The organism is Azospirillum brasilense, from assembly GCF_022023855.1.
GTDB classification, from domain to species: Bacteria; Pseudomonadota; Alphaproteobacteria; order Azospirillales; family Azospirillaceae; genus Azospirillum; species Azospirillum brasilense_F.
In genome coordinates this window covers 961,016-1,015,001 of record NZ_CP059449.1, presented here as the reverse complement: position 1 = coordinate 1,015,001, position 53,986 = coordinate 961,016, and the positions used below count along the sequence as shown (strand labels likewise).

56 protein-coding genes and 1 pseudogene (2 of these 57 cut by a window edge) are annotated in these 53,986 nt (G+C 69.4%); 35 read left to right on the top strand and 22 right to left on the bottom strand.

Features of this window, described 5'->3' with window-relative positions; translation table 11 throughout:
• Both H1Q64_RS04830 and H1Q64_RS04825 read left to right on the top strand, forming a co-directional pair.
• On the top strand, nt 1-889 hold the 3' portion of the coding sequence (locus H1Q64_RS04830; protein ID WP_237904601.1) for an adenylate/guanylate cyclase domain-containing protein. It extends 368 nt beyond the left edge of the window; only the last 889 of its 1,257 coding nucleotides appear in the window; its start codon lies off the left edge, out of view; the stop codon is at nt 887-889.
• A 30-nt stretch (nt 890-919) separates the two neighbouring features.
• The gene (locus H1Q64_RS04825) at nt 920-2,386 is read left to right on the top strand and encodes a fused MFS/spermidine synthase (protein WP_237904600.1); all 1,467 of its coding nucleotides are present in this window, start codon (nt 920-922) and stop codon (nt 2,384-2,386) included.
• A 6-nt stretch (nt 2,387-2,392) separates the two neighbouring features.
• On the opposite strand, the gene H1Q64_RS04820 is transcribed toward H1Q64_RS04825, so the two are convergent.
• The 4 genes from H1Q64_RS04820 to H1Q64_RS04805 form a co-directional block, all read right to left on the bottom strand.
• The gene (locus tag H1Q64_RS04820) at nt 2,393-2,929 is read right to left on the bottom strand and encodes a universal stress protein (protein WP_237904599.1); all 537 of its coding nucleotides are present in this window, start codon (nt 2,927-2,929) and stop codon (nt 2,393-2,395) included.
• Between the two features lie 3 nt (nt 2,930-2,932).
• A complete protein-coding gene (locus H1Q64_RS04815) occupies nt 2,933-3,712 on the bottom strand; it encodes a TIGR02186 family protein (RefSeq protein ID WP_237904598.1) in 780 nt (259 codons plus the stop codon).
• On the bottom strand, nt 3,709-4,626 hold the full coding sequence (locus tag H1Q64_RS04810) for a sulfite exporter TauE/SafE family protein (protein ID WP_237904597.1): 918 nt from the start codon (nt 4,624-4,626) through the stop codon (nt 3,709-3,711). The genes H1Q64_RS04815 and H1Q64_RS04810 overlap by 4 nt, the downstream gene beginning before the upstream one ends.
• Nucleotides 4,627-4,689: 63 nt before the next feature.
• Nucleotides 4,690-5,700: an adenosine kinase gene (locus H1Q64_RS04805; RefSeq protein ID WP_237904596.1), complete on the bottom strand. Its 1,011-nt coding sequence runs from the start codon at nt 5,698-5,700 to the stop codon at nt 4,690-4,692.
• Nucleotides 5,701-5,879: 179 nt separating this feature from the next.
• On the opposite strand from H1Q64_RS04805, the gene H1Q64_RS04800 reads away from it, so the two are divergent.
• Together H1Q64_RS04800 and H1Q64_RS04795 are read left to right on the top strand one after the other, a co-directional pair.
• Nucleotides 5,880-6,572 (top strand): EI24 domain-containing protein, encoded by a 693-nt coding sequence (locus tag H1Q64_RS04800; RefSeq protein WP_237904595.1) that lies wholly within the window; start codon nt 5,880-5,882, stop codon nt 6,570-6,572.
• A gap of 193 nt (nt 6,573-6,765) precedes the next feature.
• Entirely contained in the window at nt 6,766-7,581 is an 816-nt protein-coding gene (locus H1Q64_RS04795) for a bactofilin family protein (RefSeq protein ID WP_237904594.1), read from the top strand.
• Between the two features lie 112 nt (nt 7,582-7,693).
• Here H1Q64_RS04795 and nth read toward each other — a convergent pair whose 3' ends face one another.
• Nucleotides 7,694-8,341: an endonuclease III gene (gene nth, locus H1Q64_RS04790; RefSeq protein WP_237904911.1), complete on the bottom strand. Its 648-nt coding sequence runs from the start codon at nt 8,339-8,341 to the stop codon at nt 7,694-7,696.
• Nucleotides 8,342-8,429: 88 nt separating this feature from the next.
• Between nth and H1Q64_RS04785 the strand changes: the two genes are divergently transcribed.
• Both H1Q64_RS04785 and H1Q64_RS04780 read left to right on the top strand, forming a co-directional pair.
• The gene (locus H1Q64_RS04785) at nt 8,430-8,954 is read left to right on the top strand and encodes a DUF2244 domain-containing protein (RefSeq protein WP_237904593.1); all 525 of its coding nucleotides are present in this window, start codon (nt 8,430-8,432) and stop codon (nt 8,952-8,954) included.
• 87 nt (nt 8,955-9,041) lie between these two features.
• On the top strand, nt 9,042-9,941 hold the full coding sequence (locus H1Q64_RS04780) for a methylated-DNA--[protein]-cysteine S-methyltransferase (protein WP_237904592.1): 900 nt from the start codon (nt 9,042-9,044) through the stop codon (nt 9,939-9,941).
• A gap of 19 nt (nt 9,942-9,960) precedes the next feature.
• Here the strand turns inward: H1Q64_RS04780 and dapB are convergent, their stop codons facing one another.
• Both dapB and znuA read right to left on the bottom strand, forming a co-directional pair.
• A complete protein-coding gene (gene dapB, locus H1Q64_RS04775; protein WP_237904591.1) occupies nt 9,961-10,758 on the bottom strand; it encodes a 4-hydroxy-tetrahydrodipicolinate reductase in 798 nt (265 codons plus the stop codon).
• A 71-nt stretch (nt 10,759-10,829) separates the two neighbouring features.
• Nucleotides 10,830-11,807, bottom strand: coding sequence for a zinc ABC transporter substrate-binding protein ZnuA (gene znuA, locus H1Q64_RS04770; protein WP_237904590.1), 978 nt, complete (start codon nt 11,805-11,807; stop codon nt 10,830-10,832).
• A gap of 152 nt (nt 11,808-11,959) precedes the next feature.
• Here znuA and znuC point away from each other — a divergent pair.
• Nucleotides 11,960-12,722: pseudogene (znuC, locus tag H1Q64_RS04765) on the top strand (zinc ABC transporter ATP-binding protein ZnuC).
• The gene (znuB, locus tag H1Q64_RS04760; RefSeq protein ID WP_237904588.1) at nt 12,715-13,503 is read left to right on the top strand and encodes a zinc ABC transporter permease subunit ZnuB; all 789 of its coding nucleotides are present in this window, start codon (nt 12,715-12,717) and stop codon (nt 13,501-13,503) included. The pseudogene znuC and the gene znuB overlap by 8 nt, the downstream one beginning before the upstream one ends.
• 3 nt (nt 13,504-13,506) lie before the next feature.
• Here znuB and H1Q64_RS04755 read toward each other — a convergent pair whose 3' ends face one another.
• Nucleotides 13,507-14,391 carry a LysR family transcriptional regulator ArgP gene (locus tag H1Q64_RS04755; RefSeq protein WP_237904587.1) on the bottom strand — a complete coding sequence of 295 codons (885 nt, stop codon included), beginning with the start codon at nt 14,389-14,391 and terminating at the stop codon, nt 13,507-13,509.
• A 95-nt stretch (nt 14,392-14,486) separates the two neighbouring features.
• Between H1Q64_RS04755 and H1Q64_RS04750 the strand changes: the two genes are divergently transcribed.
• A complete protein-coding gene (locus H1Q64_RS04750; protein ID WP_237904586.1) occupies nt 14,487-15,086 on the top strand; it encodes a LysE/ArgO family amino acid transporter in 600 nt (199 codons plus the stop codon).
• A gap of 62 nt (nt 15,087-15,148) precedes the next feature.
• Here H1Q64_RS04750 and H1Q64_RS04745 read toward each other — a convergent pair whose 3' ends face one another.
• The gene (locus H1Q64_RS04745; RefSeq protein WP_237904585.1) at nt 15,149-16,453 is read right to left on the bottom strand and encodes a PAS domain-containing methyl-accepting chemotaxis protein; all 1,305 of its coding nucleotides are present in this window, start codon (nt 16,451-16,453) and stop codon (nt 15,149-15,151) included.
• A gap of 63 nt (nt 16,454-16,516) precedes the next feature.
• Between H1Q64_RS04745 and H1Q64_RS04740 the strand changes: the two genes are divergently transcribed.
• From H1Q64_RS04740 to H1Q64_RS04710, 7 genes are all read left to right on the top strand, one after another.
• The gene (locus tag H1Q64_RS04740; protein WP_237904584.1) at nt 16,517-16,690 is read left to right on the top strand and encodes a hypothetical protein; all 174 of its coding nucleotides are present in this window, start codon (nt 16,517-16,519) and stop codon (nt 16,688-16,690) included.
• A gap of 111 nt (nt 16,691-16,801) precedes the next feature.
• Entirely contained in the window at nt 16,802-17,587 is a 786-nt protein-coding gene (locus H1Q64_RS04735) for a (Fe-S)-binding protein (RefSeq protein WP_014238892.1), read from the top strand.
• Nucleotides 17,588-17,591: 4 nt separating this feature from the next.
• Nucleotides 17,592-19,028, top strand: a complete 1,437-nt coding sequence (locus H1Q64_RS04730; RefSeq protein ID WP_237904583.1) for a LutB/LldF family L-lactate oxidation iron-sulfur protein — start codon at nt 17,592-17,594, stop codon at nt 19,026-19,028.
• Nucleotides 19,029-19,030: 2 nt separating this feature from the next.
• Nucleotides 19,031-19,717, top strand: a complete 687-nt coding sequence (locus H1Q64_RS04725; protein ID WP_237904582.1) for a LutC/YkgG family protein — start codon at nt 19,031-19,033, stop codon at nt 19,715-19,717.
• 122 nt (nt 19,718-19,839) lie between these two features.
• Nucleotides 19,840-20,424: a Smr/MutS family protein gene (locus H1Q64_RS04720; protein ID WP_237904581.1), complete on the top strand. Its 585-nt coding sequence runs from the start codon at nt 19,840-19,842 to the stop codon at nt 20,422-20,424.
• Between the two features lie 12 nt (nt 20,425-20,436).
• The gene (locus H1Q64_RS04715) at nt 20,437-20,841 is read left to right on the top strand and encodes a helix-turn-helix domain-containing protein (protein WP_137103761.1); all 405 of its coding nucleotides are present in this window, start codon (nt 20,437-20,439) and stop codon (nt 20,839-20,841) included.
• Nucleotides 20,842-21,002: 161 nt separating this feature from the next.
• A complete protein-coding gene (locus tag H1Q64_RS04710; protein ID WP_237904580.1) occupies nt 21,003-22,544 on the top strand; it encodes a PAS domain S-box protein in 1,542 nt (513 codons plus the stop codon).
• Here H1Q64_RS04710 and H1Q64_RS04705 read toward each other — a convergent pair.
• From H1Q64_RS04705 to H1Q64_RS04690, 4 genes are all read right to left on the bottom strand, one after another.
• On the bottom strand, nt 22,504-24,132 hold the full coding sequence (locus H1Q64_RS04705; protein ID WP_237904579.1) for an ABC-F family ATP-binding cassette domain-containing protein: 1,629 nt from the start codon (nt 24,130-24,132) through the stop codon (nt 22,504-22,506). The two genes, H1Q64_RS04710 and H1Q64_RS04705, sit on opposite strands and share 41 nt — an antisense overlap.
• A gap of 206 nt (nt 24,133-24,338) precedes the next feature.
• Entirely contained in the window at nt 24,339-25,676 is a 1,338-nt protein-coding gene (hslU, locus tag H1Q64_RS04700) for an ATP-dependent protease ATPase subunit HslU (RefSeq protein WP_145682872.1), read from the bottom strand.
• 22 nt (nt 25,677-25,698) lie between these two features.
• Nucleotides 25,699-26,247, bottom strand: a complete 549-nt coding sequence (hslV, locus tag H1Q64_RS04695) for an ATP-dependent protease subunit HslV (protein WP_094301402.1) — start codon at nt 26,245-26,247, stop codon at nt 25,699-25,701.
• Between the two features lie 84 nt (nt 26,248-26,331).
• A complete protein-coding gene (locus H1Q64_RS04690) occupies nt 26,332-27,906 on the bottom strand; it encodes a serine protease (RefSeq protein ID WP_237904578.1) in 1,575 nt (524 codons plus the stop codon).
• A 148-nt stretch (nt 27,907-28,054) separates the two neighbouring features.
• On the opposite strand from H1Q64_RS04690, the gene hisB reads away from it, so the two are divergent.
• From hisB to H1Q64_RS04655, 7 genes are read left to right on the top strand one after another with little or no spacing between them, the layout of a single operon-like run.
• On the top strand, nt 28,055-28,678 hold the full coding sequence (gene hisB / locus H1Q64_RS04685; RefSeq protein WP_237904577.1) for an imidazoleglycerol-phosphate dehydratase HisB: 624 nt from the start codon (nt 28,055-28,057) through the stop codon (nt 28,676-28,678).
• A 52-nt stretch (nt 28,679-28,730) separates the two neighbouring features.
• Nucleotides 28,731-29,375: an imidazole glycerol phosphate synthase subunit HisH gene (gene hisH / locus H1Q64_RS04680; protein WP_237904576.1), complete on the top strand. Its 645-nt coding sequence runs from the start codon at nt 28,731-28,733 to the stop codon at nt 29,373-29,375.
• Between the two features lie 2 nt (nt 29,376-29,377).
• A complete protein-coding gene (locus tag H1Q64_RS04675; protein WP_237904575.1) occupies nt 29,378-29,920 on the top strand; it encodes a GNAT family N-acetyltransferase in 543 nt (180 codons plus the stop codon).
• Nucleotides 29,921-29,934: 14 nt separating this feature from the next.
• A complete protein-coding gene (hisA, locus tag H1Q64_RS04670) occupies nt 29,935-30,684 on the top strand; it encodes a 1-(5-phosphoribosyl)-5-[(5-phosphoribosylamino)methylideneamino]imidazole-4-carboxamide isomerase (protein WP_237904574.1) in 750 nt (249 codons plus the stop codon).
• Complete coding sequence (hisF, locus tag H1Q64_RS04665) at nt 30,684-31,469, top strand: imidazole glycerol phosphate synthase subunit HisF (protein ID WP_237904573.1); 786 nt, start codon at nt 30,684-30,686, stop codon at nt 31,467-31,469. Before hisA ends, hisF begins: the two co-directional genes overlap by 1 nt.
• The gene (locus tag H1Q64_RS04660) at nt 31,462-31,818 is read left to right on the top strand and encodes a phosphoribosyl-ATP diphosphatase (protein ID WP_237904572.1); all 357 of its coding nucleotides are present in this window, start codon (nt 31,462-31,464) and stop codon (nt 31,816-31,818) included. The genes hisF and H1Q64_RS04660 overlap by 8 nt, the downstream gene beginning before the upstream one ends.
• 31 nt (nt 31,819-31,849) lie before the next feature.
• The gene (locus H1Q64_RS04655) at nt 31,850-32,218 is read left to right on the top strand and encodes a histidine triad nucleotide-binding protein (protein WP_014238910.1); all 369 of its coding nucleotides are present in this window, start codon (nt 31,850-31,852) and stop codon (nt 32,216-32,218) included.
• Between the two features lie 107 nt (nt 32,219-32,325).
• Here the strand turns inward: H1Q64_RS04655 and H1Q64_RS04650 are convergent, their stop codons facing one another.
• The 3 genes from H1Q64_RS04650 to H1Q64_RS04640 all read right to left on the bottom strand — a co-directional run bounded on the left by H1Q64_RS04650 (nt 32,326) and on the right by H1Q64_RS04640 (nt 35,167).
• Complete coding sequence (locus tag H1Q64_RS04650) at nt 32,326-33,168, bottom strand: DUF1206 domain-containing protein (protein ID WP_237904571.1); 843 nt, start codon at nt 33,166-33,168, stop codon at nt 32,326-32,328.
• A gap of 105 nt (nt 33,169-33,273) precedes the next feature.
• The gene (locus H1Q64_RS04645) at nt 33,274-34,479 is read right to left on the bottom strand and encodes a murein transglycosylase A (protein WP_237904570.1); all 1,206 of its coding nucleotides are present in this window, start codon (nt 34,477-34,479) and stop codon (nt 33,274-33,276) included.
• A 13-nt stretch (nt 34,480-34,492) separates the two neighbouring features.
• Nucleotides 34,493-35,167 (bottom strand): Tim44/TimA family putative adaptor protein, encoded by a 675-nt coding sequence (locus H1Q64_RS04640; RefSeq protein WP_237904569.1) that lies wholly within the window; start codon nt 35,165-35,167, stop codon nt 34,493-34,495.
• A 243-nt stretch (nt 35,168-35,410) separates the two neighbouring features.
• On the opposite strand from H1Q64_RS04640, the gene H1Q64_RS04635 reads away from it, so the two are divergent.
• Together H1Q64_RS04635 and secB are read left to right on the top strand one after the other, a co-directional pair.
• A complete protein-coding gene (locus H1Q64_RS04635; RefSeq protein ID WP_237904568.1) occupies nt 35,411-36,028 on the top strand; it encodes an FxsA family protein in 618 nt (205 codons plus the stop codon).
• A 100-nt stretch (nt 36,029-36,128) separates the two neighbouring features.
• The gene (gene secB, locus H1Q64_RS04630) at nt 36,129-36,626 is read left to right on the top strand and encodes a protein-export chaperone SecB (protein ID WP_035670309.1); all 498 of its coding nucleotides are present in this window, start codon (nt 36,129-36,131) and stop codon (nt 36,624-36,626) included.
• Between the two features lie 140 nt (nt 36,627-36,766).
• Here the strand turns inward: secB and rho are convergent, their stop codons facing one another.
• On the bottom strand, nt 36,767-38,023 hold the full coding sequence (gene rho, locus H1Q64_RS04625; RefSeq protein ID WP_014238917.1) for a transcription termination factor Rho: 1,257 nt from the start codon (nt 38,021-38,023) through the stop codon (nt 36,767-36,769).
• A gap of 360 nt (nt 38,024-38,383) precedes the next feature.
• On the opposite strand from rho, the gene H1Q64_RS04620 reads away from it, so the two are divergent.
• Nucleotides 38,384-41,143, top strand: coding sequence for a cation-translocating P-type ATPase (locus H1Q64_RS04620; RefSeq protein ID WP_237904567.1), 2,760 nt, complete (start codon nt 38,384-38,386; stop codon nt 41,141-41,143).
• A gap of 16 nt (nt 41,144-41,159) precedes the next feature.
• On the opposite strand, the gene hemJ is transcribed toward H1Q64_RS04620, so the two are convergent.
• Nucleotides 41,160-41,588 carry a protoporphyrinogen oxidase HemJ gene (gene hemJ, locus H1Q64_RS04615; RefSeq protein WP_038530217.1) on the bottom strand — a complete coding sequence of 143 codons (429 nt, stop codon included), beginning with the start codon at nt 41,586-41,588 and terminating at the stop codon, nt 41,160-41,162.
• Nucleotides 41,589-41,637: 49 nt separating this feature from the next.
• Complete coding sequence (gene hemE / locus H1Q64_RS04610) at nt 41,638-42,663, bottom strand: uroporphyrinogen decarboxylase (protein ID WP_237904910.1); 1,026 nt, start codon at nt 42,661-42,663, stop codon at nt 41,638-41,640.
• A 448-nt stretch (nt 42,664-43,111) separates the two neighbouring features.
• On the opposite strand from hemE, the gene H1Q64_RS04605 reads away from it, so the two are divergent.
• From H1Q64_RS04605 to dnaQ, 5 genes are read left to right on the top strand one after another with little or no spacing between them, the layout of a single operon-like run.
• Nucleotides 43,112-43,960, top strand: coding sequence for a pyruvate, water dikinase regulatory protein (locus H1Q64_RS04605; RefSeq protein WP_237904566.1), 849 nt, complete (start codon nt 43,112-43,114; stop codon nt 43,958-43,960).
• Nucleotides 43,957-44,565, top strand: coding sequence for a Maf family protein (locus H1Q64_RS04600; protein WP_237904565.1), 609 nt, complete (start codon nt 43,957-43,959; stop codon nt 44,563-44,565). The genes H1Q64_RS04605 and H1Q64_RS04600 overlap by 4 nt, the downstream gene beginning before the upstream one ends.
• Nucleotides 44,562-45,416 (top strand): shikimate dehydrogenase, encoded by an 855-nt coding sequence (locus H1Q64_RS04595; RefSeq protein ID WP_237904564.1) that lies wholly within the window; start codon nt 44,562-44,564, stop codon nt 45,414-45,416. The genes H1Q64_RS04600 and H1Q64_RS04595 overlap by 4 nt, the downstream gene beginning before the upstream one ends.
• A 9-nt stretch (nt 45,417-45,425) precedes the next feature.
• On the top strand, nt 45,426-46,070 hold the full coding sequence (gene coaE, locus H1Q64_RS04590) for a dephospho-CoA kinase (protein ID WP_237904563.1): 645 nt from the start codon (nt 45,426-45,428) through the stop codon (nt 46,068-46,070).
• Nucleotides 46,063-46,740 carry a DNA polymerase III subunit epsilon gene (dnaQ, locus tag H1Q64_RS04585; protein ID WP_149165402.1) on the top strand — a complete coding sequence of 226 codons (678 nt, stop codon included), beginning with the start codon at nt 46,063-46,065 and terminating at the stop codon, nt 46,738-46,740. The genes coaE and dnaQ overlap by 8 nt, the downstream gene beginning before the upstream one ends.
• Nucleotides 46,741-46,781: 41 nt before the next feature.
• Here dnaQ and H1Q64_RS04580 read toward each other — a convergent pair whose 3' ends face one another.
• Genes H1Q64_RS04580 through H1Q64_RS04570 form a run of 3 tightly spaced genes read right to left on the bottom strand, consistent with a single transcriptional unit; the run spans nt 46,782 to nt 50,307 of the window.
• Complete coding sequence (locus tag H1Q64_RS04580) at nt 46,782-47,756, bottom strand: quinone oxidoreductase family protein (RefSeq protein WP_237904562.1); 975 nt, start codon at nt 47,754-47,756, stop codon at nt 46,782-46,784.
• A 21-nt stretch (nt 47,757-47,777) separates the two neighbouring features.
• A complete protein-coding gene (locus H1Q64_RS04575) occupies nt 47,778-48,284 on the bottom strand; it encodes a methylated-DNA--[protein]-cysteine S-methyltransferase (RefSeq protein WP_237904561.1) in 507 nt (168 codons plus the stop codon).
• A 4-nt stretch (nt 48,285-48,288) separates the two neighbouring features.
• A complete protein-coding gene (locus tag H1Q64_RS04570) occupies nt 48,289-50,307 on the bottom strand; it encodes a thioredoxin domain-containing protein (RefSeq protein WP_237904560.1) in 2,019 nt (672 codons plus the stop codon).
• Between the two features lie 154 nt (nt 50,308-50,461).
• On the opposite strand from H1Q64_RS04570, the gene H1Q64_RS04565 reads away from it, so the two are divergent.
• The 4 genes from H1Q64_RS04565 to mnmG all read left to right on the top strand — a co-directional run.
• Nucleotides 50,462-50,713, top strand: coding sequence for a DUF6489 family protein (locus H1Q64_RS04565; RefSeq protein WP_014238933.1), 252 nt, complete (start codon nt 50,462-50,464; stop codon nt 50,711-50,713).
• Entirely contained in the window at nt 50,710-51,069 is a 360-nt protein-coding gene (locus tag H1Q64_RS04560) for a (2Fe-2S) ferredoxin domain-containing protein (protein WP_237904559.1), read from the top strand. The genes H1Q64_RS04565 and H1Q64_RS04560 overlap by 4 nt, the downstream gene beginning before the upstream one ends.
• A gap of 34 nt (nt 51,070-51,103) precedes the next feature.
• Nucleotides 51,104-52,435, top strand: a complete 1,332-nt coding sequence (gene mnmE, locus H1Q64_RS04555; RefSeq protein WP_237904909.1) for a tRNA uridine-5-carboxymethylaminomethyl(34) synthesis GTPase MnmE — start codon at nt 51,104-51,106, stop codon at nt 52,433-52,435.
• 109 nt (nt 52,436-52,544) lie between these two features.
• Nucleotides 52,545-53,986 carry the 5' portion of a tRNA uridine-5-carboxymethylaminomethyl(34) synthesis enzyme MnmG gene (gene mnmG, locus H1Q64_RS04550; protein ID WP_237904558.1) on the top strand. The gene runs 427 nt beyond the window's last position, so 1,442 of the gene's 1,869 nt are visible here — the first part of the coding sequence; it begins with the start codon at nt 52,545-52,547; its stop codon lies off the right edge, out of view.

Below are 53,986 nucleotides of genomic sequence, written 5' to 3'. Positions count from 1 at the left end.
GCCGCCCTACCCATACCCGGTCTTCGCGGAGCTGAAGGCGCAGGGGGCGACGGACTATGTCGCCATGACGGTGCTGTTCGCCGGGGGACGGCGCAACGTGCTGAGCTTCACCACCGACCGGCCGGGCGGCTTCTCCACCGCCGATCTGGCGCTGGTCGACGCGGTGCTTCCGGCGCTGGGCGCGGTGCTGGAGACGCTGGCGCTGCGGCGGCTGGCAACGACGGTGCTGGACACCTATGTCGGCCACCGCACCGGCGCGCGCATCCTGTCCGGCGACATCCGGCGTGGTACCGGCGCCAATGTCCGCGCGGTGCTGTGGTACTGCGACCTGCGCGGCTTCACCTCGCTGGCCGACCGGCTGCCGCGGGAGGAGCTGATCGCCCTGCTGAACGGCTATTTCGAGATCATGGGCGGCGCCGTGGAAAGCCGCGGCGGCGAGATCATGAAGTTCATCGGCGACGCCATGCTAGCCATCTTCCCGCTGGAGGAGAGCGACCCGACCGGGGCCGCCGCCTGCACCAAGGCGCTGGACGCCGCGCAGGAGGCGCTGACCGACATGGCCGCCCGCAACGCCGAACGCTCCGCCTGGGGCCAGCCGACCCTGCGCTGCGGCATCGCGCTCCACATGGGCGAGGTCATGTACGGCAACATCGGCTCCGCCAACCGGCTGGACTTCACCGTCATCGGCCCGGCGGTCAATCTGGTCAGCCGGATTGAGGGGCTGTGCAGCCGCCTGGACCGCAACGTCCTGACCTCTGCCGAGGTGGCCGAGGCCTGCGCCAGCCGCCTCGTCTCGGTCGGCTGGCATCCGGTGAAGGGGCTGAACGACCCGATCGAGGTCTATGGGCTGAAGGAGAAGACAGGGACCAATGAAGGGACCGATGAATAGGGCGCTGCAACGAACCCCCGGTCGCCGGCCTTGAGCGGTCGCGATCCCTCCCCCGCCCGCCTATCCCTCCGCTCCTTCGCGCTGGCCGCCGCCGCCTTCTCGGCGGGCTGGTCGCTGATGATGATGGAAATCCTCGGCGGGCGGCTGATGGCGCCGCATTTTGGCTATTCGGTCTATCAGTGGGGCGCCGTCATCGGCGTGGTGATGACTTTCATGGCCGCCGGCTACTGGACCGGCGGGCAGCTCGGCGACGGGCCGAAGGCGGTGCCGGCGCTGCGCGCCGCCCTGCTGGCCGGGGTCGCCGCGGCGGCGCTGACGCCCTGGCTGGGCAAGCCGATGCTGGCCGACGCCGCAGGCCGCTTCAACGCGGTCGAGGGGTCGGTCGTCGGGGCGGCGTTGATCCTCGGCCTGCCGTCCTTCGCGCTGGCCATGGTATCGCCGATCTGCGCGGGCTTGAGCAGCCTGACCGGTGCGGCGGCGGCGGGGCGGATCTACGCGGTCGGCACGCTGGGCAGCATCGGCGGCACCTTCTTCGCCTCCTTCTACGCGATCCCGCAGGTCGGGGTGTCGGCGGGCTACGCCCTGGCGGCGGTGCTGCCGGCGCTCGCCTGCCTGTTCATTCCGGGTGGGAAACGGGTGGCCGCCGCCGCGGCCCTGGCGGTTCCCCTGGCCTGGGCCGCCGGCCATGGCGAGGGGCAGGGCTTCGCCCTTTACCGCGAGACGCCGCACAACACGATCATGGTGCAGGAGGACGCCGAGCAGGTCCGCCTGCATCTGAACGTGGCCTGGGCCACCCAGTCGCGGCTGCGCAAGGACGGCGGCCCGACCGGCCTCTACTACGACCTGTTCGCCGCCGTCCCGGCCCTGGGCAACGGCACGCGCGTCCTGGTGCTGGGGCTGGCCGGCGGGGCCGCCGCCAAGGAAATCCTCGATTCCTGGCCCGGCGCCGACATCCTGGGGGTGGAACTGGACCCCGCGGTGGTCGAGGTGGCGCGCGAGAGGTTCGGCCTGCGGCCCGAGGTGCGAGTCGCCGTGGAGGACGCCCGCCGCCACGTCGAACGGTCGCCGGAGCAGCACGACGTGGTGATCGTCGACCTCTACTCGACCGCGCTGATCCCCTTCTTCACGGCGACCAGGGAGTTCTTCGCGGCGGTGGAGCGGCGGGTGGCGCCGGGCGGCGTGCTGGTCATGAACGTCGCCTCCCCGATGGACCGCGACGCTCTGGTCGGGCCACTGACGGCGACGCAGGGGGCGGTCTTCCCGGCGGTGTACGTCGCCGACGCCGGGCGCGGGAATTACCTGCTGATCGCCACGAAGGAGGCGCGTACGCTCGAGGATCTGAGCGTACGCCTGCGCGCCGCCCCGCCGGGTGCGACGTACGCGGCCTCGCGCATCCTGGAGACGCTGGCCCCTGCCGAACTGGCCGGGCACCCGGTGCTGACCGACGACCGGTCCGACATCGACCAGCGCAGCCTTACCGCCCTCTATGGACGTTGAGACGCCCTAAGTGATGGCGTCCAGCGCGTCTATGCCGATGCCGCCCGGCACGATGGTCAGCGGAATGCGCATCTTCGCGAGGCCGCGGTTGGTGAAGTAGGAGATCAGCGGCCCCGGCCCCTCCGGATCGACGCCGGCGGCCAGCACGAGGATGGAGATGCTCGGCTCTTCGTCGATCAGGGCCAGCACCTCGTCGCGGCGGTTGCCCTCGCGCACGTACAGGGCCGGCAGAGTGCCGGTCAGCCGGTTCACGTCGCGGGCAAGCTTCTGCAGCTTCTGCTCCGCTTCCGCACGCTGCTCCTCGCGCATCAGATTTTCCAGGGCCAGCCACTGCTGCACCTCGCCCGGCTCGATGACGTAGAGCAGCGCCACCTTGCCCCCCGACTTTCGGGCGCGCAGGCAGGCGTAGCGCAGGGCGAGCTGAAGCTCCGGGCTCTCGTCCACCACGACCAGGAAGATGCGGACCGGCGGCTTGGTCGTAACCTCCGGTTCGGAAACGGCCGGATCGGACGCGGTCGGAATGGACGCAATCGGATCGGACATGGGTCACACCCTCCGGAAGATGGCGCCGGCCAGCCAGCCGGCGGCGATGGCGCCAATCACCGCGGCAACACCGTAAATCATCGGCTGGTTGCGCGCAAAGTCGTAGATTTCCGCGCTGAAGCCAACCTTGGACACCACCAGCGGCGTGGTCTGGGCGCTGACCACCTCGCCGTCGCGGATCAGCAGCGCTTCCACATTGTACAGACCCGTCGGCACGTTGGCCGGGAAATAGATGTTGGTCCGGAACAGCCGCTCGCCCAGGAAGGCCACCTGCCCCAGCGTGATGCCGTAGAGCCCGGCCCGCTGCTTGTTGCGGATCAGGGCGGAGCGGAACAGGGCGAGCTGGTCCGGGGCCAGCTGCTCGCGCGGGCCGAGCTGGAGGTTCGGCAGGCCGATCTGGTGGCGCTCCAGCACCGGACGGCCGACGAACTGGTCCAGCGGGCGGTTCGTCGCGACCATGTAGTAGCCGGGCACCTGCTCGAACCGCACGCTGCGCGCGTTGATCCAGATGCCGGCGATCCGCTCCTTGCGGCGCACCGTGACCGGGGTGCGCGGGCCGGTCACCACGATGGCGACGTCGCCCGCCCCGTCGGTGGTGCCGAACAACACGACCTCCGTCCCGGTGAAGCCGGTGGTGATGGCGATCAGGTGGCTCGACAGATCGGCGACGAGCTGCTGCGCCCACACCGTGGCAGCCAGGAACACCCCCGCCAGAAGCCCCACCAGCCCGCCGGCGATCCGGACGGACCACAGCCGTCCGGTGCCCCTGCGGACAGCGCTCACGACATCCTCGTCGAGATGGTGAAGACGTCGTTCGGCTCGACCACCAGATCGAAGGCGAGCTTCAGCGCCACCGCGACGACCAGCGAGGCCAGCAGCAGGCGCGCCTGCTCGCCGCGCAGCCGGCCGCCGGCCTTGGTGCCGAACTGCGCGCCGACCACCCCGCCGATCAGCAGCAGCAGCGCCAGCATCACGTCCACCGTCTGGTTGGTCGCCGCCTGGAGCAGCGTCGCCATCGCCGTGGTGAAGATGATCTGGAACAGCGAGGTGCCGGCCACCAGCCCGGTCGGCATGTTCAGCAGATAGATCATCGCCGGCACCAGCATGAAGCCGCCGCCGATGCCCATGATCGCCACCAGCATACCGCCGATCGCCCCGATCCCGGCCGGCAACAGGGCGGAGATGTAGAGCTTGGAGCGCTGGAACCGCATCTTCAGCGGCAGGCCGTGCAGCCACATGTGACGGTGCAGCTTGCCTCGCTTGGCGGTGGGGGCGCGGCGGCGGATCAGCGCGCGGCTGGCCTCCACCATCATCATCGTGCCGATGGTGCCCAGGAAGAAGACGTAGGACAGCGTGATCGCCGCGTCGATCTGGCCGATCCGCTGCAAAATGGAGAAGATCCAGACGCCGACCACCGTGCCGACCATGCCGCCCAGCAGCATGACGACGCCGAGCTTGACGTCCACGTTGCCGCGCCGCCAGTGGGCGAGCACGCCCGACACGCTGGCGGCGACGAGCTGGTTGGCCTGGGTGCCCACCGCGATGGCGGGCGGAACGCCGATGAAGATCAGCAGCGGCGTCATCAGGAAGCCGCCCCCCACCCCGAACATGCCGGACAGAAAGCCGACGAGCCCCCCCATGCCGAGCACGAGCAGGGCGTTGACCGACATCTCGGCGATCGGCAGATAGACTTGCATGGGGGCGGAGCCGGCGGACGGGAAGGTCCGCCAGCTTATACCCTACAGGCGGTGTTCCGGCAATTAGGCCGGAACGCCCGCGTCTTTCAGCAGATCCGGCAGCAGATCGGCCAGCACGACGTCCGGACGGGCGCCGACATGGCTGATGATCTCCGCCGCGGCCAGCGCGCCGATGCGGCCGCAGACCGCCGGAACCATCCCGCGGGTGTAGCCGTAGAGGAAGCCGGCGGCGTAGAGGTCGCCGGCCCCCGTGGTGTCGACCACGCGGGCCACCGGTGATGCGGGAACCTCGACCACCTCGCCGCCGGAGACGATGACGGCGCCTTTTTCGCTGCGCGTCAGGGCGGCGGTCTTGCCGAGACGCTTCACCGCCTCCAGCGCGTCCTCGAAGCGGTCGGTCCTGTAGAGGGCGGTGATCTCATGCTCGTTGGCGAACAGGATGTCGACATGGCCCTCGACGAGGTCCAGGAACTCCGCGTGGTGGCGGTGGACGCAGAAGCTGTCGGACAGCGAGAGCGACACCTTGCGCCCGGCGCCGTGGGCGGTGGACGCCGCCTTGCGGAAGGCCTCCTTGGCGCGGGGCGGGTCCCACAGATAGCCCTCCAGGTAGGTGACCTGCGAGTTGGCGATCAGCGCCTCGTCGATGTCCTCCGGCCCCAGCTCCACGCAGGCGCCGAGGAAGGTGTTCATGGAGCGCTGGGCGTCCGGCGTCACCAGGATCAGGCAGCGCGCGGTCGGGGCGCCGCCGTGTCCGGCCGCCGTCTCGAAACGCACGCCGGCGGCGCGGATGTCGTGGCGGAAGACCTGGCCGAGCTGGTCGCCGTGGACCTTGCCGATGTAGGCCCCCCGGCCGCCCAGCGAGGCGATGCCGGCCATGGTGTTGCCGGCGGAACCGCCCGACACCTCGATGCCCGGACCCATGCGGCCGTACAGCTCCTCGGCGCGGGCGGCGTCGATCAGCGTCATCGCGCCCTTCTCGATGCCGTTGGCCGTGAGGAAGGCGTCGTCGGCATGGGCGATCACGTCGACGATGGCGTTGCCGATGCCGGTGACGTCGAATTCGGCCGTGGCCATGGGCGCTCCTTGGAAAGGCTGGGGAAATGCGGTGTCTGGACCGCTGAACAAAACCGGGCGCGAGTATAGCGGCCCGCCCTCACATCTCAAGCGCGGCGCAAGGTCCCCTGGAATGGAACGGTCCGCCGTCGTAGATAAGCGTCGCCCGGCCGCAACGGCCCCATCGAAAGAGAGTCCGGATGATCCGCGCCCTGCTTCTCGCCATCGGACAGCTTTCCGACCCGGCGTCCCGCCGCGTCGTGTGGATCGGCGTGCTGTCCGCCATCCTGGCCTTCGCCCTGCTGGCCGGGGCCGTGTGGTGGGCGCTGTTCCACACCGCGCTGACCGGCTACGCCTGGGTGGACGGTGTGCTGGACGTGCTGGGCGGGCTGGCCGTCCTGCTGCTGGCCTGGGTGCTGTTTCCCGCCACGGTCGGCATGGTGTCCAGCTTCTTCCTGGACGAGGTGGTGCAGGCGGTGGAGCGGCGCCACTATCCCCAGTTGCCGGCGCCCCGCCAGACCGGCCTTGGGGAAGAGCTGCTGACCGCGCTGCGCTTTTTCGCCATCGTCCTGCTGGTCAATCTGTTCGCCCTGCCCCTGTATCTGATGGTGCCGGGGTTGAACCTGCTGATCTTCTACACCGCCAACGGCTATCTTCTCGGCCGCGAATATTTCGAGATGGTGGCGATCCGGCGGATGGGACGGAAGGAGGCGGGGTTTCTGCGGCGTTCCAGCCCGTTGAAACCATTTTTGGCTGGCGCGGTAATTGCCTTTCTTTCGACAATTCCTTTCGTCAACCTGCTGGTGCCGGTGATCGCGAGCGCCTTCATGGTCCATGTCTACCATTCCATGACGGGGTCCATGCCGGGCCTTTCCCGCCGGGAAGGGCCGTGACGGACCGCTGGGCGGCGCGGCCCCGACCGTGCACCAAAGCCCACTTGCGGCCGGCCGGATGACCGTGTTACCCCGGCGGGGTGGTCTTTTGGCTGCCGTCGATCGGGCCCGGTTCATGCGAAACCGCCTCCGATGACCCGACCTCGACGACCTGCCAACCTTCACGACCTGACTGACCTGGGGATCAACGTTCATGCTGTTCGGACGAAAGAATCCGCCCGTCGGTGCGCCGAAGACCCAAAGCGCCGACCCGGCCACCCTGGCCGCACCACAGGCGGGCGCCGCCGAACCCGCGGCGGCGGTGTCGCCGCTTGCCTCCCTGAGCAACCCGTCCGCGGCGAATCCGCCGGCCGCCTCCGCCCCGGTCGCCCGCACGCCGCAACCCGAGCCGATTTCCTCCAAGGGACCCGAGATGAACACGAGCACCCCGAAGCCGCCGGCCGGCGCCCCGATCCCCGGTTCGAGCTACAAGCCGACGGACATTCCGCGCCGCACCGTCGACCTGCCGGGTGCCACGCCGCGCCGTCCTGATGGGTACGGCGCCCCGGCCGCCACTCCCGCCGCGGCCCCCGCCCCGGTCGCTCCGGCGCCGGCCGCTCCGCTCGCCAGCGACCAGCGTCGCCTGATCGTCGGCCGCGACATCTCCCTAAATGGTGAGATCGGGTCCTGCGACATCCTGGTCGTGGAAGGCACGGTGGAGGCCAAGCTGCGCGACGGCCGGTCCATCGAGATCGCCGAAACCGGCCTGTTCAAGGGCGCCGTGGAAATCGACGAGGCCGACATCGGCGGCCGCTTCGAGGGCGACATCATCGTGCGCGGCCGCCTGACCGTGCGCTCCACCGGCAAGATCAACGGTTCGATCAAGTACGGCGAGCTGGCGGTCGAGGCCGGCGCCCTGCTGAACGGCGAGATCGGGAAATACACCCCGGCGGCCAAGCCGGCCGCGGCCCCCGCCGCCCCGGCGGAAGCGGCCCCGGCTGTGCTGGACCCCATCGTGGTGGACGGCTAAACGCCGTTAAACGCGGTATCGCGATCAAGCCCGGCGGGGATCGACCCCTCGCCGGGCTTTTTCTTTATCCAGGTATCGCAAGCGTTTCACGGGAAACATCACACCTTGCCGCTCACACCGCGGCGGCCGGCAGGACCTTGTCCTTGAAGCCGCACAGGTCGCTGACCGGGCAGACGAGGCAGTCGGGCTTGCGCGCCTTGCAGACGTAGCGGCCATGCAGGATCAGCCAGTGGTGGGCGTGCCGGCGGTAGGTCTTGGGAACCACCTTCAGCAGCTTGGCCTCCACCGCGTCGGGGGTCTTGCCGGGAGCGAGGCCGGTGCGGTTGCCGACGCGGAAGATGTGGGTGTCCACCGCGATGGTCTCCTCGCCGAAGGCGACGTTCAGCACCACGTTGGCGGTCTTGCGCCCGACTCCGGGCAGGGTTTCCAGCGCCTCGCGGTCGCGCGGCACCTCGCCGCCATACTGGGCGACCAGGATTTCCGACAGCCTGATGACGTTCTTGGCCTTGGTGTTGAACAGGCCGATGGTCTTGATGAAGCCACGCAACCGCTCCTCCCCCAGCTCGACCATCTGCTGCGGCGTGGTGACGATCCGGAACAGCGGGCCGGTGGCCTTGTTGACGCCGACATCGGTGGCCTGCGCCGACAGCACGACGGCGACCAGCAGGGTGTAGGGATTGACGTATTCCAGCTCGCTCTTCGGCTCCGGGTTGGCGGCGCTGAGGCGGCGGAAGAATTCCTGAACGGCGGCGGGCTTCATGGCGCGCAGCATAGCGGGACCCTGGCGGTTCATGCAAACATGCCGGCTGGAACCCGCGTCCGAGACACACCAGTTTGTGTGCATGACCATGGCCCGTCATACCCCGTCCCTGGCCCTGCCCCCGGCACCCCGCGTCTTCTTCGACGCGGTCCTGCACCCGCACCGCAGCCTGGGGCGGCACGGGTTCCGCGTTCTGATGGGCGTGGTGATCCTCGTCAACCTGCTGATCGCCGGCATCTTCGCCGCCAACGGGGCGTGGCCGGTGGTGCCCTTCTGCGGGCTGGACGTGGTGATCCTCTGGCTGGCCTTTCGCGTCAACAACCGCGCCGCCCGGCTGTACGAGCGGGTGCGCCTGACCGACACCGACCTGACCGTCCAGCGCGTCGCCTGGAACAAGCCGGAGCGGCGCTGGAGCCTTCAGCCCAACTGGCTGCGCGTCACCCTGGACGGCCCGCCCCGGCACGGCGGGCGGGTGACCCTCACCTCGCACGGGCAGTCGGTGACCGTCGGCGCCTTCCTGACGCCGGACGAGCGGGCGGACTTCGCCAAGGCGCTGCGCGGCGCGCTGGCCCTGTGGCGCCGCGCGCCCTGCCATCCCGAACCGGTGCCCTGACTGCAGGGTGTTTGCGCAAGAAACGGGTTGGTCGGCCCGCTCCGGCGGCGCATCCTGCGCCGGTCATGGAGCCTGGGAGAGAACGCCATGCCGTGCCTGAATCCCGCCGAAGACCCGGCAGAAGACTTGGTTAGCGCGCGGCGCCACCGCGCCATCGCCGCCGCCATCCGTCATCTCGTGGACCACTGGCAGGACCAGCCGGGGCTGGACGAGCTGGCCGTGGTCGCCGGCATGAGCCCCTTCCATTTCCAGCGGCTGTTCACCCAATGGGCAGGGATCAGCCCGAAGCGCTTTCTGCAATTCCTGACGCTGGACAACGCCAAGCGGCTGCTCGCCGCGAACCAGAGCGTGCTGGACGTGGCGCTGGACGTCGGGCTGTCCGGCCCGTCGCGGTTGCACGACCTGTTCGTCGCCTGCGAGGCGATGACGCCGGGCGAGTACAAGGCGCTGGGCGGCGGGCTGACCATCCGCTGGGGCCTGCACCCCACCCCCTTCGGCCCGTCGCTGGTCGCCGCCACCGAGCGCGGCGTCTGCTGGCTGAGCTTCGCCGAAGAGGAGGACGGGCGCGACGCGCTGGCCGAGATGGCCGCCGCCTGGCCGGCCGCCCGTCTGGTGGAGGACGCCGAAGCAACCCGCCCGGTCGCCGCCCGCGCCTTCCGCTGGGACGGTTCCGCAGAAGGCGAGCCGCTGCGCCTGCTGATGAAGGGCACCAATTTCCAGATCAAGGTGTGGGAGGCGCTGCTGCGCATCCCCTCCGGCGCCGTCGTGTCCTACGAGGACGTGGCCCGCGCCATCGGCCAGCCGACCGCCATGCGGGCGGTGGGAGCGGCGGTGGGGCGCAACCCGGTCTGCGTGCTGATTCCCTGCCACCGGGTGATCCAGAAGTCGGGGATCATCCACAACTACCGCTACGGCATCCCCCGCAAGCGCGCCCTGCTCGCCTGGGAGCAGGGGCACGCCATGCCGGAGGACGAGGCCGCGGCGTAGGGAACCGCGGCCTGACCGATCACATCCCCAGCACGTCCTTCATGCTGTAGAGGCCCGGCTGCTTGTCGTTGGCCCACAGCGCCGCGCGGACCGCGCCCTTGGCGTAGATCTGGCGGCCCGACGCCTTGTGGGTCAGCTCGACCCGCTCGCCCTCGGCGGCGAAGACCACCGTGTGGTCGCCGATCACGTCGCCGCCGCGCAGCGTGGCGAAGCCGATCTCGCCGCGCGGGCGGACGCCGGTGTGGCCGTCGCGGACCTTCTGCCAGACATCCTCCAGCGCCACCCCGCGCCCCGCCGCCGCCGCCCGGCCGAGGCCGAGCGCGGTGCCCGAGGGCGCGTCCACCTTGTTGCGGTGGTGCATCTCCAGGATGTCGATGTCGTAGTCGTCGCCCAGCGCGCGGCCGACCTGCTCGACCAGCGCCAGCAGCAGGTTGACGCCCAGCGACATGTTCGGCGACTGGACGATGGGGGTGTGGGTGGCGGCCTGGGCGATGGCCTCCTGCTGGACCGGGCCGATGCCCGTCGTGCCGATGACCAGCACCGTTTCCGACTGGGCGGCCAGCGCCGCGTGGCGAACGCTGGCGTCGGGGCTGGTGAAGTCGATCACCGCGTCGGCCTCGGCGAACAGCGCCGCCGTGTCCTCGATGGCGACGACGCCCAGCGGTTCAAGGCCGGCGAGAACGCCGATGTCCTTGCCGAGCGCCGGGCCGCCCACCCGCTCCGTGCCGCCGGCCAGCGTGCAGCCCGGCGTGGCGGCGATCTCGCGCACCAGCATCTGCCCCATGCGCCCCGCGCACCCGACGACCCCGATCTTCATGCCTGCCTCCCTGGGAGAATTCCGACACGGGTCTAGCACAGCCGGGGGCAAGGCTTAAGCGCCGAGAAGAATCAGGCCCCCAGGCAGTTCTTCAGCGACGCGGCGATGCTGCGCATCAGCGCGGGGTAGAGGCCGGGACCGTCCTTCAGGTCCGCCCCTTCGGGGTCGAGCACGCCCTTCTTCGCCGGGGTGCCCTCGACGATGGTGTTCACCAGCGCCGGTTCGAACTGAGGCTCGGCGAAGACGCAGGCGGCGCCGAGGCCGCCGATTTTGGCGCGGATCTCCGACAGGCGCTTGGCCGAGGGGCGGCGTTCCGGGTTGACGGTGATGGCGCCGACGCCGTTCAGGCCGTACTGCGCCTCGAAATACTGATAGGCGTCGTGGAAGACGACGAAGGGCTTGCCGGCCACCGGGGCGAGCGCCGCCTTCAGCTCCGCGTCCAGCGCGTCGATGGAGCGGGCGGTGCGCTCGGCGTTGGCGGTGTAGGCGGCGGCGTTGGCCGGGTCCTTGGCCGACAGAGCCTCGGCGATGGCCGCGATCATGGCGCGGGCGTTGGCGGGGGAGAGCCAGATGTGGGTGTTCACCTCGTCATGCCCGTGATCGTCCTCATGGGCGTGCTTGTCGTCGTGCTTATGATCGTGATCGTGCTTGTGTTCATGCCCGTGGTCGTGGGCCTCCCAGGCGCCGCCTTCGCGGGCGTCGAGCAGGGTGACGCCCGGCGCCTCCAGCAGTGTGACGGACGTGGCCTTCTTGGCGTTCGCCGTGACCGGCTTGTCGAGGAAGCCCTCCAGCTCCGGCCCGATCCAGAAGACGAGGTCGGCGGTCGCCAGCGCCTTCGCGTCCGACGGCTTCATGGCGTAGGTGTGGGGCGACGCCGCACCGCGCACGATCAGCGCCGGCTCCGCCACCCCCTCCATCACCGCGGCGACCAGGGAATGGACCGGCTTGATCGAGGCGACGACCTTCGGCGCCTCGGCCAGCGCCGGGAACGCGGCGCCCAGGGTGGCAACAAGGGCAAGGAGCGGCAGGGGACGCATCGCGGCGCGCATGGGTGGGTTCCTCATCGTCTGACTGGACAGCCGGGCCTTTCCGGCGCATAGCTGTCTTCGTTTTCAGCAATGTCACGTTATAACATAACATGTCAACCCATCACGGGGCCCATCACGCGGCCCCCCGCGCGGCGCGATCGCCGATCCCGTCCCTGGCCCCTCCCCTGATCGACACCAAGGGGCTGACGGTGCGGCTGGGCGGGCGGACGATCCTCGACCGCGTGGACCTGGAGGTGCGGCCCGGCGAGATCGTCACGCTGATCGGCCCCAATGGTGCGGGTAAGACGACGCTGGTGCGCGCCGTGCTGGGCCTCGTCCGCGCCTCGTCCGGGGTGGTGGAGCGGCGCCGGGGCCTGCGCATCGGCTACATGCCGCAGCGCCTGACGGTCGATGCGACCCTGCCGCTGACCGTCCGCCGCTTCCTGGCGCTGTGGCGCCCGGTGACCGAGGCGCGCATCACCACGGCGCTGGAGGAGGCCGGCGTCTCCCACCTCGCCGCCAGCCCGGTGCAGACGGTGTCCGGCGGCGAGATGCAGCGGGTGCTGCTGGCCCGCGCCCTGCTCGGCGATCCCGAGCTTCTCGTGCTCGACGAGCCCGACCAGGCGGTGGACGTCCATGGGCAGGCCGAGCTGTTCGGGCGCATCGAGACGCTGCGCCGCACCCGCGGCTGCGGTGTGCTGCTGGTCAGCCACGACCTGCACACGGTGATGGCCCGCACCGACCGCGTGCTCTGCCTCAACGGCCATGTCTGCTGCCAGGGCGCGCCGGAGGACGTGCGGCGCCACCCGGAATACCGCGCGCTGTTCGGCGGCCACGCCGACGCGCTGGCCGTCTATGTCCACCACCACGACCACGCGCACGCCACCCGACGGCGCCGTAGTGCCCGGCCATGACGGGGACTGCTGCCATGGATGATTTCGTTCTGCGCGCGCTGGCCGCCGGCTGCGGTATCGCGCTGGTCGCCGGCCCACTGGGGTCCTTCGTGGTGTGGCGGCGCATGGCCTATTTCGGCGACACGCTGGCCCATTCCGCCCTGCTGGGGGTGGCGCTGGGCTTCCTGCTGGGCGTCAACCCGCTGATCGGCGTGGTCGGGGTCTGCGTCGCGCTGGCGCTGGCTCTGGTCGGGCTGCAGCGGCGCCGCGCGCTGGCCACGGACACCGTGCTGGGCATCCTGTCGCATTCGTCGCTGTCGCTCGGCCTCGTCGCCATCGCCTTCCTGGAGACGCTGCGCGTCGATCTGGTCGCCTATCTGTTCGGCGACATCCTCAGCGTCACCACCGGTGATCTGGGCTGGATCTACGCGGGCGGCGCGGCGGCACTGGGCGGGCTGCTGCTGCTGTGGCGCCGGCTGCTGGCGGTGACGGTGGACGAGGATCTGGCGCGGGTCGAGGGCATGCCGGTGGAGGCGCTGCGGCTGGCCTTCATGCTGCTGATCGCTCTGGTGATCGCGGCGGCGATGAAGATCGTCGGCATCCTGCTGATCACCTCGCTGCTCATCATCCCGGCGGCGGCGGCCCGCCGCTTCTCCCGCACGCCGGAGGCGATGGCCGCCCTGGCCTCGGTCTTCGGGATCGCCGCGGTTCTGGGCGGCCTGCTCTCCTCGCTGAACTGGGACTTGCCGGGCGGGCCGAGCATCGTGGTCGCCGCCGCCGCCCTCTTCCTGGCGAGCATGATGGTGCCGGCGGCGAACCGCTGACCCTCACACTTGCGTCAAGCGGACGCGCGCCGTCGTCAACACCGAGCGCGTGATGTCGGCCAGGGTGCGGCTGGCGATGCGGCTGCGCTGCCAGAACAGCGGCACGTCGAGCGGCTGGTCCGGCACCAGCGCCACCAGCCGCCCGTCGCGCAGGGCGTCGGCGACCAGCGGCTCCGGATTCATCCCCCAGCCGAGCCCGGCCAGAGCCGCGTCCACGAAGGCGTGGGTGGAGGGCATCCAGTGGGTCGGCGAGGCGATCTCCACCCCGAAAGCCTGACGGGTCCACTGCGTCTGAAGGCGATCCTTGCTGTTGTAGGTCAGGCGCGGCGCGCGGGCCAGCGACGCCGCCTCCACCCCTTCCGGAAAATGCCGCCGCAGGAAGTCCGGGCTGGCCGTCGCCACGTAGCGCAAGGCACCCAGCGGGGTGCTGTCGCAGCCCTGCACCGGCTGGGCGCTCGCCGTCACCGCCGCCAGCACCTCGCCCCGGCGCAGCCAGTCGGCGCTGTGCTCCTGGTCGTCCAGAACGAGGTCGAACAGCACGTCCGGCGTCCCGGCCATGGCGGCGACGAACCAAGTGGCGAGGCTGTCGGCGTTGACCGCCATGCGCACCGTCACCGCCGGTCCGTCCTGCGGCAGGCCGGGCAGCCCATCCCGCAGCTCGCTCTCCAGCAGGGCCACCCGCTCCGCGTGCTGGCTCAGCCGCAGGCCGGCGGGGGTGCCGGTGCAGGGCGATCCGCGCACCACCAGGATCGTCCCCATCCGCTCCTCCAGCAACTTCACCCGCTGCGACACGGCGGAGGGGGTGACGTGGAGCTGCGCCGCCGCCCGCTCGAAGCTGCCGGTGCGGACCACCGCGGCCAGCGCGGCGAGCAGGGCGTAGTCCAGCATGGCTTAGCGTTCCTTAATCCGAATAAGAGACTTTAGTTATTCTAATCCGGACGGCGATGGTAGGGGAACGGCCTCATCCAACGAATGGGGCCGCCATGCTCTCCGCCTTCCTTCCCGGCCTTTTGCTGGGGCTCAGCCTGATCGTCGCCATCGGCGCGCAGAACGCCTTCGTGCTGCGCCAGGGATTGCGCGGAGAGCATGTGCTGGCCGTCTGCGCGACCTGCGCGGTGTCGGACGCCCTGCTGATCCTGGCCGGGGTCGGTGGCTTCGCCCAGGCCGCCCAATGGCTGCCCTGGCTGGAGACGGCGACCCGCTACGCCGGGGCGGCCTTCCTGCTGGTCTACGGGCTGCGCAGCTTCCGCTCGGCCTGGCAGGCGGGCGGTGCGCTGGACCCGGCGGCGACGGTTCCGGCGGGGCTCGGCGCGACGCTGGCGACCTGCCTGGCGCTGACCTGGCTGAACCCGCACGTCTATCTGGACACGGTCGTGCTGGTCGGATCGGTGTCCACCCAGTTCGCCGAGGGCAAGAACGCCTTCGCGCTGGGGGCGATGACCGCGTCCGTCCTGTTCTTCTTCGCGCTGGGCTACGGCGCGCGCCTGCTGCGGCCCGTCTTCGCCCGGCCCGGCGCGTGGCGGGCGCTCGACACCGGCATCGGTGTCGTCATGTGCACGATCGCGGTGACTCTGGTGGCCTGAGCCGAAGCATCGTCTCCCAGGGGCCGGCGCGGAGATCCCCCTTCCCCGCGCCGGTCCTGCCGTCAGGACGCCTTCAGCGCCTGCAGGAAGGTCTCGACCTGATGCTTCAGGCTGTCGGACTGGCCGGACAGGTCGGAGGAGGAGCGGATGACAAGGCTGGAGGCCTGCGCCGTCTCGTTCGCCGCCACGCTCACCGCCTCGATGCTGCGGGCGATCTCGTCGGTGCCGCGGGCGGCCTGGGCGACGTTGTTGGAAATCTCCTGCGTCGCCGCCGCCTGCTCCTGCACGGCCGAGGCGATGGTGGTGGAGATCTCGTTGATCGACCGGATCGTCTCGCCGATCCCCTGGATGGCGCCGATCGTCTGGTTGGTCGCCGCCTGGATGCCGGCGATCTGGGCGGAGATGTCCTCGGTCGCCTTGGCCGTCTGGTTGGCGAGGCTCTTCACCTCGCTCGCCACCACCGCGAAGCCCTTGCCCGCCTCGCCGGCCCGCGCCGCCTCGATGGTGGCGTTGAGCGCCAGCAGGTTGGTCTGGCCGGCGATGCCCTGGATCAGCTTCACCACGTCGCCGATGAGCTGCGCCGACTGGGCGAGGCTGTCGGCGGTGCCGCCGATCTGCTCGGTGCGAGACACGGCCTCGCGGGCGATGGCGACCGACCGCTCGACCTGCTGGCCGATTTCTCCGATGGAGGCGGAGAGCTGCTCCGCCGCCGCCGCGACCGCCTGGACGTTGGACGCCGCCTGGGCGGTGGCGCTGGCCGCCTCCGCGCTCTGGCGGGTCGACCGTTCCGACAGGGCGCCGAGCTGGCGCGACACGCCCTGCATGTCGGCCGAGCTGCCGGACACCGCCTGCACCACGCTCTTGACCTTCGCGTCGAAGTCGGCGGCGAGGGAGCCGGCGCGCTGGCGCATCTCCTCCTCCTCCTGGACATCGATCAGCGAGCCGCAGGCGCGCAGCGCCACGCCGGCCGCGTTGCGCCGGCAGCCGCCGATGGCGCGGAACCAGCGGTAGGAGCCGTCGCGCATCTTGACGCGGTAGCGCACGTTGAAGGGCGTGCGGCCGCTGGCGTCGGCCAGGAAGGCGCCGAAGGCGGCGAAGGTCGGGGCGCTGTCATCCGGGTGCAGCCGGTCCGACCAGGAGGTCATCAGGTTCGGGAAATCCTGCTCGCCCTCGAAGCCGAGCAGGCAGCGGAACTGCCCGGACCAGGTCCAGCGGCTCTGCGGATGCGCCGGGTCGCCGTTGTGGAACACCGCGTCCCACAGGCCGACGCCGGCGTGGTTGCCATAGAGGTCGAGCGCTTCGGTCAGCTCAGCCAGCTCAGCGCCGCGCCCATTGCCGCCATTGGACCCACCCCGGAAAAAGTTCATCAGACTCATCGCCTTGTCCCCTACCCCTCACACGAAAACCGGTGCAACCTTCAGCAGAGACTCATGACTGAAACGACCGGCCAGCCTTTTCTCTTGTACGGAAAATATGATAATTTAGATTTCAATTCGGTAAAAACTTCCTACATGTTTCCAGAAATAGAAGGGGTGTTTGCCGTACTTTTTGTTTCACTTTCTGTTTTATTTGCTTTTCTTCTTGTCTGCACAACCTTTGGATGATACCCGGTGCGCCGCGACCGGACGCTGCCGGCCCGGCCCGTTGCCATCACCGGCGGGACGACCTAAAGTCGCCGCCTTCAGGGGATCAGCACCGGGAAGACACTGCACATCATGGCCGACACCCGCCCCGCCCCCCGAGTGGGGCTGTTCGTCACCTGCCTCGTCGATGTCTACCGCCCGACGGTCGGCTTCGCCGCGGTGAAGCTGCTGGAGGACGCCGGTTGCACGGTCGAGGTGCCGGCGTCCCAGACCTGCTGCGGCCAGCCGGCCTTCAACGCCGGTGACCGCGCCACCGCGCGGGATCTCGCCCGCAGCACCATCGCCGCCTTCGAGGGGTTCGATCACGTCGTCGTCCCCTCCGGCTCCTGCGCCGGACAGATCCGCAAGCATTACCCGGAGCTTCTGGCCGACGATCCGGCCTGGGCGGCGCGCGCCCGGCACCTGTCGGCGCGCACGCACGAGCTGGTGTCCTTCCTGACCGATGTGCTGGGGGTGACGGACACTGGCGCACGCTACGACGGCACGATCACCTACCACGACAGTTGCTCCGGCCTGCGCGAGCTGGGCGTCAAGGAGCAGCCGCGCCGCCTGCTGGCCAAGGTCGAGGGGCTGACGCTGAACGAGCTTCCGGGGGCGGAGGTCTGCTGCGGCTTCGGCGGCACCTTCTGCGTCAAGTACCCGGACATCTCCAACCGCATGGTCGAGGCCAAGACGGCGGACATCGCGGGCACCAAGGCCGATACGCTGCTGGCCGGCGATATGGGCTGCCTGCTGAACATGGCGGGCAAGCTGAAGCGCGAGGGTTCCGCCGTCCGCGTCCGCCATGTCGCGGAGGTGCTGGCCGGCGTCACCGACACCCCTCCCATCGGTGAGCCCATAAAAAGTGGGAGGGCATAACGCCATGCAGCCGACCACCCACGCCTTCCCCGAGAACGCCCGCAAGGCGTTGAGCGACGAGCGGCTTCAGAAAGTCCTGGCCATCGCGCCCGCCGGGTTCGTCAACCGCCGCAAACAGGCCGCCGACCGGCTGCCGGAGTTCGAGGCTCTGCGCGACCAGGGCCGCGACCTGAAGAACCACGTCCTGGCCAACCTCGACACCTATCTGGAGGCCTTCGAAGGCAAGGTCACCGAGCAGGGCGGCCATGTGCACTGGTGCCGCACCGACCAGGAGGCGCGCGACGCCATCCTGGGCATCTGCCGCAAGGTCGGGGCGAAGACGGTCACCAAGGGCAAGTCGATGATTTCCGAGGAGATCGGGATCAACGACCACCTTGAGGCCAACGGCCTGACCCCCATCGAGACGGATCTCGGCGAATACATCATCCAGCTCCGCCGCGAGCCGCCCAGCCACATCATCGCCCCGGCCTTCCACCTGTCCAAGAAGGACGTGGAGGGTACCTTCCGGCAGGCTCATACCGATTTGCCGGCCGACCGCGTTCTGGACGAGCCCAAGGTGCTGATCGCCGAGGCGCGGCAGGTGCTGCGCCGCAAGTTCCAGCAGGCCGACGTCGGCATCACCGGCGCCAACATCATGGTGGCGGAGACCGGCTCGACCGTCATCGTCACCAACGAGGGCAACGGCGACCTGACCCAGATCCTGCCCCGCGTCCATGTGGTGATCGCCACCATCGACAAGGTGGTGCCGACGCTGGAGGACGCGGCGCTGGTTCTGCGCCTGCTGGCGCGCTCCGCCACCGGGCAGGAGGCGTCGGCCTACACCACCTTCTCCACCGGGCCGCGCCGCCCCGGCGACCTCGACGGGCCGGAGGAGTTCCACGTCGTGCTGCTCGACAACGGGCGGTCGGCGCTGCTCGGCACCGAGTTCCAGGACGTGCTGCGCTGCATCCGTTGCGGTGCCTGCATGAACCACTGTCCGGTCTACGGATCGGTTGGCGGCCACGCCTACGGCTGGGTCTATCCGGGGCCGATCGGGTCGGTGATGCAGCCCGCCCTGCTGGGGGTGAAGGAGGCCGGGCACCTGCCCAACGCCTCCACCTTCTGCGGGCGGTGCGAGGCGGTCTGCCCGATGCGCATCCCCCTGCCCAAGATGATGCGCCACTGGCGGGAGAAGGAGTTCGAGCAGAATCTCCAGCCCGCCGCCATGCGCCGGGGGCTGGCCCTGTGGGGATGGTTCGCGCGGCGGCCGGCGCTGTACCACGCGGCCACCAAGATGGCGGTGCGGGCGCTGGGGATGCTGGGCCGCGGCAAGGGGCGTTTCGCCCGCCTGCCGCTGGCCCAGGGCTGGACGCAGCACCGCGACATGCCGGCGCCGGAGGGCAACACCTTCCAGCAGATGTGGGCCGAAAGGAAAGCGGCCGAAAAGAAGGGAACGCGCTGACCATGGCCGACACCAGCTCCGCCCGTGCCCAGATCCTGGGCGGCATCCGCAAGGCGCTGAATTCCGCCGAGGGGTCCGAGGAGGCGCGCCGCCGGCTCGCCACCCACCCGCGCAACCTGATCCCGGCCCGCGCCCAGCGTCCCCACGACGAGCAGGTCGAGCTGTTCGCCGCCATGGCCACCGAGGTGTCGGCGACCGTGGAGCTGCTGGGCGGGATGGCCGAGGTGCCGAGAGCGGTGGCCGACTATCTGGCCGGGCTGAACCTGCCCGCCGAGGTCCGCGTCGCCCCGGACGCCGCCCTGGACTCCATCCCCTGGGACCAGCGCCCGACCCTGACGGTGACTAAGGGGCGCGCCCGCGACAGCGACGGCGCGTCGCTGACCGGCGCCTTCGCCGGGGTGGCGGAAACCGGCACGCTGATGCTGCTGTCCGGGGCGGAGCGGCCGACCACGCTGAACTTCCTGCCCGACACCCACATCGTCGTGCTGAAGCGCGGCCAGATCGTCGGCACCATGGAAGACGCCTGGGACCGCCTGCGCGCCGCCGGGGCGACGGATGGCGGAAAGGGCGCCCTGCCCCGCACCGTCAACTTCATCACCGGGCCGTCGCGGACCGGCGACATCGAGATGCGGATCGAGCTGGGCGCCCACGGGCCGCGGCGCCTTCACATTCTGCTGGTGGAGGATTGACACGACTGAGTGTTCAAGGGTTTATCGCTGAGCAACCCGCGCCGGAACCCGTGTTTAGCCGTGTTTGATCCGCCCCGCCCTTCGACCTGCGCGCCCGGACGGGCCGCGCCGAGGTCCATGCCATGAGCCGCCGCCGCTCGGTCTCCACCGAGGAACGGCGGCTGTGGCGGATCGCCATGCGCGACGCGGAGCCGATGCCGGGCCGGACCATCGAGGACCCCGATCCTCCCGCCGCCCCCATGGGCGAGCCGGAACCGGTCGCCACCACCGCTTCCCCGCCCCCCACCCTGCCGCCGCGCGGCGGTGTGCCGAAAGGCGGGCGCCCGTCGCAGCCGCCGCTGAAGGTCGGCAACCTCGACAACATCGACCGCCGCACCGCCGACCGCTTCTCGCGCGGTGAGATGGAGATCGACGGGCGCATCGACCTGCACGGGATGAGCCAGGCCCAGGCCCACGGCGCACTGTGCGGCTTCGTCCACCGCGCCTGGCACGAGGGGCGGCGCTGCGTGCTGGTCATCACCGGCAAGGGCACCTACACCGGTGGGGTCGGCGTGCTGCGCCAGTCGGTGCCGCGCTGGCTGGCGGACGCCTCCCTGCGCCCGATGGTGCTGGCGGTGCGCCCGGCGCAGCCCCGGCACGGCGGCGATGGGGCGCTGTACGTCCTCATCAAGCGGCGGCGCGACCAGCATCAAGGCTGGCACCGCTAGGACGAGGCCGCGATGACACCCTTCGGCGAACGGGTCCGCGCCCTGCGCGAGGGCAAGAGCGTGACGCTCAAGCAGATGGCGGCGGACCTGCACATCTCCTCGGCCTATCTGTCGGCGCTGGAGCATGGCAAGCGGGGCCAGCCCTCCGCCCAGCTCGTCCGGCAGATCTGCGCCTATTTCGGCATCATCTGGGACGAGGCGGAGGAGTTGGAGCGGCTGGCCGACCTGTCGCACCCGCGGGTGACGGTGGACACCGCCGGGCTCAACCCGAAGGCGACCGAGCTGGCGAACCGGTTGGCCGAACGCATCCACGACCTGGACGACGGAACGCTGGACCGGCTGCTCCTTCTGCTGGACGAGGCGCCGGCCCGCGGCGGTGCGGCGGTGCGGCGGCGGGCGGCTCCCCGGCGGCGATAGGATGAGAAGACCTCGCAACGCCCTGATTTGCCTTGTGGGTTAATCGGTCGCACCTTCGGCCTGGGCAACCGGACGTTTCGCGTTCGCTTTCGCCGCGCTGAATCCCTTACCATCCCGTCCGGGTTGCCCCGAAGCCAGGCTTGACCAGACGGGATTATCGTATGACCGCCGAGGTCGGGTCCGTGATGCCCCAGCATGGCGTGACGGACGCCCTGTTCCGCACCATCTTCGACAGCGCGTCGGTCGGCATGGTCGTGGCCGCGCCGGACGGGCGCATTCTGGCCGCCAACCCCGCCTTCGCCCACAACCTGGGATACAGCCCGCCGGACATGACCGGCCGGCATCTGGCCGACGTCACCCACCCGGAGGACTGGGCCTGGGAAAGCCTGCGCTTCGGCCGGGTGATGCGGGGCGAAGCGGCGCCGGATCCCTTCGAGAAGCGGTTCCTGCGCGCCGACGGCGGGGTGATGCGCGCCGCCATGCGCCCATCCTGCCTGCACGGCCCCGACGGCCGGCCGCAGGCGCTGGCCATGGTGATCGAGGACGTGACGACCGTCCGCGCCGCCGACGAGGAGCTTCAGCGCAGCGAGGCGCGCAACCGCGCCATCGTGGAACAGGCGGTCGAAACCATCCTGACCGTCGACGCCCGCGGCATCATCCTGGCCGCCAACCAAGCGGCGGAACAGCTTCTCGGCTACGATCCGGACGAGCTGACCGGCCGGCACATCACCATCCTGATGCCGCCGGAGGAAGCCGCGAAGCACGGCGCCTACATGCGCCGTTACAACGAGACGGGGTTGCGGCAGGTCATCGGCGTCGGGCGGGAAGTGACCGCCCTCAGGCGGGACGGCACCGCCATGGTCGTCTGGCTGTCCCTGTCGGAGATCGACCTGCCGGGCTTCCACGTCTTCGTCGCGATGCTGCGCGACCTCAGCGCCTTCAAGGCCGCCGAGCAGGCGCTGATCGAGGCCAAGGAGGCGGCGGAGCTGGCCAACCGCGCCAAGACCGCCTTCCTCGCCAACATGAGCCACGAGCTGCGCACCCCGTTGAACGGCATCCTGGGCTTCGCCGACGTGATCCACCAGCAGATGCTGGGGTCTCTGGAAAATCCCATGTACGTCAACTTCGCGGCGGAGATCAAACGGTCGGGCGAGCTGCTGCTGGCCAACATCAACGACCTGCTGGAGATGGCCACCATCGAGGCCGGTCAGGTCGGCCTGGAGGAGGCGCTCTGCGACTTCCGCGACGTGGTGGTCTCCTGCGTCCGTCTGGTCGCCAAGCGGGCGGAGCGCGGCAAACTGCACGTCGAGGCCGACATCGCCAGCGAACTGCCACCCCTGCTCGCCGACCCGCGGGCATTGAAGCAAGTGCTGCTGCATCTCCTGTCCAACGCCATCAAGTTCACGCCGGAAGGTGGACGCATCGGCGTGTCGGCCCGCGTCGATTCCGCGGGCGCCCTGGTGGCCGAGGTGTTCGACAGCGGCGTGGGCATTCCTGAAGACCGCCTGGAAACCGTCTTCCAGCCCTTCTTCCAGGGCGATTCCTCGCTGGCCCGCCGGTTCGAGGGGATCGGGCTGGGCCTGTCCATCGCCAAGTCCCTGGTGGAACGCCACGGCGGCCGGCTGGAAATCCGCTCGCTGGAGGGGACCGGCACGTCGGTCGTCATCCACCTGCCGAAGGAACGCTTCCTGACGGACTGGTAAGGTCCAGCCGGCGCGTGAGCCCGATGGCGTCGAGGAAGGCCTCGTCGTGGCTGACCACCAGCAGCGCCCCGTCATAGGCGCGCAGCCCGGCTTCCACCGCTTCGATGGACTCGATGTCCAGGTGGTTGGTCGGTTCGTCCAGGATCAGCAGGGGCGGCGGGACGGCGCCGCCGAGGACACAGGCGAGACCGGCGCGCAGCGTCTGCCCGCCGCTGAGGGTTGACACGCGTTGCAACGCGGCGTCGGCGCGGAACATGAAGCGGGCCAGCGACGCCCGGCAGGCGTTCTCCCCTTCCCGCGGGTTAAGGCGCCGGAAATTGTCCAGGATCGTTTCCGACGGATCGAGAAGGCTCACCCGCTGGTCGAGCATGACCGCGCCGGCAACGACGCGCACCGTCCCGGACCAGGGGGTGCGATGGCCGGCGACGAGTCCCAGCAGCGTTGTCTTGCCCGACCCGTTGGGTCCGGTGACGGCAACGCGCTCCGGCCCGGTGATGGTGAAGGACAGGTCGCGGACGACCGGCCTCCCCGCCTCATAGCCGCCGGTGACGCCGTCGAGCGTCAGCACGGTCCGGCCGGGCGGAAGGCCGGTGGGCGGCAGAACGACCGACAGCGGCTGAAGGACTTCGATGCGCGCGCGGGCGGCGGACACGGCGTCGAGCGCGTCGGCCTTCTGCTGGGCGGCGCGGCGGGCGTTGTCGCCGCCGGTGGCCTCGCTGCGCTCCTTCCGGCCGCCGAGCAGGATGCGCGGCAGGCCGCCCTTCGCCGCCTTCCGCTGCCCCGCCCGGTCCTTGCGCGCCTTTCGCTCGGCGGTGGCCTGCGCCGTCCGGGCCGCCTCCGCCACGCGCTTCTCGGCATCCGCCAGATCGTGGCGGGCGGCGTCGAGGGCCAGCGCCCGGACGGCGCGGTAGTGGCTCCAGTTTCCACCGTAACGGGTCGCGCCGAGGGAGGTCAGCTCGACGATGGCGTCCATGCGGTCAAGCAGGTCGCGGTCGTGGCTGACCACCACCGCCCCGGCCCGCCAGGAGGCCAGCAGCCCGACGACCGCCTCCCGCCCCTCGCGGTCGAGATCGTTGGTCGGCTCGTCCAGCAGCAGGACATCGGGCTCCGGAAAGATCGCCGCGGCCAAGGTGGCGCGCGTGCGCTGCCCGCCCGACAGGCATGTCAGCGGCGTCTCGGGCTCCGCCTCCAGCCCCACCCGGCCGAGCGCCGACCGGATGCGGCCTTCCAGCGTCCAATCCACCTCGGCCAGCGCGTCGGCGTCCGCGTCGCCCCGCTCGGCTCGGCGCAGCAGGTCCAGCATGGCGGTCGCACCGAACAGCCCGGCGACCGTGTCGTCCGGTCTCACCGACAGGTTTTGATTCAGGATTCCCAGGCTGCCGCGGACGGACACCGTTCCGGATTGCGGACGCAGCGCGCCCGTCATCAGCTTGAGAAGAGTCGATTTCCCGGTGCCGTTGCGTCCGACGAGCCCGGTCCGTTCAAGGCCGAAACCCAGGCTGATGTCGGATAGGACGGAACGCCCGTCAGGCGTGGACCAGGACAGGTTCGCCAGGGTGATGGCGGGCGGTGTGATGGAAGCAGGCATGGACGCGGATTTCCCCGAAGACGAAACGAACGGACGTTGCGGTCGGGTTGAAATCCATCGTTCTGCGCATCCTGCCGTGGTGAGACGTCGGCCATCCTAAGGCCGGCGGGGCCATCGATCAAGAAAGCCGATCAAGGCGGGTGGACTCTTATAACCCTCTCCCCGGAGGGGAGAGGGGATCTCAAATGCAATAGCCGCGACGCGTCTTACAGAATGAACTTCGACAGGTCGGCGTTCTTGGCGAGGCCGCCCACCTGGGCGCGGACGGTCTCCGCGTCGATGGTGACGGTCTGGCCGGCCTTGTCGCTGGCGGTGAAGCTGATGTCCTCCAGCAGCCGTTCCAGGACGGTGTGCAGGCGCCGCGCCCCGATGTTCTCCACCGTCGCGTTGATCTCGGTGGCGAGGCGGGCCAGCTCGTCGATGGCGTCGTCGGTGAAGACGAGATCGACCTCCTCGGTCTTCAGCAGGGCCTTGTACTGCTTGATCAGGCTGGCTTCCGGCTCGGTCAGGATGCGGCGGAAATCCTCCTGCTCCAGCGCCTTCAGCTCGACGCGGATCGGCAGGCGGCCCTGCAGCTCCGGCAGCAGGTCCGACGGCTTGGACAGGTGGAAGGCGCCCGACGCGATGAACAGGATGTGGTCGGTCTTCACCGCGCCATGCTTGGTGCTGACCGTCGTGCCCTCGATCAGCGGCAGCAGGTCGCGCTGCACGCCCTCGCGGCTGACGTCGGCGCCGCCCTTATAGTCGGAGCGGGCGGAGATCTTGTCGATCTCGTCGAGGAAGACGATGCCGTTCTGCTCGACCGCCTGGATCGCTTCCGAAACGACCTTTTCCTGATCCAGCAGCTTGTCCGACTCTTCCGCCATCAGAACGGTGTAGCTCTCGGCGACGGACATCCGCCGGGACTTGGTGCGCCCGCCCAGCGCCTTGCCGAAGATGTCGTTCAGGTTGAGCATGCCCATCTGGGCGCCCGGCATGCCGGGGATGTCGAAGGTCGGCAGGCCGCCGGCGGTGTCGGCCACCTGGATTTCGATCTCGCGGTCGTTCAGCGTGCCCTCGCGCAGCATCTTGCGGAACTTCTGCCGCGTCTCCGGGCTGGCGTTCTCGCCGCACAGCGCGTCGACCACGCGCTCCTCGGCGCGCAGCTCGGCCTTGGCGGCGACCTCCTTGCGCAGCCGCTCCTTGGTCAGGCCGATGGCGGCCTCCACCAGATCGCGGACGATCTGCTCGACGTCGCGGCCGACATAGCCGACCTCGGTGAACTTGGTCGCCTCGACCTTCAGGAAGGGCGCCTGAGCCAGCTTCGCCAGACGGCGGGCGATCTCCGTCTTGCCGACGCCGGTCGGGCCGATCATCAGGATGTTCTTGGGCAGAACCTCCTCGCGCAGCCCCTCGGGGAGCTGCTGGCGGCGCCAGCGGTTGCGCAGCGCGATGGCGACCGCGCGCTTGGCCTCGTGCTGGCCGACGATGTAGCGGTCGAGTTCGGAAACGATCTCGCGCGGGCTGAAGGCGGCGGTGGCGGCGGCGATGCTGGGGGCGGACATGGCTGGGGACCCGGTCTGAGGGTTAGAGCTTTTCGAGCGTGACGTTCTCGTTGGTGTAGACGCAGATGCCGGCGGCGATCTTCATCGCCTTGCGGGCCACGGCCTCCGCGTCCAGACCATCAATGTCGACCAGCGCGCGCGCCGCCGACAGGGCATAGGCCCCGCCGGAGCCGATGCCGATGAGGCCGTCCTCCGGCTCCAGCACGTCGCCGTTGCCGGTCAGGATCAGGCTGACGTTGCGGTCGGCCACGGCCATCATGGCCTCCAGCCGGCGCAGGTAGCGGTCGGTACGCCAGTCCTTGGCCATCTCCACGCAGGCGCGCAGCAGCTGGCCAGGGTGCTTCTCCAGCTTGGTCTCCAGCCGCTCGAACAGGGTCAGCGCGTCGGCGGTGGCGCCGGCGAAGCCGCCCATCACCGTGCCGCCGGCGAGCCAGCGCACCTTGCGGGCGTTCGATTTCATGACCGTCTGGCCGACGGACACTTGGCCGTCGCCGGCAATGACCACCTGCCCGTTCTTGCGGACCGAGAGGATGGTGGTGCCGTGCCACTGGATGGGATCGTGGGAAGTCATCGGGACCGTGTTCAAAGAAAGAAACGCCCGTGCCCGAACGGCCCGGCGTAACGCCGGCCGACATAGGCACATCGGAACACGGGTCTATGTGGGGGGACGGCGGGTCCCGTCAAGTCTGCCGTCGCGGACCGCTATCCCACGGGGCGGAATTGGACCATGGGACGGAATTGACCGGGGAGCGGCCTGGGTCACCTCCACCCCCAGGCGGGCCAGCGCTTCCATCACCGGAACGAAGGCGGACAGGCCGTGCACCCCACCCGGCGGCGGACCCGGACGGGCCACGCCCAGAAAATTGCCCGCCTCGTCCACCAGCGGGTCGCCCGGCGCCGGGTCCGGCCCGCTCAGGTCGGCCTGCAACAGTGTGGCCTCCACCCCCGGCGCCGCCTGCGGATCGGCGCGCCGGGCCGCCAGGATTCCCGCCGCGGCGTCGGCGCCCCGCTCCAGGACCGCCGTCACCGGCTCGCTGACCGCCGGGGTGTCCAGACGCAGCGGGGCCGCGCGCAGCCGCGCCGGCACCCGGACCAGGGCGATTCCGCCCGAAACGTCGCGCGCCATCACCGTTCCGTCCATCGACACCCCGCGCGACGGCGCGACGGTGACGGTGGCGTCCAGGCCGGCGTCGAGCGTCAGCAGAAGCGACTGGCCGTCCAGCTCTCCCAGCACGATCCCCCTGCCCTTGCGCTCCGCCGGTCCGACGTGAACGGTCGCGGCGGACACGCGGGCGGCGGGATCATCGGCGTAGCCCTGGAGTGGGTCGGCGATGCGCAGAATCAGGGTCGAAGGACGGGTTTCCTCCAGAAAAGGAGCCGATCCGGCCGATGCGCCTCCGGGATCGACCATCGCGGTTGACACCATGGCCGGCCCAGTTGACACATGCGGAGCGGCACTTGACACTCCTGCAACCCCACTTGACACTACCGGAGCCGCACTTGACGCTTCCGAAGGGGCGGTTGACACTCCTCCCCAGCCACTTGACACTATGGGCGGGCCACTTGACGCTATCGCCCCGCCCCGCGACACCGCGGTGCGGAAGCCAGGGTCGGCGCCCAGCGCCTCCACCGCCGTGGCGAAGGCCTCCTCGATCAGCAAAACGTCGCCCTGCGGCACGCCGCTGTCCTTGCGGGCCACCCCCGTGGTGGTGACGCGGTGGACGAGCCGCCCCGTCACGGCGTCGTAAACCGCCCAGTTGACCCGCAGGCTGCCGATTCCCGACACCCCCTCGCTGCGGCCGGTCAGCCAGCTCCGGCGGCGGCACAGGTCGCTGTTCACCGCGCGCAGGTCGCCGCGCAGAATGTAGCGGGCGCGCTTGCGGTCGAACTCCGCCTCGTAATCGCTGCCCGGGGCACCCGCGACGTCGTAGCCGGCGTCGGCCAGAACCTCCGCAAACCGCTCCTGGAAGGTGGAGTTCTCATGCAGGCTGCGCCCGCTGGTCCAATGGACGTCCTCATATGGCGGCCAGCACTCCAGCGCCCAGACGTAACGCCCCGTCACCATGCCCCGCCGCATCGAGCCGAGCGACAGGCCGTCGAAGCGAACCGGCTCCGTCGAACCGCGGGCGACAGGCGGCGCCTTGCGGGTCTGCGGCAGGTCCCCGCCCATGCAGGCGGCCAGCGCCAGCAGGGCGGCGAGGGACAGAAAAACGCGTCCGGGCGTCGGCATGTCCGGTGGCATATCCCATTATGCGCGTTGAGCGTGCACACAACCATGCACACACACGCATTATGCGGCATCTCGACCGACGGTCATAGGCGTTTTCGGGGGCTGCGCCTCTGGCGCGCCCGCGCGCTTCCTGATAAAACCCGGACTCATGGACCAGAGCCTTGCCAATGGCGTCCGCCGCGCCTCGATCGAGCGGAACACCACCGAAACCCGGATCCGGGTCGCCGTGAATCTGGACGGCACCGGCGTCTATGACGTGAAGACCGGCGTCGGCTTCCTCGACCACATGCTGGAACAGCTGTCGCGCCACAGCCTGATGGACCTGTCGCTGGTGGCAGAGGGCGACCTGCACATCGACGCCCACCACACGACCGAGGACAGCGGCATCGCCATCGGCATGGCGGTGGCGAAGGCGCTGGGCGACCGCAAGGGCATCCAGCGCTACGGCCACGCCTACATCCCGATGGACGAAACGCTGACCCGTGTCGCGCTGGACTTCTCCAACCGGCCCTACCTGATCTGGAAGGTGTCCTTCAGCCGCGACAAGATCGGCGACATGGACACCGAGCTGTTCCGCGAATGGTTCCAGGCCTTCGCCATGGCCGCGGGCGTGACGCTGCACGTCGAATGCCTCTATGGCGAGAACAACCACCACATCGTGGAAAGCTGCTACAAGGCGCTTGCCCGCGCGCTGCGGGCCGGGATCGAGATCGACCCGCGCAAGCGCGACGCCGTGCCCTCGACCAAGGGGACGCTGGGCGGCTCCCTCTGAAAAAAACCGGCGGCTCCGACAAGGCCGGGTCTCTCTTGAAGGTCCTCGTTTCATGGAAACCGTTGCGCTGATCGATTACGGCTCCGGCAACCTGCGTTCCGCCGCCAAGGCTCTGGAGCGCGCGGCGGCGGAGTCCCATGCCTCCTTCCAGGTCCTGGTGACCTCCGACGCCGACGCCGTGCGCAAGGCCGACCGCGTCGTCCTGCCCGGCGTCGGCGCCTTCGCCGACTGCAAGCGCGGCCTGTCGGAGGTCCTCGGCATGCTCGACGCGCTGGACGAGGTGGTGCACGGCAAGGGCCGCCCCTTCCTGGGCATCTGCGTCGGCATGCAGCTGATGGCGGAACGCGGGCGCGAATACGGCGTAACCGAAGGGCTGGGCTGGATCAAGGGCGAGGTGGTGAAGCTGGAGCCCGCCGACCCGACGCTGAAGATCCCGCACATGGGCTGGAACGAGCTGGACATCCGCCGGGAGCACCCGATTCTGGCCGGCCTGCCGGAGCGGGCGCACGCCTATTTCGTCCACTCCTACCGCTTCGCCGTGGAACGGTCGGAGGACGTGATCGCCAGCGCCGATTACGGGGGCCCCTTCGCCGCGGTGGTCGGGCGCGACAATCTGGTCGGCACCCAGTTCCACCCGGAAAAGAGCCAGGAGACCGGGCTTGCCCTGGTCGCCAACTTCCTGACCTGGCGGGTCTGACGATGACCGACGTCACGGTCGAACGCATCGACACGCTGAAGACCGGCGACCTGCACGACCTGTGCGACGCCGCCGACGACGCCGTCAAGGCCGGCGGCGGCTTCGGCTGGGTGGCGCCGCCCCCCCGCGAGATCATGGAACGCTACTGGAAGGGCGTTCTGGTGGTGCCGGAGCGCATCCTGTTCGTCGGCCGTCTGGACGGCGTCATCGCCGGCTCCGCCCAGCTCGTCAAGCCGGCCCGCAACAACGAGGCGCAGGCCCACGCCGCCACCCTGACCACCAGCTTCGTCGCCCCCTGGGCGCGCGGCCATGGCCTCGCCCGCCGCCTGACCGTGGCGGTTGAGGAGGAGGCGCGGGCGTCCGGCTTCCGCGTGCTGAATCTCGACGTGCGCGAGACCCAGAGCGCGGCCATCGCGCTGTACGAGGATCTGGGCTTCAAACGCTGGGGCACGCATCCCTTCTATGCGCTGGTGGACGGCAACAGGCTGGCCGGACATTTCTATGTGAAAGACCTCACCCCCGACACGCTCCACGACACGCCATAGGACGAAACACCGCGATGATCATCTATCCCGCCATCGACCTCAAAGACGGTGCCTGCGTTCGGCTGCTGCGCGGCGAGATGAGCCAGGCGACCGTCTTCAACACCGAACCCGCCGACCAGGCCCGCCTGTTCGAAAGCCAGGGCTTCGAATGGCTGCATCTGGTCGATCTGAACGGTGCCTTCGAGGGCAAGCCGGTCAACGGCAAGGCGGTCGAGAGCATCCTGGGCGCCGTGACCATCCCGGTGCAGCTGGGCGGCGGCATCCGCGACCTCAAGACCATCGCCATGTGGCTGGAGAAGGGCGTCAGCCGCGTCATCCTGGGCACCGTCGCCCTGCGCGAGCCGGAGCTGGTCCGTGAAGCCTGCAAGGAGTTCCCCGGCAAGGTCGCCGTGGGCATCGACGCGCGCGAGGGTTACGTGGCCGTCGCTGGCTGGGCCGAGACCTCGACCATCAAGGCGCTCGATCTGGCGCTGAAGTTCGAGGACAGCGGTGTCGCCGCCATCATCTACACCGACATCAACCGCGACGGCGCCATGGGCGGCGTGAACGTCGAGGCGACTTCCGACCTCGCCTTCCACCTGACCACCCCGGTGATCGCGTCGGGCGGCGTCTCCTCCATCGACGATTTGATCGCGCTGAAGAAGGAGGAGGACACCGGCATCCAGGGCGTCATCTGCGGCCGCGCGCTCTACGACGGGCGCATCGATCCGAAGACGGCGCTCGACCTGCTCTCCCCCGCTCCCGTCACCGGAAAGGTCGGCTGATGCTCAAGATGCGCGTCATCCCCTGCCTGGACGTCAAGGACGGGCGGGTCGTCAAGGGGGTCAACTTCGTCGATCTGATCGATGCCGGCGACCCCGTGGAGCAGGCCCGCGTCTATGACCGGGAGGGGGCGGACGAGCTGACCTTCCTCGACATCACGGCCAGCCACGAGAACCGCGACACCATCTACGACGTGGTGCGCCGCACCGCCGAGCAGGTGTTCATGCCGCTGACCGTCGGCGGCGGCGTGCGCACGGTCGAGGACATCCGCAAGCTGCTGCTGGCCGGCGCCGACAAGGTGTCGATCAACACCGCAGCCATCCACCGTCCGGAGTTCGTGCAGGAGGCGGCGGAGAAGTTCGGCGCCCAGTGCATCGTCGTCGCAATCGACGCCAAGCAGGTCGAGCCCGGCCGCTGGGAGATCTTCACCCACGGAGGGCGCAAGGCCACGGGCATCGACGCCATCGAGTGGGCCAAGCGCATGGAGTCCTACGGCGCCGGCGAGATCCTGCTGACCTCAATGGATCGCGACGGCACCAAGAGCGGCTTCGACCTCGCCCTGACCCGCAAGGTGGCGGACGGCCTGCGCATCCCGGTCATCGCGTCGGGCGGCGTCGGCACGCTGGACCATCTGGTGGAGGGCATCCGCGAGGGCCACGCCACTGCGGTTCTGGCGGCCTCCATCTTCCATTTCGGCACCTACACCATCGGGCAGGCCAAGGCGGCGCTCGCCGAGGCCGGCATCCCGGTGCGTCCGGCGCGCAGGACGGAGGCCGCTCATGTCTGAAGACAAGATATCTGACGACAAAGCGGCCGCCACCGCCGAGGTTCTGGACCGGCTCTACGCCACCGTCCAGGCGCGCAAGGGCGCCGATCCGGAGACCTCCTACACCGCCAAGCTGTTCCACCGCGGCACCGCCAAGATCGCCCAGAAGGTCGGCGAGGAGGCGGTGGAGACGGTCATCGAGGCGGTGCGCGGCGACAAGGCAGCGATGGCCTCGGAATCGGCGGACCTGCTCTATCACCTGATGGTGCTGTGGGCCGACGCCGGGCTGGAGCCCGCCGCGGTGTGGGAGAAGCTGGCCCAGCGCGAGGGCACCAGCGGCATCGCCGAGAAGAAGGCGCGCAAGGCTTAAATCGATAAAAGGCGGAAGGGGAAACGACGCGATGGCCAAGACCTACGATCCGAACAACGTCTTCGCCCGCATCCTGCGCGGCGAAATCCCGTGCAAGAAGGTCCTGGAGACCGAGCACGCGCTGGCCTTCCACGACATCAACCCGCAGGCCCCGACGCACATCCTGGTGATCCCGAAGGGCGCCTACGTCGACATGGACGACTTCAGCGCCCGCGCGACAGAGGCGGAGATCGCCGGCCTGTTCCGCGCGGTCGGCGAGGTGGCGCGCGGCGCCGGCGCCGCCGAGCCCGGTTACCGCATCCTCTCCAACTGCGGCGAGGACGCGAACCAGGAGGTTCCGCACCTGCACATCCACGTCTTCGCCGGCCGCCGCCTCGGTCCGATGATCACCAAGGGGTGATCACCCAAGGGGCACGACGATCCACGTGAAACATTGGCTTGAAACATCGGCCTGAAACGGAAGGGCGCCGGGGAAACCCTCGGCGCCCATTTTCTTTTGGTCCGTGTTCACACCATGGCGCGGATCTGCCGTTCCGCCGCTTCGCCGTCGATGCGGCAGTAGACGGCCTGGACGACGCTGAAGACACCGAAGGCAAACAGCCCGGCGGCCACCACACCGAGCAGCCAGGGGCCGTAGGGCTGCTGCTGGAGGAACTGCAGCGCCTTGAGCAGTCCGCCGGACTCCGACGAGTCCGACTGCCACGCCGCCACCATGAAGAAGCTGCCGACCACCGCGAAGACCAGCCCCTTGGCGGCGAAGCCGAAGCGGCCGATCGGACAGATGACTTTCATGGTGTTCGGATCGGCGTCCAGCTCACGACGGAAGCTGGCCTTGTAGGCCTTGACGGCGTGGGCGATGGCCGCGCCGATGATGGCGACCCCGACCGCGGCGACCAGGACGCGGCCCATCGGCTTTGTGAGCAGCCACGCCGTCCAGTCGTGCGCCGCGGCCTCGCCATCGCCGCTGCTCCCGCCGCGCCCAGCCAGCAGCTTGATGGCGAAGACCGCCAGACCGGCGTGGATCACACCGGCGACGATGAAGCCGGCGCGGACCACCAGCCCCTTGGGCGAGGTCCCAACATGGTCGACGTCCAGCACCGCCTGCATGACACGCCACAGCGCGTAGCCGGCCAGACCAAGCGCGGTCAGCGCCAGCAGGACCGAGCCGAAGGGATTCTGGAACAGCTCGACCAGCGCGCCCTTGGTGTCGGTCGGCCGGTTGCTGCCATAGGCCGCCGTGACGGCGAACCAGCCGACGATCAGATAGACGAGGCCGCGCGCGGCGTAGCCGAGCCGCGCCAGCCCTTCGATTTCGTTGAGCCTGTCGATTTGCCGTTGCAGCGGGGTCATGGCCCCCTCCCCCCGTGTGTCAACCAAAGCCGCCGTCATCGGCGGTGGTTGACACAACCGAAGCCGCTGCGCTTCGGTTCCTCGGCGGGGGCAAACAGGCGGCGGTCAGCTCGCCGGGGCAACGGTTTTCGGCAGCAGGACGTAATACTCCCCGGCGCTCTTCATCACGCCGGCCTTCGCCTCCGCTTCCGGACCGTGGCCCCAGAAGACGTCGCCGCGGACCGGACCGCGGATGGCCCCACCGGTGTCCTGGGCGATCAGCAGGCGGCGCAGCCGCGTCCGGGCGTCCAGCGGGTCCTCGGCGTCCAGCCAGACCGGCACGCCGTAGGGCAGGAACTTGGAATCAATGGCGAGGCTGCGCCCCGGCGTCAGCGCGACGTTCTGGGCGCCGTTCGGCCCCTCCCCCTTCAGCTCCTGGAAGAAGACGTAGGAGGGGTTCTTGTTCATCAGGGCCGCCGCCTCGCCGGGGTTGGCCTGCAACCAGGCGCGGATGGTCTGGAGCGACACCTCCTCGCGCTTCAGGGCGCCGCGGTCGATCAGCTCCCGCCCGATGGCGACGTATTTGTGGCCGTTCTGGGCGGCGTAGCCGACGCGCGTCTCCGTTCCGTCGGGGAAGCTGACGCGGCCCGACCCCTGGATGTGCAGGAAGAAGGTGGCGATCGGGTCCTGCAGCCAGACCAGCTCCAGCCCCTTGCCGCTCAGCGCCCCGGCCTCGATGGCCGCGCGGTCCTCGAAGGGCTTCAGCCGCCCGGCGGTGACGCGCCCGGCGATGCGCTCGCCCTTCCAGCGGTCGGCGAACTCGCCGAGGTCGACCAACACCAGATCGGCGGGACGCTTGTAGAGCGGCACCGGAAAGGCCGGGTCCGGTGACCGGCTGCCCTTCAGCTCAACCTCGTAATAGCCGGTGAAGAGGCCGCGCCGCTCCGCATTGTTGGCCGCGGCGTAGGGGGTGAACCACGTCTCGAAATAGGCTCGCGCTGCCGCGTCGTCGCCGGCCGGCAGCTTGGCCAACTCGGCGCAAGGGTCCTGCCAGTCCGCCGCCTTGCCGCCGACCCCGTCCGGGCCGATGGAACGGTCGGCGGCCAGCGCCCTGACCTTCGCGCAGGAGCGCTGGAAGGCCGGGACGGCCTCCGCCACGCGGTCGGCGCCCCAGCCGGGCAGCGCCGTGAAGGCGACGGGGGTGAGGATCAGCTTTTCGGGCGGCGGAGGGGGCGGCGCCTTGGCCTCCTCCTCCTTCCGCTCGCAGCCAATGAGAAACGCCGCGGCAAGGACTGCCGCGGCGCTAAGACGAACAACCGGATGAGAGAGCATCAGAACCGATCGGTCATTGAGGGGTGCGGGTTTCGACGAGCGCCCAGTTCGGGTCGCCGGCGCGGGTGTTTCGGGCGAAGGTCCAGACGTCCACGGCCTCGACCACGGCGTTGGGATCGCCGTCCACCACGGCACCGGCGCTGTTGCGCACGACGTTCATCTGCTCCGACACGAACTTCACGGTGACCAGCGCGGTGCGGCCGTCCATGCGGGCCTCCACCACATCGGCGTCGGTGATCGTTTCGATGCGGGTCTCCAGCGTCTCGCCGGCCGACTGGCGCTCGCGCACCGCGCGGGCGAAGTTGTCGTAGACCTCGTCCGAGAGCAGGGGGCGCAGGGTGGCCGTGTCGCCCTTGGCGAAGGCCTCCACGATCATCTGGAAGGCGCCGCGGGCGCCCTGCAGGAAATACTTCTCGTCGAAGCTGGGGTCGGCGGCCTTGATCTGCTCCAGCGCCGTGGCCAGCGACACCGGCTCGTCGGGCGACGGGGCGGTGTTCGGCAGGGGCCGCTCGCGGTTGGGCATCGCCACCACGTTGTCGGGCTGGTTGTTGGGGCGGGCCGTGAAGGGGTTCGGCCGCTGACGCTCCTCACCGGTGCGGCGGCCGAGCACGCTGCGCAGCCGGTACACGAGAAACGCCGCGATCATCGCGAAGATCAGGATCTCGACGAACACAAACCCATCTCCCATCATCCATCCTTCCGGGTGACTGAAGGCCGGCCCCGAAATCACCGGCCCCGCTTGATCCACTACTGGACCCTCCGGCGGGTGAGCATTAAGTGTACCGGAACGGTGCCGGGACCAGATCCCAGCTCGCCCTCTCCGCCGAGGATTCCACCCGATGACCCGTGCCGGAGCTGTTCTTCCAACCAAAGATCGGGTGACGTACCCTGGTGTAGATAGGCCCTCGGGGTTGAAAGAGCAAGGACGGCCATGAATCCCCTGTTGCTGTTGTTCCTTTTGCTGCCGATCGCGGAAATCGCCACCTTCATCGAGGTCGGCGACTGGATTGGCGCCGGCCCGACGGTCGGGCTGGTGATCCTGTCCGCCATCCTCGGGTCCGTGCTGATCCGGTGGCAGGGATTGTCCGTTCTCAAACGCGCGCAGGAGGCGGCGGAGCGCGGCGAGAGCCCGGTCGGCGCCGTATTCGAGGGGTTCTGCGTCGTCGTCGCCGGCCTGCTGCTGATCATCCCCGGCTTCCTGACGGACATCGTCGGAATCCTGCTGTTCGTGCGCCCGATCCGCAACGCTCTGGGCCGCTGGCTGTTCGACCGTATGAAAGGCGCGGCCTCCTTCCAGATGCACGGCCGCATGGGCGGTCAGGCGGGTGGCCAAGGCTGGAACGCCGGCAATCCGAACGGCCCCCATGGCGGGCCGCCCGACCGCCCGCCGCCGGGTGTGATCGACGTCGATTACCAGGAGGTCGACCCCGATGGCGGCCGTCCGGGAAACGCCGGTCCGGCGGACCGCGACGGGCCGGACGACACGCCCAAGCTCGGGGACTCCCGCTGGGCGCCGCCCGGTTCGCCCTACCGCAACGACCGCGGGTGAAACGCACCGGTTTCACTTTGTGGAGCCAGCGGTTCCGTGCTAGCCAGCGGGTCTTGAAGACCTTTCCATCGTGATGCCGCCCCGCGGCCAGGAGTTGTCCATGTCCGATCAGCAGATCAACGGTCAAGATCAGGAAGCCGCCTCGTCGCTGCCGATGCATGTGCTGGCGCAGTATGTGAAGGACCTGTCCTTCGAGAACCCCAACGCACCGCAAAGCCTGCTGCCCGGCCAGCCGCAGCCGCAGGTCAACATCGGCGTGGACGTGCAGGTTCAGCCGATGGGCGAGGACGTCTACGAGGTCGTGCTCAAGCTGCATTGCGAGGCCAAGCAGGCCGAGGCGACCGCCTTCCTGGTCGAGGTCGCCTACGGCGGCCTGTTCCAGCTTCCGGGCCTGCCGCAGGAGCATCACCGCCCGGTGCTGCTGATCGAGGCGCCGCGGATGCTGTTCCCGTTCGCCCGCGCCATCGTGGCCGGCTGCACCCAGGACGGCGGCTTCCCGCCGCTGATGATCAACCCGATCGACTTCGTCGACCTGTACCGTCGCCAGACCGCCGGCCAGCAGGCCCAGGCCGAAGAGGCGCCGCAGTCGCCGTTCTGATATGGCGATTCTGACGGCAGCGTTCTGATCCGGGCCATCGGTTTCGGGCAAACAAAAAGGCGGGAGGCTCCATTGGGGCCTCCCGCCTTTTTTGTGCCCTCCCCCGCCCTTGGACCGGATGGGGGAGAGGAAACCACCGATTACTGATTCATGGACTCGAAGAATTCCGAGTTCGACTTTGTGTGCTTCAGCTTGTCGACCAGGAAGTCCACCGCGTCGGTCACACCCATCGGCATCAGGATGCGGCGCAGGATCCACATCTTGGAGATGGTGCCCTTGTCCACCAGCAGCTCCTCCTTGCGGGTGCCCGACTTGGAGATGTCGATGGCCGGGAAGGTGCGCTTGTCGGAGAGCTTGCGGTCCAGCACGATCTCGGAGTTGCCGGTGCCCTTGAACTCTTCGAAGATCACCTCGTCCATGCGGCTGCCGGTGTCGATCAGCGCGGTCGCGATGATGGTCAGCGAACCGCCCTCCTCGATGTTGCGGGCCGCACCGAAGAAGCGCTTCGGGCGCTGCAGCGCGTTGGCGTCGACACCGCCGGTCAGCACCTTGCCCGAGGAGGGAACGACGGTGTTGTAGGCGCGGGCCAGACGGGTGATGGAGTCCAGCAGGATGACCACGTCGCGCTTGTGCTCGACCAGCCGCTTGGCCTTCTCGATGACCATCTCGGCAACCTGGACGTGGCGCGTCGCCGGCTCGTCGAAGGTGGAGCTGATGACCTCGCCCCGCACGGAGCGGGCCATGTCGGTCACCTCTTCCGGACGCTCGTCGATCAGCAGGACGATCAGATAGGCTTCCGGGTGGTTGGTTGCGATGGAATGGGCGATGTTCTGCAGCATCACGGTCTTGCCCGTGCGCGGCGGGGCGACGATCAGCCCGCGCTGGCCCTTGCCCAGCGGCGCCACGAGGTCGATGATGCGGCCCGTGTAGTTCTTCTTGGTCGGGTCGTCGACTTCCATGCGCAGCCGCTCTTCCGGATAGAGCGGGGTCAGGTTGTCGAAGTTGATGCGGTGGCGGACCTTGTCCGGCGCATCGAAGTTGATCGTGTTGACCTTGAGAAGGGCGAAGTAGCGCTCGCCATCCTTGGGCGCGCGGATCTGGCCTTCGACCGTGTCGCCGGTGCGCAGGCTGAAGCGGCGCACCTGGCTGGGGCTGACATAGATGTCGTCAGGGCCGGGAAGATAGTTGGCCTCCGGCGAGCGCAGGAACCCGAAGCCGTCCTGAAGAACCTCGAGCACGCCGTCGCCGTAGATCGGGACATCGTTTTCCGCCAGCTGCTTGAGGATGGCGAACATCATGTCCTGCTTGCGCAGAGTGCTGGCGTTCTCGATCTGCAGTTCCTCGGCGAACGCCAGCAGTTCGGCGGGGCTCTTGCACTTCAGCTCTTGGAGATGCATGGGGGTGCCTTAAGGGAATCGGTCATGCGAGGGGGAGTGCCAGAGGTCCCGGGCCGGCGCAGGGTGCGTCGGTTGAGCGTCGAACGGCGCTGAAGGCTGGGAATGCCTGTCGGACGTCGCGCCCAGATCGTTGGGGAGGGACGGAACGGCGGATGTGGGATGGGTGCCCGCGAGGCTTGCCGCCCCGTGGTGGGAAAGATGGTTAGCGGAACGCCGTCTGCAAGTCAAATGAAAGCGAATTCTTGGAAACGGGCTGGATTCTTGCGCGTCTTCGTCCGGGTCACGATGCCGCATCCCCTGTTATCCAGGCCACCAGCGCACGACCTGAACGTTCAGGACAGAAACGGTTTGGTTGACATCATGAGCCCGCATGACCGTTCCGGACCCGGAACCATCGTTGCTCCCGAAACCTCCACCGACCCCCTGCCCTGGCACGCCCAGCCCCCGGACCAGGCCTTGGCCGCGCTGGACAGCCCCGACGACGGGCTGACGCCCGACGAGGCGGCGGAGCGCCGGCGGCGGTACGGCCCCAACCGGCTGACTCCACCACCCCGCCGGTCGGCGCTGATGCGCTTCCTGGCGCAGTTCGACAATCTGCTGATCTATGTGCTGATCAGCGCGGGAATCGTCACGGTTCTGCTCGGCGAGTTCGTCGACGCCGCGGTGATCGCCGGCGTGGTGCTGATCAACGCGGCCATCGGCTACGTCCAGGAAGGCAAGGCGGAGCAGGCGCTGGACGCCATCCGCAGCATGCTGTCGCCGCAGGCGGTGGTTTTGCGCGGCGGCCATCAGGTCACCGTCCCGGCGGAGGATCTGGTACCCGGCGACCGGGTGCTGCTGGCCTCGGGCGACAAGGTGCCGGCGGACCTGCGGCTGGTCCGGGTCAAGGGGCTGCGCGTGCAGGAGGCAGCGCTGACCGGGGAGTCCGTGCCGGTCGCCAAGAGCGCCGACGCGGTGGCCGCGGACGCTCCCCTGGCGGAGCGCGGCGGCATGGCCTATTCCGGCACGCTGGTGGCCCAGGGACAGGCCACGGGCGTCGTGGTGGCCACGGGGGACCGGACGGAGCTGGGCCGCATCGGCACGCTCCTGGCGGGCGTTGAGGAGCTGACCACGCCGCTGCTCGCCCAGATGGCGGTCTTCGGGCGCTGGCTGACCATCGGCATCCTGGCGCTGACCGCGCTGACCTTCCTCTACGGCTCGCTGGTGCAGGGGGAACCCTGGCCGGACATGGTCATGGCCGCGGTCGGTCTCGCGGTAGCGGCGATTCCGGAAGGGCTGCCGGCGGTAATGACGATCACTCTGGCCATCGGGGTCACCCGCATGGCCCGGCGCAACGCCATCATCCGCCGCCTGCCGGCGGTGGAAACGCTGGGCTCGGTCGGGATCATCTGCTCCGACAAGACCGGCACGCTGACCCGCAACGAGCTGGTCGTGCAGACCGTGGTAACCGCGGCGGGCGACTGCGCGGTGACCGGCACCGGCTACCGCCCCGAAGGCGAGTTCCGCCGCGACGGCAAGGCCCTGGATCCCGCCGCCGATCCCGTGCTGGTCGAGCTGGCCCGCGCCGCCCTGCTGTGCAACGACGCGGAGCTTCAGCGCGGCGAGGATGGCGGCGATGGCAGCGGCGGCTGGACGGTGGCCGGCGACCCGACCGACGGCGCCCTGCTGGCGCTCGGCATGAAGGCCGGGCTGGACGCGCGGGAGGAAGCCGCCCGCTGCCCGCGTACGGACGTCATCCCCTTCGAATCCGAACACAAGTACATGGCCACTCTGCACCACGACCATGAGGGGCACGGGCTGCTGTACGTTAAGGGCGCGCCAGAGCGCGTGCTGTCCATGTGTACGCACGTACGGGCTGCGGACGGCGGCAGCGCGCCGCTCGACGCCGCCCACTGGCGGGTGCAGGTGGAGGACTTGGCGGCGCGTGGCCAGCGCGTCCTGGCGCTCGCCGCCCGCCCCGCGTTGCCCGGCCAGACTGTGCTCGACATGGACGACGTGCGGGAGGGGCTGATCCTGCTCGGCCTGTGCGGCTTCATCGATCCGGCCCGCGAGGAGGCGGTGGCGGCGGTGGCCGAGTGCCAGGCGGCGGGAATCCGCGTCAAGATGATCACCGGCGACCACGCCGGCACCGCCCAGGCCATCGGGCGGCAATTCAACCTGTCGGGCGACGCCGTGTCCGGGACCGAACTGGACCGGCTGGACGACGCGGCGCTGGTCGCCGTGGCGCGCGACACCGACGTCTTCGCCCGCACCACGCCGGAGCACAAGTTGCGCCTCGTCCGCGCGCTCCAGACGGCCGGCCACACGGTCGCCATGACCGGGGACGGGGTGAACGACGCCCCCGCCCTGAAGCGCGCCGACGTCGGCGTCGCCATGGGCTGCAAGGGCACGGAGGCCGCGAAGGAGGCCGCCAGCATGGTGCTGGCCGACGACAACTTCGCCTCCATCGCCCACGCCGTGGAGGAAGGGCGGACCGTCTACGACAATCTGCGCAAGACGATCCTGTTCATGCTGCCGACCAACGGCGCCCAGGCGCTGGTGATCCTGGTCGCCGTGCTGGCCGGCTACACGCTGCCGATCACGCCCGTACAGATTCTCTGGGTCAACATGGTCACGGCGGTGACGCTGGGCTTGGCGCTGGCCTTCGAGCCGCCGGAAGCGGCGGTGATGAAGCGCCCGCCCCGCCCGCAGGACGAGCCGATCCTGCCCGGCTTCCTGATCGGGCGCATGGTGCTGGTGATGGCACTCCTGGTCGCCACCAGCTTTGGATTCTTCCTGCTGCACGAGGGCCACGGCGACCCGACGCCGGTCGCCCGCACCATGGCCGTCAACGCGTTGGTGATGGGGGAGATCTTCTTCCTGCTGAACGCCCGGGCGGTCACCGCCTCGGTGCTGAACCGGCGAGGGCTGTTCGGCAGCCGCCCGGTGTGGATCTCCATCGGGCTGATGCTGGTCTTCCAGCTCGCCTTCACCTATGCCCCGCCCCTGCAGAGCCTGTTCGGCACGGCGGCGGTGGACTGGACCCAGTGGGTGGCCATGACGGCGGCCGGTCTGGCGATCTTCCTGGCGGTCGAGGCGGAGAAGGCGGTCACCCGCCGGGTGATGGGGCGGCGGGGCTGACCGCCGCCCCTTCCCATCAGAACGGCTTTACGATCACGAAGATGACGATGCCGATCATCAGCAGGGTCGGCGCCTCGTTCCACATGCGGAAGAAACGCTGCGGGCGGGTGTTGCGGTCCGCCTCGAAGTCCTTCCGCCAGCGCGCCATCATCATGTGCGTGCCGGTCAGGGCCAGGACGAACAGCAGCTTGGCGTGCAGCCAGCCCTGCTTCATCCAGGCCGGCTCCATCACGATCATCGCGATTCCGAACAGGTAGGCGGCGCCCATCGCCGGATTCATGATGGCGCGCAGCAGGCGGCGCTCCATCACCTTGAACCGCTCCGAGGATTCGGAGCCCGGCGCCGTCTCGCAATGATAGACGAACAGCCGCGGTAGATAGAGAAGCCCGGCCATCCAGGCGATGATGCTGATGACGTGCAGAGCCTTGACCCAGAGATAAAGCACCGGTCTCCCCTTCTCATCCTGTTGCGCGTTTCTTGGAACCTGCCGGGGCTTAGCCGCGGTTCGGCCAGTCCTTGATCAGACGGGCCAGCTCGGCGACGTGGTCCGGCGGGGTGGTCTGGATCACGCCGTGGCCCAGGTTGAAGACGAAGGGCTTGCCGGCAAGCGTCTCCAGAATCTCCGACGCGGCGGTGCGCAGGGCCTCGCCACCGGCGGCGAGCATGATCGGGTCGAGGTTGCCCTGCACCGGCAATCTGGATTGCAGATTCCCGGCCGCCCAAGCCACCGGGACGGTGGTGTCGAGCCCGACCGCATCCACACCACTGCCCGTGACGTACTCCTCATAGGAGAGGCCCGCACCGCGCGGGAAACCGATGACTGGAATCGCGGGGTGGCGCGCCTTGATCCGGTCCACAATCCGCCGTGTCGGCTCGATCACCCAGCAGCGGAATTCGCCCGCCGGCAGGACGCCCGCCCAGCTGTCGAACAGCTGCACGACCTCGGCCCCGGCCTCGATCTGGGTGCACAGATAATCGGCGGTCACCTCGACCAGCAGATCCATCAGCGCGCCGAACCCGGCGGGATCGCCGTAGGCCCAGCGCTTGACGTGCGCGTACTCCTTGGATCCCGCCCCCTCGACCATGTAGCAGGCGATCGTCCAGGGCGCCCCGGCAAAGCCAATCAGCGTGGTGTGCGCCGGAATCGCACTGGAGAGGCGGCGGACGGTCTCGTAGACCGGCTCCAGCCGCTCGTGGAAGCGGTCGCGCGACAAGCGCTCGAGGTCTTCCACGCTTCTCACAGGGTCGAGCTTCGGCCCCTCGCCCTCCAGGAAAGCTAGTGGCTGGCCCAGGGCGTGCGGCACCACCAGGATGTCCGAGAACAGAATCGCCGCGTCCATGTCGTAGCGGCGCAGCGGCTGCAAGGTCACCTCGACCGCGTGATCGGGGTTGTAGCACATGTCCAGGAAGCTGCCGGCCTTGGCGCGCAATTCCCGATATTCCGGCAGGTAACGGCCGGCCTGGCGCATGAGCCAGAAGGGCGGGCGCTGGCGCACCTCGCCGGCAAGGGCGGCGAGCATCGGCTTGGCAATCTTGGACACGGCCTCGGACACGGCGGATCGTTCCCCTATGAGTGAATCGGGTCTGCGGGTTGTCTCCCCTCTACTCAGTATTCTTTTTAAAGAGAGAAAGGAAGAAGGGGTGGTGGGTGCCTGTGGAAAACGGGAATCCCCGCTTTACGCAGAATCGTCCACAGGCCGGACGGCGCGCTGTGGACGAAATCTGGATTCTGTGGACGACTCCGGACGCTTTCGCCGGAAACGGCGGAAATGCTATACCGGGAAGCCTGGGAATCCCGTGGATAACATGGTCCGCGCGAGTCATTGTACCCATGTTCCGGAGAGGGCGCGCGGATTGTCCCGAAGGGGGCGCCAGCGGGGGCGACGAGTCCCGCCCGGAGGGACAGAATCCAGGAGATCCCCGTTGTCCACAGATTCGGACGGGTTCTCCACAACACGTTGGGGACGGATGAGACAGTTCCACCTGCATCTTGTGTCGGACGCGACCGGCGAGACGATCAACAGCGTCGCCCGCGCTTGCGTCATCCAGTTCGACGATGTTCGCCCGGTCGAGCATTTCTGGAATCTCGTGCGGACCGAGCGTCAGCTCGACATGGTTCTGGAGGGCGTCCAGGAAAATCGCGGCCTCGTCATGTTCACGCTGGTCGATGAGAAGTTGCGCCGTCGCCTCCAGGACTTCTGCCGTGAGGTGCAGGTCCCCTGCATCCCGGTGCTCGACCCGCTGATCAACGCGCTGGCCGCATTTCTCGGTGTGGAATCGCAGCGTCAGCCCGGCCGCCAGCACGCCTTGGACGCCGAGTATTTCGGACGCATGGACGCGATGGACTTCGCGCTGGCGCACGACGACGGCCAGTCGAGCTGGGACCTGCACGAGGCCGACGTGATCCTGATGGGCGTGTCCCGCACGTCGAAGACGCCGACCTGCATCTATCTGGCGAACCGCGGCATCAAGGCGGCGAACATTCCGATTGTCCCGGGATGCCCGATGCCGCCGGAGATCGAGAAGCTGACCCGGCCGCTGGTCGTCGGCCTGACCAAGGACCCGGACCGGCTGGTGCAGATCCGCCGCAACCGGTTGAAGCTGCTGAACCAGAACGAGTCCTCGACCTACGTCGATCCCGAGGTGGTGCGGGCCGAGGTCACCGACGCGCGGCGCATGTTCACCCGGCGCGGCTGGCCGGTGATCGACGTGTCGCGCCGCTCCATCGAGGAGACGGCGGCGGAGATCATGATGCTGCTCGCCCGCCGCCAGAGCGGCGGCCTGCCCGGTATCCCGCCCGAAGGACCGGCGACGTGAGCGGAGCGGTTCCCACCGTCGTCCTCGCCTCCGGCTCCCGCACGCGGGCGGAGATGCTGGAGCGCGCCGGGGTGCGCGTCACGCTCGCCCCGGCGGCGGTGGACGAGGAGGAGATCAAGCTGGCCGCCCGTGCCGAGGGCGCGCCGGTCGAGGATGTGGCCGAGGCGTTGGCCGAGCTGAAGGCGCAGCGCGTCACCCGCAAGCACCTCGGTGCGCTGGTGATCGGCGCCGACCAGATGCTGGAATGCGAGGGCCGCTGGTTCGACAAGCCGGCCGACCGCGACGCCGCTCGGGCCCAGCTGCAGGACCTGCGCGGCAAGACGCACCGGCTGGTGAGCTGCGCCGTGGTGATCCGCGACGGTGAGCGGCTGTGGCACCATGTGGACCGCGCCCGCCTGACCATGCGCCCGTTCAGCGACGCCTTCCTGGAATCCTATCTGAACGCGGCGGGCGACGACGTGCAGGGGTCGGTCGGCGCCTATCACCTCGAAGGGTTGGGCGCGCAGCTCTTCCACCGGGTGGACGGCGATTTCTTCACGATCCTCGGGCTGCCGCTGCTGCCGCTGCTCGGGTTCCTGCGGGTGCATGGGGTGATTGCGGAATGACGATCAGCGGCAAGGCGAAGCTGGCCGGGGTGATGGGCTGGCCGATCGGCCATTCGCGCTCGCCCCGGCTGCACGGCTATTGGCTGGAACAGTACGGCATCGACGGCGCCTACGTGCCGCTGGCCGTGCCGCCCGACCGCATCGAGCAGGCCATCCGCGCCCTGCCTGCGCTGGGCTTTCGCGGCTGCAACGTGACGGTGCCACACAAGGAGGCCGCCTACCGCACGGTCGACCGGCTGGACGACACCGCCAAACGGATAGGCGCCGTCAACACCATCGTGGTCGGCGAGGACGGGACGCTGGAGGGCCGCAACACCGACGGCTTCGGCTTCATTGAGAACCTGAAGAGCGGCGCACCGGGCTGGAAAGCTGCGGACGGGCCGGCATTGGTCATCGGGGCCGGTGGCGCGGCGCGGGCCGTCGTCGCCTCGCTCCTCGACGAGGGCGCGCCGCGTGTCTGGCTGGTCAACCGCACGAGGGCGCGGGCCGACGAGCTGGCCGCCGACATTGGTAACAGCGATGGGGTCGGCGCCATCGAGACCGCCGATTGGGTTTCACGTGAAACGCTTCTCGAAGGGGCGGCGCTGGTCGTGAACACGACCACCCAGGGCATGGCGGGACAGCCGCCGCTGGAGCTCGACCTGCGCGCCCTCCCCGGTTCGGCCGTCGTCACCGACATCGTCTACACGCCCCTGATGACCACGTTGCTGACCGCGGCGCAGGCCCGCGGCAACCGCGTGGTGGACGGCGTCGGCATGCTGCTCCACCAGGCCCGTCCCGGCTTCGCCGCTTGGTTCGGCCGAGAGCCGGAGGTGACCGAGGGGCTGAAGGTCGCCGTTCTCCAGGGCTGAGGTCGCGCGATGATCGTCTTGGGACTGACCGGCTCCATCGGCATGGGCAAGAGCACGGCGGCGCGTATGCTGAAGCGTATGGGCGCGCCGGTCTGCGACAGCGACGCCGTGGTGCACGGCCTGCTGGGGCGTCACGGCGCGGCGGTGCCGGCCATCGCGGCGGCCTTTCCCGGTGTCGTGGTGGATGGCGCGGTGGACCGGCGGGCGCTGGGTGGCGCGGTCTTCGGCAACCCGGCGGCGCTGAAGCGGCTGGAGGCGATCCTCCACCCGGCGGTGCAGGCGGCTCAGCGGCGCTTCCTCAGACAGGCGGCGCGCCGCCGCGTCCGCGTGGCGGTGCTGGACATCCCCCTGCTGTTCGAGACCGGCGGGGAACGCAAGGTGGACCGCAGCGTGGTGGTCACCGCCCCCTTCCTGGTGCAGAAGTCACGGGTGCTGGCGCGGCCGGGCATGACGGCGGAGAAGTTCGCCGCTATTCTGGCCCGGCAGATGCCCGACGCGGAGAAGCGGCGGCGCGCCGACCACGTCGTCAACACCGGCGACGGACGGCGGGCCACCCGGCGGGCGCTGCGCAACATCCTCGCCGACGTGAAGCGGCGCCGCGGACGGCAATGGCCGCCGCGGGGATATCAGCCCGGACAGGTGGTTCATGCGTGAGATCGTCCTCGATACGGAAACGACCGGCTTCAAGCCCGAGGAAGGGCACCGGCTGATCGAAATCGGCTGTGTCGAGCTGCACAACCACGTCGCCACCGGCAAGACCTTCCACTGCTACGTCAATCCGGAGCGCGACGTGCCGCCGGACGCCGTGGCGGTGCACGGGCTGACGACGGAGTTCCTGTCGGACAAGCCGCTGTTCAACGACGTGGTGGCGGAGTTCGTGGCCTTCATCGGCGACGCGCCGCTGGTGATCCACAACGCGGCCTTCGACATGCACTTCCTGAACTGGGAGATGCGGATCGCCGGTTATCCGGTGATGCCGAAGGACCGGGCCATCGACACGCTGCTGATGGCGCGGCAGAAGTTCCCCGGCGCGCCGGCCACCCTGGACGCGCTCTGCAAGCGCTTCGGCGTCGACAATTCCAGCCGCACCTACCACGGCGCGCTGCTCGACGCCCAGCTTCTGGCCGAAGTGTATCTGGAGCTGCGCGGTGGGCGTCAGGCCGGTCTGGCGCTGGCCTCCGGCCCGGCGGCGGGTGGTCCCGCGGCGATCCGCATCGACCGCCCCTACCGCGCCCCGCGCGCCCACGCTCCGAGCGAGGAGGAGCTGGCGGCCCATGCGGAGCTTCTCAAGAAGCTGAAGAACCCGCTCTGGGCCGCCGAGTGAGTTGTTATTCCCTCTCCCGGGGCGGGAGGGGGTTTTGAACCTTACGGCAGCAGCACCGTCGACCCGGTCGTCGCGCGGGACTCAAGCGCCCGATGGGCTTCCGCCGCGTCGCGCAGCGCGAAGGTCTGGCCGACGTTGATGGTCACCCCGCCGGTATGCACCACCTCGAACAGGTCGGCGGCGCTGGCCATCAGGTCGTCGCGCTTGGCGACGTAGCTGAACAAGGTCGGGCGCGTGACGTAGAGCGAGCCCTTGGCTGCCAGGACCTGGAGATCCAGCGGCGGGACCGGGCCGGACGCCGCGCCGAACAGCACCATGAAGCCGCGGGGACGCAGGCAGTCCAGGCTGTCCATGAAGGTCGTCTTGCCGACGCCGTCATAGACCACCGGCACGCCCTGCCCGTCCGTCAGGTCCTTCACGCGGTTCACGAAATTCTCGCGCGTGTAGACGATGGGATGGTCGCAGCCGGCTGCGCGGGCCAGCTCCGCCTTCTCGTCGCTGCTGACCGTGCCGATCACGGTGGCGCCCAGATGCTTCGCCCATTGGCAGAGGATCTGGCCGACGCCTCCCGCGGCAGCCTGGACCAGGATGGTGTCGCCCGGCTGCACCGCGTAGGTGGAGCGCAGGAGGAACTGCGCGGTCATGCCCTGGAGCAGCATGGCGGCGGCCTGCCGGTCCTCGATCCAGCTCGGCAACGGGATCAACCGGTCGGCGGGGGCGAGGCGGGATTCGGCGTAGGCGCCGATCAGCGGCGCGTAACCCACCCGGTCGCCGGGCTTCAGCGTCGTCACGTCCGGACCCACGGCCTCGACCACGCCGGTGCCCTCGGTCCCGATGATGGCGGGAAGCTGCGGCAGCTTGTAGGCGCCGGAGCGGTGATAGGTGTCGATGTAGTTCAGCCCGACGGCGGTCTGGCGAAGGCGCACTTGACCGGGGCCGGGGTCGCCCACCTCGATCTCGTCCCAGCGCAGCGCTTCGGGTCCGCCGTAGTCGTGGATGCGGATCGCGTGAACCATGGTGGTTGGTCCCTTCCCTTTTTATAGAAGCTGAAGCTCCAGCGTATCGCCGGCTTGGTCCGCTGTCACCCGGTACCGCCGCTCGTGGCGGAGCAGCCAGTCCTTGGTCTGCAGGCCGCCCAGGCCGGAATAGCCGCCGGGCGCCCCGCCGCCCCCGACGATGCGATGACAAGGGATGATCACCGGGATCGGGTTGGCCCCGCAGGCCCCGCCCACGGCCCGCGGTGCCGTGTCCAGCAGCCGCGCGACGTCGCCATAGGTCAGGACGCCGCCGTAGGGAATGGCCTGCATCGCCGCCCAGACCTTCTGCCGGAAGGCCGTCCCGCGGGGGGACAGCGGCAAGTCGAAATCCAACCGCGTCCCGGCGAAATAGTCGCGGAGCTGGCGCGCCGCCTCCTCCAGCACGGGGTCCGGCCGGTCATCCCCCAGCCGTCCCCAGTCGAGCGCCACGATGGCGCCGGCGGCGCTGGTCAGGGTCAGCAGGCCCAGCGGGCTGTCGACGGTCAGGCTGCCGGTCGTCGTCGTCATGAGGTCATCTCCGGGTCAGGGCAGCGGCCAGCGCGTCGGGCGCGGTCACCGGCGGGGAGCAGGTCATGCCGGTGCAGACATAGGCGGTCGCCGCCCCGCCCTGCATGCCCTTGCCGTGCGCCGGGTGCCCGGCGGGCAGATCCGTCCCCGGCGGCAGGACGCTGAGGATGCGGTCGGGAAGCGGTCGGTCGAGCACCGCGCGGCGCAGCGCCGCGGTGTCCGGCGCCTGCGGGTCGCCGACGATGACGATTTGCTGGGCCTTCTGGAGAAGCTCCGCCGCGTTCAGGTAGGTCGGCAGCGGGAAGAAATTGCGGCTCAGCTCGCCGGAGAAGGCGGCGGCCAATGCATCCGCCCGCTCGCGGTAGGCGGCCTCGCCGGTGCGGTGGTGCAGCGTCGCCAGAACCGCCAGCATGGTGCCGTTGCCGCTGGGCGTCGCCGCGTCGCCAGCCGACTTGGTGCGGACGATGAGGTCGTCGGCGTCATCCGCCGTGTAGAAATAGCCGCCGGCCTGGGCGTCCCAGAAATGCGCGTCGAGCACCCGCACCCAGGCCCGCGCCTGCTCCAGCGCTCCGGCGTCGCCGGTCGCCTCATGCAGGGCGAGCGCTGCGCGCGCCATGTGGGCGTAGTCGTCCAGCGTCGCCCGGTGCTTGAGCTGCCCGGCCCGCCAGCTGTGCAGCAGGCGCCCGTCCTCGGTCATGCGGTCGCGGACGAAGGCGAAGGCGCGCTGCGCGGCCGCGATCCACTCCGGCTCGTCGAAGACCATGCCGGCCTGGGCGAGGGCTGCGATCATCAGGCCGTTCCAGTCGGCCAACACCTTGTCGTCCCAGCCCGGCTTGATCCGCTTTTCGCGCTCCCGCCAGAGGACCGCCCGCTGTTCGGCCAGCTTAGCCTCGGTCTCGGCGTCCAGCGCCTCGATGCGGTGCAACCGGTTGAGGATGGTCGCCCCCTCCCAGTTGCCCTGCGGCGTGACGCCGTAGGCGCGCTTGAAGACCTCCGCATCGGGGCCGAGGAGACGGTCGATCTCCTCCTCGTTCCAGATGTAGAAGAGGCCCTCCTCGCCTTCGCTGTCGGCGTCCTGGGTCGCGGCGAAGCCGCCACCCTCGGCGATCATCTCGCGCAGCGCCCAGCCGACCGTTTCACGGATGCGCGTCTCGAACAGCGGCTCCCGCTCCGCCTGCCAGACCAGGGTCATCAGGTCGAGAAGCTGGGCGTTGTCGTAGAGCATCTTCTCGAAATGCGGCACCAGCCACATCTCGTCCACCGAGTAGCGGGCGAAGCCGCCGCCCAGATGGTCGTAGATGCCGCCCTGGCTCATATGGGCCAGCGTGTTGGTGACCGCCTCCCGGTAGGGTTCCTTGCCGGTGCGCAGCCAGGCCCGCCACAGCAGCGTGAAGATCGGCACCTGGGGGAATTTCGGGGCGTGGCCGATGCCGCCGTGGAAGGGATCGACCTCGCGGACCAGCCGGTCGGCGATCTGGTCGAGCATGGCGAGGTCGACCTCCCCCGCCGCCCGGTTCTCGGCCAGCTTGCCCAGCGCGTTCTTCAGCGCGGCGACGTTCCGGGTCACGTTCTCCGGCTTGTTGCGGTAGGTCTCCGCCACGCCGCGCAGCACGTCGGGAAAGCCGGGCCGCCCGTAACGCGAGGCCGGCGGAAAGTAGGTGCCGCCCCAGAAGGGCTCGGCCTCCGGCGTCAGGAACATGGTCAGCGGCCAGCCGCCCTGCTGGCCCAGCATGGCCAGGGCCGACTGGTAGATCTGGTCGACGTCGGGCCGCTCCTCCCGGTCCACCTTGATGTTGACGAACAGCTCGTTCATCAGCCCGGCGATCTCCGGGTTCTCGAAGCTCTCGTGCGCCATCACGTGGCACCAGTGGCAGGCGGCGTAGCCGACCGACAACAGCACCGGCTTGTTCTCGCGCTTGGCCCGTTCGAAGGCGTCGCGGCCCCAGGCCATCCAATGGACGGGGTTGTCCTTGTGCTGGAGCAGGTAGGGGCTGGTCTCCCGGCCAAGCAGGTTCGCGGGCATCGCAGGCGTTTCCGGTCTGTGGCGTGGTTGGGAATAAACTGGCGCGGCGGTGCCGTTGCGCCAGGGCTTCCTATCTGTATAGTGGGGCATGAGCCGAAGCGGCGCTCAACCCTTAATTTCCTGCGTACCGCGCGCTTTCCAAGGGAATGGGGCCATGAAAATCACCATCGACATCGACTGCACACCCGAAGAGGCGCGCCACTTCCTGGGCCTTCCCGACGTGAAACCCATGCAGGACGCCATGATGCAGGAGATCCAGGACCGCATGCAGGCCTCCCTGCTCGCCATGGACCCCGAGACGATGATGAAGACATGGCTGCCGGCGGGAATTCAGGGCATGGAGCAGCTTCAGAAAATGTTTTGGTCCCAGATGGCCGCCGCCATGGGACAGGATGGACGCAAGTGACCGATCCGAAGCCCTACTTCGAAGCCCATGTTTTCTCCTGCACCAACCGCCGCCCCGATGGACACAAGCGCGGCTCCTGCGCCGCCCGGGGGTCCGAGAAACTCCGCGACTACATGAAGGCCCGCGCCCGCGAGCTGGGTCTGGACGGCCGTGTGCGGATCAACGCCGCCGGTTGCCTGGACCGTTGCGAGCTGGGTCCGGTGCTGGTCATCTATCCGGAGGGCGTCTGGTACACCTACCGCTCCTTCGCCGATGTGGACGCGATCCTGGAGACGCACTTGGTCGGTGGTGACCGCGTGGAACGGCTCATGCTGAAGCCGGAACAAAAAGAACTGCTGCCGGAACAGGTCGGCTGATCGTTCCGGAACCGGCACGATGATACTCGGCACGATGATCCCGACCATCTTCGCCCTCGCCACCGCCCCCGGCCGCGCCGGTGTGGCGGTGGTTCGCGTTTCGGGCCCGGCTTCCGGCGACGCGCTCGCCGCCCTGACCGGCAAGCCGCTGCCTGAACCCCGCATGGCCACCCTGGTCCGGCTGCGCGATCCCAAGACCGGCGAGGCGCTGGACGACGCCCTGGTCCTGCGCTTCACAGCCCCCCGCAGCTTCACCGGTGAGGACGTGGTCGAGCTGCACCTGCATGGTGGGCGCGCCGTGGTGGCCGGCGTGGTGGAGGCGCTGTCCACCCTGCCCGGACTGCGCGTCGCCGAACCCGGTGAGTTCACGCGCCGCGCCTTCGAGAACGGCAAGCTCGACCTGACCGAGGCCGAGGCGGTCGCCGACCTCGTGGACGCCGAGACCTCCGTCCAGCGCCGTCAGGCCCTGCGCCAGATGGAGGGAGCGCTCGGCAAACTCTACGACAACTGGCGCGATCGGCTGACCCGGTCGCTCGCCCATATCGAGGCCGACATTGACTTCCCTGATGAGGACTTGCCTTCCGGCGTCTCGGACGCCGCGCGTCCCGTACTGAGCACTCTGGCCGGCGAGATCGACGCCCACCTCGATGACCGTGGCCGTGGGGAACGGCTGCGCGAGGGGCTGCACATCGCCATCGTCGGCGCGCCCAACGCTGGGAAGTCGAGCCTGCTAAACGCTCTCGCCCGCCGCGAGGCCGCCATCGTCTCGGCCCGCGCCGGCACCACCCGCGACGTGATCGAAGTCCATCTCGACCTCGGCGGCTACCCGGTGGTGCTGGCCGACACGGCGGGCCTGCGTGAGGCGGCCGCCGACGAGGTGGAAGAGGAAGGCATCCGCCGCGCACTCGACCGCGCCGCCCGCGCCGACGTGAAGGTCGCCGTGTTCGACGCCACCGCTCAACCGACGCTCGACCCGGCGACGGTCGCCCTGCTCGACAAGGACACGGTGGTGGTCCTGAACAAGACCGACGTGGTCGATGCCACGGTGCCGACGGTCGACGGCTGGGAGGCGGTTGCGGTCTCGGCCCGGACCGGTGCCGGCCTGCCGGAGCTGGAGCGGTGTTTGACGGCGTTTACCGCCGACCGGCTGGCGGGCAGTGGTGCCCCCGCCCTGACCCGTGCCCGCCACCGCTCCGCCTTGGAGGAGTGTCGGGATGCCCTGCGCCGCGCCTTGACCGCTCCCTTGCCGGAGCTGATGGCCGAGGATGTGCGTCTGGCGAGCCGGGCCCTTGGTCGCATCACCGGGCGGGTCGATGTCGAAGACCTGCTGGACGTGATCTTCCGGGATTTCTGCATCGGCAAGTGAACTGTGGATGTCGTGACAAACGCGCCGTGCCGTTCTGTTTCACGTGAAACACGGGCTGCGCGGTGTCGCGGCGCTTGGCGTCCGGTGCTGACTCGGCTATGGTCCGGCCATGCGAACGTTCGACGTCATTGTTGTCGGCGGAGGCCACGCCGGTTGCGAGGCTGCCGCCGCCGCGGCGCGCATGGGTGCGCGCACCCTGCTGCTCACCCACAAGCTGGACACCATCGGCGAGATGTCCTGCAACCCAGCCATCGGCGGGTTGGCAAAAGGTCATCTGGTGCGCGAGATCGACGCGCTCGACGGCGTCATGGCCCGCGCCATCGACCGGGGCGGCATCCAGTTCCGCATCCTGAACCGCAGCAAGGGACCGGCCGTCCGTGGCCCGCGCGCCCAGGCCGACCGCAAGCTGTACCGGCAGGCGGTGCAGGCGATCCTCGCGGAACAGCCGAACCTGTCCATCGAGGCCGGCGGCGCCGAGGACCTGACCATCGGCGAGGATGGGCGGGTCACGGGCGTGGTCACTGGGTCCGGCGAAACGCTCGCGGCGGGAAGCGTGGTGCTGACCACCGGCACCTTCTTGCGCGGCCTGATCCATATCGGTGAGGAAACCACACCGGCGGGTCGCGTCGGCGAGGCGCCGTCCATCGGCCTATCCGACACGCTGGCGCGTCTGGGCTTCCCGCTGGGACGTCTGAAGACGGGCACGCCGCCCCGGCTCGACGGCAAGACCATCGATTGGGATGCTCTGGAGAAGCAGCCGGGCGACACGCCACCACCGCCCTTCTCCTACCTGACCGACCGGATCGACACGCCGCAGATCGACTGCGCGATCACCTGGACGACGCCGGAGATGCACGCGCTGATCCGCGGCAACCTCCACCGCGCGCCGATGTACTCCGGCCAGATCCAGAGCACCGGCCCGCGCTATTGCCCATCCATCGAGGACAAGGTGGTGCGCTTCGCTGACAAGGAGCGCCACCAGATCTTCCTGGAGCCGGAGGGGCTGGACGACGACACGGTTTACCCCAACGGCATCTCCACGTCCCTGCCCCGCGACGTTCAGCTTGGCTTCTTGAAGACAATGCCGGGGCTGGAACGGGCGGTGATGATCCGCCCCGGCTACGCCATTGAATACGACTTCGTCGACCCGCGCGAGCTGAAGTCGACGCTGGAGACGCGCCGGACTCCCGGCCTGTTCTTCGCCGGCCAGATCAACGGAACCACCGGCTACGAGGAAGCGGCGGCGCAAGGCCTCATGGCCGGCATCAACGCCGCCCTGCTGGCCGGCGGCTCGGCGGAGGGCTTCATCCTCGACCGCGCCGATGCCTACATCGGGGTGCTGGTCGATGACCTGATCACCCGTGGGACCAACGAACCCTACCGGATGTTCACCTCGCGCGCCGAGTACCGGTTGATCCTGCGCGCCGACAACGCCGACCAGCGGCTCACACCGAAAGGTCTGGCCATTGGGTGCGTCGGGTCGGCGCGGCGCGATGCTTTCACGGCGAAGGCCGAGGCACTCTCCGCCGGCCGCGCGCTGGTGCGCGCCCT

Excerpts from the sequence above, each read along its gene's own strand:
- H1Q64_RS04820 (WP_237904599.1), bottom strand. The coding sequence starts at position 2,929 with ATGTCCGATCCGATTGCGTCCATTCCGACCGCGTCCGATCCGGCCGTT.
- H1Q64_RS04810 (WP_237904597.1), bottom strand. The coding sequence starts at position 4,626 with ATGCAAGTCTATCTGCCGATCGCCGAGATGTCGGTCAACGCCCTGCTC.
- H1Q64_RS04805 (WP_237904596.1), bottom strand. The coding sequence starts at position 5,700 with ATGGCCACGGCCGAATTCGACGTCACCGGCATCGGCAACGCCATCGTC.
- H1Q64_RS04800 (WP_237904595.1), top strand. The coding sequence starts at position 5,880 with ATGATCCGCGCCCTGCTTCTCGCCATCGGACAGCTTTCCGACCCGGCG.
- H1Q64_RS04795 (WP_237904594.1), top strand. The coding sequence starts at position 6,766 with ATGCTGTTCGGACGAAAGAATCCGCCCGTCGGTGCGCCGAAGACCCAA.
- nth (WP_237904911.1), bottom strand. The coding sequence starts at position 8,341 with ATGAAGCCCGCCGCCGTTCAGGAATTCTTCCGCCGCCTCAGCGCCGCC.
- H1Q64_RS04785 (WP_237904593.1), top strand. The coding sequence starts at position 8,430 with ATGGCCCGTCATACCCCGTCCCTGGCCCTGCCCCCGGCACCCCGCGTC.
- H1Q64_RS04780 (WP_237904592.1), top strand. The coding sequence starts at position 9,042 with ATGCCGTGCCTGAATCCCGCCGAAGACCCGGCAGAAGACTTGGTTAGC.
- dapB (WP_237904591.1), bottom strand. The coding sequence starts at position 10,758 with ATGAAGATCGGGGTCGTCGGGTGCGCGGGGCGCATGGGGCAGATGCTG.
- znuA (WP_237904590.1), bottom strand. The coding sequence starts at position 11,807 with ATGCGCGCCGCGATGCGTCCCCTGCCGCTCCTTGCCCTTGTTGCCACC.
- znuB (WP_237904588.1), top strand. The coding sequence starts at position 12,715 with ATGGATGATTTCGTTCTGCGCGCGCTGGCCGCCGGCTGCGGTATCGCG.
- H1Q64_RS04755 (WP_237904587.1), bottom strand. The coding sequence starts at position 14,391 with ATGCTGGACTACGCCCTGCTCGCCGCGCTGGCCGCGGTGGTCCGCACC.
- H1Q64_RS04750 (WP_237904586.1), top strand. The coding sequence starts at position 14,487 with ATGCTCTCCGCCTTCCTTCCCGGCCTTTTGCTGGGGCTCAGCCTGATC.
- H1Q64_RS04745 (WP_237904585.1), bottom strand. The coding sequence starts at position 16,453 with ATGAACTTTTTCCGGGGTGGGTCCAATGGCGGCAATGGGCGCGGCGCT.
- H1Q64_RS04740 (WP_237904584.1), top strand. The coding sequence starts at position 16,517 with ATGACTGAAACGACCGGCCAGCCTTTTCTCTTGTACGGAAAATATGAT.
- H1Q64_RS04735 (WP_014238892.1), top strand. The coding sequence starts at position 16,802 with ATGGCCGACACCCGCCCCGCCCCCCGAGTGGGGCTGTTCGTCACCTGC.
- H1Q64_RS04730 (WP_237904583.1), top strand. The coding sequence starts at position 17,592 with ATGCAGCCGACCACCCACGCCTTCCCCGAGAACGCCCGCAAGGCGTTG.
- H1Q64_RS04725 (WP_237904582.1), top strand. The coding sequence starts at position 19,031 with ATGGCCGACACCAGCTCCGCCCGTGCCCAGATCCTGGGCGGCATCCGC.
- H1Q64_RS04720 (WP_237904581.1), top strand. The coding sequence starts at position 19,840 with ATGAGCCGCCGCCGCTCGGTCTCCACCGAGGAACGGCGGCTGTGGCGG.
- H1Q64_RS04715 (WP_137103761.1), top strand. The coding sequence starts at position 20,437 with ATGACACCCTTCGGCGAACGGGTCCGCGCCCTGCGCGAGGGCAAGAGC.
- H1Q64_RS04710 (WP_237904580.1), top strand. The coding sequence starts at position 21,003 with ATGACCGCCGAGGTCGGGTCCGTGATGCCCCAGCATGGCGTGACGGAC.
- H1Q64_RS04705 (WP_237904579.1), bottom strand. The coding sequence starts at position 24,132 with ATGCCTGCTTCCATCACACCGCCCGCCATCACCCTGGCGAACCTGTCC.
- hslU (WP_145682872.1), bottom strand. The coding sequence starts at position 25,676 with ATGTCCGCCCCCAGCATCGCCGCCGCCACCGCCGCCTTCAGCCCGCGC.
- hslV (WP_094301402.1), bottom strand. The coding sequence starts at position 26,247 with ATGACTTCCCACGATCCCATCCAGTGGCACGGCACCACCATCCTCTCG.
- H1Q64_RS04690 (WP_237904578.1), bottom strand. The coding sequence starts at position 27,906 with ATGCCGACGCCCGGACGCGTTTTTCTGTCCCTCGCCGCCCTGCTGGCG.
- hisB (WP_237904577.1), top strand. The coding sequence starts at position 28,055 with ATGGACCAGAGCCTTGCCAATGGCGTCCGCCGCGCCTCGATCGAGCGG.
- hisH (WP_237904576.1), top strand. The coding sequence starts at position 28,731 with ATGGAAACCGTTGCGCTGATCGATTACGGCTCCGGCAACCTGCGTTCC.
- H1Q64_RS04675 (WP_237904575.1), top strand. The coding sequence starts at position 29,378 with ATGACCGACGTCACGGTCGAACGCATCGACACGCTGAAGACCGGCGAC.
- hisA (WP_237904574.1), top strand. The coding sequence starts at position 29,935 with ATGATCATCTATCCCGCCATCGACCTCAAAGACGGTGCCTGCGTTCGG.
- hisF (WP_237904573.1), top strand. The coding sequence starts at position 30,684 with ATGCTCAAGATGCGCGTCATCCCCTGCCTGGACGTCAAGGACGGGCGG.
- H1Q64_RS04660 (WP_237904572.1), top strand. The coding sequence starts at position 31,462 with ATGTCTGAAGACAAGATATCTGACGACAAAGCGGCCGCCACCGCCGAG.
- H1Q64_RS04655 (WP_014238910.1), top strand. The coding sequence starts at position 31,850 with ATGGCCAAGACCTACGATCCGAACAACGTCTTCGCCCGCATCCTGCGC.
- H1Q64_RS04650 (WP_237904571.1), bottom strand. The coding sequence starts at position 33,168 with ATGACCCCGCTGCAACGGCAAATCGACAGGCTCAACGAAATCGAAGGG.
- H1Q64_RS04645 (WP_237904570.1), bottom strand. The coding sequence starts at position 34,479 with ATGCTCTCTCATCCGGTTGTTCGTCTTAGCGCCGCGGCAGTCCTTGCC.
- H1Q64_RS04640 (WP_237904569.1), bottom strand. The coding sequence starts at position 35,167 with ATGGGAGATGGGTTTGTGTTCGTCGAGATCCTGATCTTCGCGATGATC.
- H1Q64_RS04635 (WP_237904568.1), top strand. The coding sequence starts at position 35,411 with ATGAATCCCCTGTTGCTGTTGTTCCTTTTGCTGCCGATCGCGGAAATC.
- secB (WP_035670309.1), top strand. The coding sequence starts at position 36,129 with ATGTCCGATCAGCAGATCAACGGTCAAGATCAGGAAGCCGCCTCGTCG.
- rho (WP_014238917.1), bottom strand. The coding sequence starts at position 38,023 with ATGCATCTCCAAGAGCTGAAGTGCAAGAGCCCCGCCGAACTGCTGGCG.
- H1Q64_RS04620 (WP_237904567.1), top strand. The coding sequence starts at position 38,384 with ATGAGCCCGCATGACCGTTCCGGACCCGGAACCATCGTTGCTCCCGAA.
- hemE (WP_237904910.1), bottom strand. The coding sequence starts at position 42,663 with ATGCTCGCCGCCCTTGCCGGCGAGGTGCGCCAGCGCCCGCCCTTCTGG.
- H1Q64_RS04605 (WP_237904566.1), top strand. The coding sequence starts at position 43,112 with ATGAGACAGTTCCACCTGCATCTTGTGTCGGACGCGACCGGCGAGACG.
- H1Q64_RS04595 (WP_237904564.1), top strand. The coding sequence starts at position 44,562 with ATGACGATCAGCGGCAAGGCGAAGCTGGCCGGGGTGATGGGCTGGCCG.
- coaE (WP_237904563.1), top strand. The coding sequence starts at position 45,426 with ATGATCGTCTTGGGACTGACCGGCTCCATCGGCATGGGCAAGAGCACG.
- dnaQ (WP_149165402.1), top strand. The coding sequence starts at position 46,063 with ATGCGTGAGATCGTCCTCGATACGGAAACGACCGGCTTCAAGCCCGAG.
- H1Q64_RS04580 (WP_237904562.1), bottom strand. The coding sequence starts at position 47,756 with ATGGTTCACGCGATCCGCATCCACGACTACGGCGGACCCGAAGCGCTG.
- H1Q64_RS04575 (WP_237904561.1), bottom strand. The coding sequence starts at position 48,284 with ATGACGACGACGACCGGCAGCCTGACCGTCGACAGCCCGCTGGGCCTG.
- H1Q64_RS04570 (WP_237904560.1), bottom strand. The coding sequence starts at position 50,307 with ATGCCCGCGAACCTGCTTGGCCGGGAGACCAGCCCCTACCTGCTCCAG.
- H1Q64_RS04565 (WP_014238933.1), top strand. The coding sequence starts at position 50,462 with ATGAAAATCACCATCGACATCGACTGCACACCCGAAGAGGCGCGCCAC.
- mnmE (WP_237904909.1), top strand. The coding sequence starts at position 51,104 with ATGATCCCGACCATCTTCGCCCTCGCCACCGCCCCCGGCCGCGCCGGT.